Source organism: Halorussus halobius, from assembly GCF_004765805.1.
Lineage (GTDB): Archaea > Halobacteriota > Halobacteria > Halobacteriales > Haladaptataceae > Halorussus > Halorussus halobius.
On sequence record NZ_SBIU01000008.1, the window covers coordinates 1 to 54,684 of the forward strand.

At 68.2% G+C, this 54,684-nt stretch carries 63 protein-coding genes and 2 pseudogenes; 14 read left to right on the plus strand and 51 right to left on the minus strand.

The features are described from left to right. The 4 genes from EPL03_RS18175 to EPL03_RS18190 all read right to left on the minus strand — a co-directional run. Window positions 1-274, minus strand: a 274-nt coding sequence (locus EPL03_RS18175; protein WP_135830624.1) for a hypothetical protein, incomplete at its 3' end; no start/stop codon positions are given. Then, window positions 267-797 carry a hypothetical protein gene (locus tag EPL03_RS18180; RefSeq protein ID WP_135830625.1) on the minus strand — a complete coding sequence of 177 codons (531 nt, stop codon included), beginning with the start codon at window positions 795-797 and terminating at the stop codon, window positions 267-269. The genes EPL03_RS18175 and EPL03_RS18180, both read right to left, overlap by 8 nt. Then, window positions 797-1,090: a hypothetical protein gene (locus EPL03_RS18185; RefSeq protein WP_135830626.1), complete on the minus strand. Its 294-nt coding sequence runs from the start codon at window positions 1,088-1,090 to the stop codon at window positions 797-799. The genes EPL03_RS18180 and EPL03_RS18185 overlap by 1 nt, the downstream gene beginning before the upstream one ends. After that, entirely contained in the window at window positions 1,090-1,272 is a 183-nt protein-coding gene (locus EPL03_RS18190; RefSeq protein ID WP_135830627.1) for a hypothetical protein, read from the minus strand. The genes EPL03_RS18185 and EPL03_RS18190 overlap by 1 nt, the downstream gene beginning before the upstream one ends. A 212-nt stretch (window positions 1,273-1,484) precedes the next feature. Between EPL03_RS18190 and EPL03_RS18195 the strand changes: the two genes are divergently transcribed. From EPL03_RS18195 to EPL03_RS18205, 3 genes are all read left to right on the plus strand, one after another. Beyond that, a complete protein-coding gene (locus tag EPL03_RS18195) occupies window positions 1,485-1,745 on the plus strand; it encodes a hypothetical protein (protein ID WP_210425036.1) in 261 nt (86 codons plus the stop codon). Next, entirely contained in the window at window positions 1,738-2,268 is a 531-nt protein-coding gene (locus EPL03_RS18200; RefSeq protein WP_135830628.1) for a hypothetical protein, read from the plus strand. Before EPL03_RS18195 ends, EPL03_RS18200 begins: the two co-directional genes overlap by 8 nt. A 67-nt stretch (window positions 2,269-2,335) precedes the next feature. Then, complete coding sequence (locus tag EPL03_RS18205) at window positions 2,336-2,533, plus strand: hypothetical protein (protein WP_135830629.1); 198 nt, start codon at window positions 2,336-2,338, stop codon at window positions 2,531-2,533. A gap of 32 nt (window positions 2,534-2,565) precedes the next feature. On the opposite strand, the gene EPL03_RS18210 is transcribed toward EPL03_RS18205, so the two are convergent. Genes EPL03_RS18210 through EPL03_RS18225 form a run of 4 tightly spaced genes read right to left on the minus strand, consistent with a single transcriptional unit; the run spans window position 2,566 to window position 9,080 of the window. Further along, window positions 2,566-5,334, minus strand: a complete 2,769-nt coding sequence (locus EPL03_RS18210) for a carbohydrate-binding protein (RefSeq protein ID WP_135830630.1) — start codon at window positions 5,332-5,334, stop codon at window positions 2,566-2,568. Then, a complete protein-coding gene (locus EPL03_RS18215) occupies window positions 5,335-7,242 on the minus strand; it encodes a fibronectin type III domain-containing protein (RefSeq protein WP_135830631.1) in 1,908 nt (635 codons plus the stop codon). It lies immediately after the preceding gene. Continuing rightward, window positions 7,242-8,393: a hypothetical protein gene (locus EPL03_RS18220; protein WP_135830632.1), complete on the minus strand. Its 1,152-nt coding sequence runs from the start codon at window positions 8,391-8,393 to the stop codon at window positions 7,242-7,244. The genes EPL03_RS18215 and EPL03_RS18220 overlap by 1 nt, the downstream gene beginning before the upstream one ends. 24 nt (window positions 8,394-8,417) lie before the next feature. Beyond that, window positions 8,418-9,080: a hypothetical protein gene (locus EPL03_RS18225; protein WP_135830633.1), complete on the minus strand. Its 663-nt coding sequence runs from the start codon at window positions 9,078-9,080 to the stop codon at window positions 8,418-8,420. An 81-nt stretch (window positions 9,081-9,161) separates the two neighbouring features. On the opposite strand from EPL03_RS18225, the gene EPL03_RS18230 reads away from it, so the two are divergent. Next, window positions 9,162-9,590: an FxLYD domain-containing protein gene (locus EPL03_RS18230; RefSeq protein ID WP_135830634.1), complete on the plus strand. Its 429-nt coding sequence runs from the start codon at window positions 9,162-9,164 to the stop codon at window positions 9,588-9,590. Here EPL03_RS18230 and EPL03_RS18235 read toward each other — a convergent pair. The 26 genes from EPL03_RS18235 to EPL03_RS18355 form a co-directional block, all read right to left on the minus strand. Continuing rightward, window positions 9,587-10,804 (minus strand): hypothetical protein, encoded by a 1,218-nt coding sequence (locus EPL03_RS18235; protein WP_135830635.1) that lies wholly within the window; start codon window positions 10,802-10,804, stop codon window positions 9,587-9,589. The two genes, EPL03_RS18230 and EPL03_RS18235, sit on opposite strands and share 4 nt — an antisense overlap. Window positions 10,805-10,877: 73 nt before the next feature. Continuing rightward, window positions 10,878-11,501 (minus strand): hypothetical protein, encoded by a 624-nt coding sequence (locus EPL03_RS18240; protein WP_135830636.1) that lies wholly within the window; start codon window positions 11,499-11,501, stop codon window positions 10,878-10,880. 2 nt (window positions 11,502-11,503) lie between these two features. Beyond that, on the minus strand, window positions 11,504-12,391 hold the full coding sequence (locus EPL03_RS18245) for a phage tail tube protein (protein WP_135830637.1): 888 nt from the start codon (window positions 12,389-12,391) through the stop codon (window positions 11,504-11,506). Beyond that, window positions 12,388-12,651, minus strand: a complete 264-nt coding sequence (locus tag EPL03_RS18250; RefSeq protein WP_135830638.1) for a hypothetical protein — start codon at window positions 12,649-12,651, stop codon at window positions 12,388-12,390. Before EPL03_RS18250 ends, EPL03_RS18245 begins: the two co-directional genes overlap by 4 nt. Then, window positions 12,648-13,211, minus strand: a complete 564-nt coding sequence (locus EPL03_RS18255; protein WP_135830639.1) for a hypothetical protein — start codon at window positions 13,209-13,211, stop codon at window positions 12,648-12,650. Before EPL03_RS18255 ends, EPL03_RS18250 begins: the two co-directional genes overlap by 4 nt. Beyond that, window positions 13,208-13,678 (minus strand): hypothetical protein, encoded by a 471-nt coding sequence (locus EPL03_RS18260; RefSeq protein WP_135830640.1) that lies wholly within the window; start codon window positions 13,676-13,678, stop codon window positions 13,208-13,210. Before EPL03_RS18260 ends, EPL03_RS18255 begins: the two co-directional genes overlap by 4 nt. A gap of 1 nt (window position 13,679) precedes the next feature. Continuing rightward, window positions 13,680-14,534 (minus strand): hypothetical protein, encoded by an 855-nt coding sequence (locus EPL03_RS18265; protein WP_135830641.1) that lies wholly within the window; start codon window positions 14,532-14,534, stop codon window positions 13,680-13,682. Between the two features lie 6 nt (window positions 14,535-14,540). Further along, complete coding sequence (locus EPL03_RS18270) at window positions 14,541-14,900, minus strand: hypothetical protein (protein ID WP_135830642.1); 360 nt, start codon at window positions 14,898-14,900, stop codon at window positions 14,541-14,543. Window positions 14,901-14,902: 2 nt separating this feature from the next. Continuing rightward, window positions 14,903-15,082 (minus strand): hypothetical protein, encoded by a 180-nt coding sequence (locus EPL03_RS18275; RefSeq protein ID WP_135830643.1) that lies wholly within the window; start codon window positions 15,080-15,082, stop codon window positions 14,903-14,905. A gap of 10 nt (window positions 15,083-15,092) precedes the next feature. Then, window positions 15,093-16,178 carry a P2 family phage major capsid protein gene (locus EPL03_RS18280; protein ID WP_135830644.1) on the minus strand — a complete coding sequence of 362 codons (1,086 nt, stop codon included), beginning with the start codon at window positions 16,176-16,178 and terminating at the stop codon, window positions 15,093-15,095. A gap of 11 nt (window positions 16,179-16,189) precedes the next feature. Next, the gene (locus EPL03_RS18285) at window positions 16,190-17,644 is read right to left on the minus strand and encodes an XkdF-like putative serine protease domain-containing protein (protein ID WP_135830645.1); all 1,455 of its coding nucleotides are present in this window, start codon (window positions 17,642-17,644) and stop codon (window positions 16,190-16,192) included. Window positions 17,645-17,647: 3 nt separating this feature from the next. Next, window positions 17,648-17,782, minus strand: coding sequence for a hypothetical protein (locus EPL03_RS20675; RefSeq protein ID WP_280178876.1), 135 nt, complete (start codon window positions 17,780-17,782; stop codon window positions 17,648-17,650). Between the two features lie 74 nt (window positions 17,783-17,856). Next, the gene (locus EPL03_RS18290; protein ID WP_135830646.1) at window positions 17,857-19,842 is read right to left on the minus strand and encodes a phage portal protein; all 1,986 of its coding nucleotides are present in this window, start codon (window positions 19,840-19,842) and stop codon (window positions 17,857-17,859) included. Between the two features lies 1 nt (window position 19,843). After that, the gene (locus tag EPL03_RS18295) at window positions 19,844-21,223 is read right to left on the minus strand and encodes a phage terminase large subunit (RefSeq protein WP_135830647.1); all 1,380 of its coding nucleotides are present in this window, start codon (window positions 21,221-21,223) and stop codon (window positions 19,844-19,846) included. Beyond that, window positions 21,216-21,674: a hypothetical protein gene (locus EPL03_RS18300; RefSeq protein WP_135830648.1), complete on the minus strand. Its 459-nt coding sequence runs from the start codon at window positions 21,672-21,674 to the stop codon at window positions 21,216-21,218. The genes EPL03_RS18295 and EPL03_RS18300 overlap by 8 nt, the downstream gene beginning before the upstream one ends. A gap of 288 nt (window positions 21,675-21,962) precedes the next feature. Beyond that, window positions 21,963-22,307: a hypothetical protein gene (locus EPL03_RS18305; protein WP_135830649.1), complete on the minus strand. Its 345-nt coding sequence runs from the start codon at window positions 22,305-22,307 to the stop codon at window positions 21,963-21,965. Then, entirely contained in the window at window positions 22,304-22,600 is a 297-nt protein-coding gene (locus EPL03_RS18310) for a hypothetical protein (protein ID WP_135830650.1), read from the minus strand. The genes EPL03_RS18305 and EPL03_RS18310 overlap by 4 nt, the downstream gene beginning before the upstream one ends. A 299-nt stretch (window positions 22,601-22,899) precedes the next feature. Next, on the minus strand, window positions 22,900-23,259 hold the full coding sequence (locus tag EPL03_RS18315; RefSeq protein ID WP_135830651.1) for a hypothetical protein: 360 nt from the start codon (window positions 23,257-23,259) through the stop codon (window positions 22,900-22,902). 7 nt (window positions 23,260-23,266) lie between these two features. Next, window positions 23,267-23,827, minus strand: coding sequence for a hypothetical protein (locus EPL03_RS18320; RefSeq protein WP_135830652.1), 561 nt, complete (start codon window positions 23,825-23,827; stop codon window positions 23,267-23,269). Between the two features lie 145 nt (window positions 23,828-23,972). Then, window positions 23,973-24,257, minus strand: coding sequence for a hypothetical protein (locus tag EPL03_RS18325; RefSeq protein WP_135830653.1), 285 nt, complete (start codon window positions 24,255-24,257; stop codon window positions 23,973-23,975). 23 nt (window positions 24,258-24,280) lie between these two features. Next, entirely contained in the window at window positions 24,281-25,132 is an 852-nt protein-coding gene (locus tag EPL03_RS18330; protein WP_210425037.1) for a DNA adenine methylase, read from the minus strand. After that, a complete protein-coding gene (locus EPL03_RS18335; protein WP_135830655.1) occupies window positions 25,129-25,650 on the minus strand; it encodes a hypothetical protein in 522 nt (173 codons plus the stop codon). Before EPL03_RS18335 ends, EPL03_RS18330 begins: the two co-directional genes overlap by 4 nt. Next, window positions 25,647-26,480 (minus strand): deazapurine DNA modification protein DpdA family protein, encoded by an 834-nt coding sequence (locus tag EPL03_RS18340; RefSeq protein WP_135830656.1) that lies wholly within the window; start codon window positions 26,478-26,480, stop codon window positions 25,647-25,649. The genes EPL03_RS18335 and EPL03_RS18340 overlap by 4 nt, the downstream gene beginning before the upstream one ends. Next, the gene (locus EPL03_RS18345; protein WP_135830657.1) at window positions 26,473-26,691 is read right to left on the minus strand and encodes a hypothetical protein; all 219 of its coding nucleotides are present in this window, start codon (window positions 26,689-26,691) and stop codon (window positions 26,473-26,475) included. The genes EPL03_RS18340 and EPL03_RS18345 overlap by 8 nt, the downstream gene beginning before the upstream one ends. After that, window positions 26,684-26,917: a hypothetical protein gene (locus tag EPL03_RS18350; RefSeq protein ID WP_135830658.1), complete on the minus strand. Its 234-nt coding sequence runs from the start codon at window positions 26,915-26,917 to the stop codon at window positions 26,684-26,686. Before EPL03_RS18350 ends, EPL03_RS18345 begins: the two co-directional genes overlap by 8 nt. Continuing rightward, window positions 26,914-30,084 carry a DUF5817 domain-containing protein gene (locus EPL03_RS18355; protein WP_135830659.1) on the minus strand — a complete coding sequence of 1,057 codons (3,171 nt, stop codon included), beginning with the start codon at window positions 30,082-30,084 and terminating at the stop codon, window positions 26,914-26,916. The genes EPL03_RS18350 and EPL03_RS18355 overlap by 4 nt, the downstream gene beginning before the upstream one ends. A gap of 96 nt (window positions 30,085-30,180) precedes the next feature. On the opposite strand from EPL03_RS18355, the pseudogene EPL03_RS18360 reads away from it, so the two are divergent. Next, window positions 30,181-31,695, plus strand: a pseudogene (locus tag EPL03_RS18360) (type II/IV secretion system ATPase subunit); the annotation flags it as partial. A 62-nt stretch (window positions 31,696-31,757) separates the two neighbouring features. On the opposite strand, the pseudogene EPL03_RS18365 reads toward EPL03_RS18360, so the two are convergent. Continuing rightward, window positions 31,758-32,394 (minus strand): annotated as a pseudogene (locus EPL03_RS18365) (IS6 family transposase). Between the two features lie 33 nt (window positions 32,395-32,427). Between EPL03_RS18365 and EPL03_RS20785 the strand changes: the two are divergent. Together EPL03_RS20785 and EPL03_RS18375 are read left to right on the plus strand one after the other, a co-directional pair. Further along, the gene (locus EPL03_RS20785) at window positions 32,428-32,520 is read left to right on the plus strand and encodes an integrase core domain-containing protein (protein ID WP_210425039.1); all 93 of its coding nucleotides are present in this window, start codon (window positions 32,428-32,430) and stop codon (window positions 32,518-32,520) included. A gap of 106 nt (window positions 32,521-32,626) precedes the next feature. Next, window positions 32,627-33,289, plus strand: coding sequence for an alpha/beta hydrolase (locus tag EPL03_RS18375; protein WP_135830661.1), 663 nt, complete (start codon window positions 32,627-32,629; stop codon window positions 33,287-33,289). 213 nt (window positions 33,290-33,502) lie between these two features. Here EPL03_RS18375 and EPL03_RS18380 read toward each other — a convergent pair whose 3' ends face one another. Further along, complete coding sequence (locus EPL03_RS18380; protein WP_168216305.1) at window positions 33,503-34,147, minus strand: GNAT family N-acetyltransferase; 645 nt, start codon at window positions 34,145-34,147, stop codon at window positions 33,503-33,505. A gap of 769 nt (window positions 34,148-34,916) precedes the next feature. Between EPL03_RS18380 and EPL03_RS18385 the strand changes: the two genes are divergently transcribed. The 7 genes from EPL03_RS18385 to EPL03_RS18415 all read left to right on the plus strand — a co-directional run bounded on the left by EPL03_RS18385 (window position 34,917) and on the right by EPL03_RS18415 (window position 40,623). Continuing rightward, window positions 34,917-36,809 (plus strand): type II secretion system F family protein, encoded by a 1,893-nt coding sequence (locus tag EPL03_RS18385; RefSeq protein ID WP_135830663.1) that lies wholly within the window; start codon window positions 34,917-34,919, stop codon window positions 36,807-36,809. Beyond that, a complete protein-coding gene (locus EPL03_RS18390; protein ID WP_135830664.1) occupies window positions 36,806-37,546 on the plus strand; it encodes a DUF7289 family protein in 741 nt (246 codons plus the stop codon). Before EPL03_RS18385 ends, EPL03_RS18390 begins: the two co-directional genes overlap by 4 nt. Continuing rightward, window positions 37,539-38,054: a DUF7266 family protein gene (locus tag EPL03_RS18395; protein WP_135830665.1), complete on the plus strand. Its 516-nt coding sequence runs from the start codon at window positions 37,539-37,541 to the stop codon at window positions 38,052-38,054. Before EPL03_RS18390 ends, EPL03_RS18395 begins: the two co-directional genes overlap by 8 nt. Then, window positions 38,051-38,728, plus strand: coding sequence for a DUF7263 family protein (locus tag EPL03_RS18400; protein WP_135830666.1), 678 nt, complete (start codon window positions 38,051-38,053; stop codon window positions 38,726-38,728). The genes EPL03_RS18395 and EPL03_RS18400 overlap by 4 nt, the downstream gene beginning before the upstream one ends. Next, the gene (locus tag EPL03_RS18405) at window positions 38,721-39,164 is read left to right on the plus strand and encodes a DUF7262 family protein (protein ID WP_135830667.1); all 444 of its coding nucleotides are present in this window, start codon (window positions 38,721-38,723) and stop codon (window positions 39,162-39,164) included. The genes EPL03_RS18400 and EPL03_RS18405 overlap by 8 nt, the downstream gene beginning before the upstream one ends. Continuing rightward, window positions 39,161-39,691 (plus strand): DUF7261 family protein, encoded by a 531-nt coding sequence (locus EPL03_RS18410; protein WP_135830668.1) that lies wholly within the window; start codon window positions 39,161-39,163, stop codon window positions 39,689-39,691. Before EPL03_RS18405 ends, EPL03_RS18410 begins: the two co-directional genes overlap by 4 nt. An 83-nt stretch (window positions 39,692-39,774) precedes the next feature. Beyond that, window positions 39,775-40,623 carry an FxLYD domain-containing protein gene (locus EPL03_RS18415; protein ID WP_135830669.1) on the plus strand — a complete coding sequence of 283 codons (849 nt, stop codon included), beginning with the start codon at window positions 39,775-39,777 and terminating at the stop codon, window positions 40,621-40,623. Window positions 40,624-40,722: 99 nt separating this feature from the next. On the opposite strand, the gene EPL03_RS18420 is transcribed toward EPL03_RS18415, so the two are convergent. The 15 genes from EPL03_RS18420 to EPL03_RS18490 form a co-directional block, all read right to left on the minus strand. Then, window positions 40,723-41,307 (minus strand): hypothetical protein, encoded by a 585-nt coding sequence (locus EPL03_RS18420; RefSeq protein WP_135830670.1) that lies wholly within the window; start codon window positions 41,305-41,307, stop codon window positions 40,723-40,725. Next, window positions 41,304-42,089, minus strand: a complete 786-nt coding sequence (locus EPL03_RS18425) for a nucleotide-binding protein (protein WP_135830671.1) — start codon at window positions 42,087-42,089, stop codon at window positions 41,304-41,306. The genes EPL03_RS18420 and EPL03_RS18425 overlap by 4 nt, the downstream gene beginning before the upstream one ends. A gap of 83 nt (window positions 42,090-42,172) precedes the next feature. Then, the gene (locus EPL03_RS18430) at window positions 42,173-43,414 is read right to left on the minus strand and encodes an ABC transporter permease (protein ID WP_135830672.1); all 1,242 of its coding nucleotides are present in this window, start codon (window positions 43,412-43,414) and stop codon (window positions 42,173-42,175) included. Next, window positions 43,411-44,121, minus strand: coding sequence for an ABC transporter ATP-binding protein (locus EPL03_RS18435; protein ID WP_135830673.1), 711 nt, complete (start codon window positions 44,119-44,121; stop codon window positions 43,411-43,413). Before EPL03_RS18435 ends, EPL03_RS18430 begins: the two co-directional genes overlap by 4 nt. Window positions 44,122-44,305: 184 nt before the next feature. Further along, complete coding sequence (locus EPL03_RS18440; protein WP_135830674.1) at window positions 44,306-44,932, minus strand: cob(I)yrinic acid a,c-diamide adenosyltransferase; 627 nt, start codon at window positions 44,930-44,932, stop codon at window positions 44,306-44,308. After that, a complete protein-coding gene (locus EPL03_RS18445) occupies window positions 44,929-45,669 on the minus strand; it encodes an adenosylcobinamide amidohydrolase (protein WP_135830675.1) in 741 nt (246 codons plus the stop codon). Before EPL03_RS18445 ends, EPL03_RS18440 begins: the two co-directional genes overlap by 4 nt. Further along, complete coding sequence (locus EPL03_RS18450) at window positions 45,662-46,696, minus strand: aminotransferase class I/II-fold pyridoxal phosphate-dependent enzyme (protein ID WP_135830676.1); 1,035 nt, start codon at window positions 46,694-46,696, stop codon at window positions 45,662-45,664. The genes EPL03_RS18445 and EPL03_RS18450 overlap by 8 nt, the downstream gene beginning before the upstream one ends. Next, window positions 46,683-47,705: a nicotinate-nucleotide--dimethylbenzimidazole phosphoribosyltransferase gene (locus EPL03_RS18455; protein ID WP_244605302.1), complete on the minus strand. Its 1,023-nt coding sequence runs from the start codon at window positions 47,703-47,705 to the stop codon at window positions 46,683-46,685. Before EPL03_RS18455 ends, EPL03_RS18450 begins: the two co-directional genes overlap by 14 nt. After that, a complete protein-coding gene (locus EPL03_RS20535) occupies window positions 47,702-48,274 on the minus strand; it encodes an NTP transferase domain-containing protein (RefSeq protein ID WP_244605307.1) in 573 nt (190 codons plus the stop codon). Before EPL03_RS20535 ends, EPL03_RS18455 begins: the two co-directional genes overlap by 4 nt. Beyond that, on the minus strand, window positions 48,274-49,095 hold the full coding sequence (gene cobS / locus EPL03_RS18465) for an adenosylcobinamide-GDP ribazoletransferase (protein WP_244605303.1): 822 nt from the start codon (window positions 49,093-49,095) through the stop codon (window positions 48,274-48,276). The genes EPL03_RS20535 and cobS overlap by 1 nt, the downstream gene beginning before the upstream one ends. Beyond that, window positions 49,092-50,093, minus strand: coding sequence for an adenosylcobinamide-phosphate synthase CbiB (gene cbiB / locus EPL03_RS18470; protein ID WP_244605304.1), 1,002 nt, complete (start codon window positions 50,091-50,093; stop codon window positions 49,092-49,094). The genes cobS and cbiB overlap by 4 nt, the downstream gene beginning before the upstream one ends. Then, entirely contained in the window at window positions 50,090-50,713 is a 624-nt protein-coding gene (locus EPL03_RS18475) for an HAD family hydrolase (RefSeq protein ID WP_135830679.1), read from the minus strand. Before EPL03_RS18475 ends, cbiB begins: the two co-directional genes overlap by 4 nt. 69 nt (window positions 50,714-50,782) lie before the next feature. Further along, the gene (locus EPL03_RS18480; RefSeq protein ID WP_135830680.1) at window positions 50,783-51,343 is read right to left on the minus strand and encodes a plastocyanin/azurin family copper-binding protein; all 561 of its coding nucleotides are present in this window, start codon (window positions 51,341-51,343) and stop codon (window positions 50,783-50,785) included. Window positions 51,344-51,440: 97 nt separating this feature from the next. Next, window positions 51,441-53,801, minus strand: coding sequence for a xanthine dehydrogenase family protein molybdopterin-binding subunit (locus EPL03_RS18485; protein ID WP_135830693.1), 2,361 nt, complete (start codon window positions 53,799-53,801; stop codon window positions 51,441-51,443). Window positions 53,802-54,064: 263 nt separating this feature from the next. Then, window positions 54,065-54,634 carry a DUF7097 family protein gene (locus EPL03_RS18490; protein ID WP_135830681.1) on the minus strand — a complete coding sequence of 190 codons (570 nt, stop codon included), beginning with the start codon at window positions 54,632-54,634 and terminating at the stop codon, window positions 54,065-54,067. Window positions 54,635-54,684: the final 50 nt, after the last annotated feature.

The following is a 54,684-nucleotide window of genomic DNA, read 5'->3' on the forward strand; positions in this document are numbered from 1 at the left end:
CGCCATCAGGGGTCTCTTCGAGGAGTTGAAGGGCGTTCCGGACCGCGATGCCGTGGGACTGATGGCGGACGCGGCCGACGACGTCCTCGACGATGTCGATGCTGTCTGCAGGGGAGTCAAACACGGTCACCTCGTGAGGACCGAGCCCGTGTGGGCCGTGTTCGGTGACGATCTGGAGCGTGTGCTCACCGTCCGAGGCCCAACCGCCGCGCGCGTCCGAGTCGACCGGCTCGAAACCGGCGTCTTGGAGCGCGTCGACAAGGTCGCTACTCATCGCTGCCCTCCTCAAACGCGTCCTCGTCGAACTCGACGCGCACGACCTGGTCGCCGTCGTGGTAGAGCGTGCCGACCTGGACCGGCGAGTCGCCCACGCGCTCGCGCTCGCTTTCGGACGGGAGCGACTCGACGAACTCGCGCCACGCGTCGTGGTTGAGTCGGCCCTTCTCGTCGTCGAACTGTCGGGTGAGTTCGATTTCCGCGAACGTCTGCGGGCCGCCCGAGTGCGCGGCCGGGTCGTCGAGCCCGTCGACGTCGCCCTCGAAGCTGCAGTGGACGTGGTCGAACTGACCGTCGTCGACTGTGGCGTCGCGGTGCGCGTAGACGGCGGTTGTCTCCAACAGTCGCGGGTCGTGCTCGGGCTGGCGGACGGGGATGACGCCTCCGTGCTGTTCGAAGAGGTCGGGGGCCTCGTCGTGGAGGTGTGCGAACACGCCGTTGGCGAGCTCGCCGAAGAGGTCGGGGTCGGCGTCGTCGAGGTCCTCGGGGTCGAGGCCTTCGATGCGGAGGTAGGCCGCCATCACTCGCTCACCTCTTCGGTGTCGGCGTGGATGCCGTCGTAGTCTGGATGTGGGTCGTCGGCGAGCCGCTTGTCGGCCGGCATGATGGGGCGGCCGTTGATACTCGACACGTCGCCAACATCGAACTCAAGGACGTGTCGGAGGACCATGAGTGCGCGCTGTTCGATGACGTCACGGGGTGCGTTGCCGGGGACGGTGACGGTCTGGCTCTTGTCGGGGAGCCCTCTAAGTTTGACCTCGGCGATGTCCGTCTCAATCCACTCGGCCTGCTCGCGCTCGTCGGGAGTAGTCATTAGGTGTCACCTCGCCGGCAGTCTGCGCAGGTGACGCCTTGTCCGCTCGTGATTCCGCCACAGTCCGGACAGTCGTAGTACGTGTGGTCGCCGAGGCCGCCCTCCTCTTGGCGGCGCTGAAAGCGTTTACAGTGCTGGCAGCGCTGGCCGGTGCAGTCTGCGCCACAGTCCGTGCACGTCATCGGTCGATACCCTCCGAAACGGTCTTCCCAGAGTGGGTCGAATTCATTGTTGCTTCACCTTCAGTGGAGCGCGGGCGGCGGTGCAACGCCGTCCGGTTTCTGCGACCGGCATCCCTCGCTCACACTACCTACTTGTGTCCCCTGCCACTTAACCCTTAGGGTCTAAGGATAATGGGGTAAGGCATAAGTTCTACGACCTTGTGGCTTAAGGTGTGAGCGCAACAACCCCCAACTCACGACCGATGCTCGACGAAGACGATATCGGACCCGCCGACGAAGCACTGCTCGACATGCTCCGCGACGGCCGCGTCACCGCACCGTACGCCGCCGACGAAACCGGCTACAGCCTCCAGTACGTCCGCGACCGACTCGGCCGCCTCGTCGAACATGGCAACGCCACGAAGGTCTACGAGGGACTCTACGAACTCGTCAGCGATCCCCGCGACGACGAGGACGGTGAGAACGATGCCTGAGGTTTCCGAACACATCGGCGTGCGCGGCCTCGGCTCACTCACCGTCGACGTCGAGGCGTTCTCCGACGAGGTGGGCGACAGTGACCGAGTCCCTGAGGACGTCCAGGAGGAACTCGTCCGGAAGACCAAGCGGGTGGAGAAACTCGAAGCCCGGCTTGCGGACGCCGGCGAGCCCACGGTGCCGACGGACTACGAAGCGTTCCTCGAAGACGACGTCGTCCGCGAGCAGGTTCGGGACGCGAAGGAGAACAGTACGGCGTCGGAGAAGTACGTGCGCGCGGTGATCGCGGCGGTCCTCGATCAGGGTGGAGCTGTGACGTACGACGAGGTGACGGAGATGCCGGACGCGACGGACAAGACGCACGTCGGGCGGGCGGCGAACGCGTTGGCCGAGCGCCGGGTCGCGACGGTCGACGAGGAGGACGGTGCGAAGCGCGTGGATCTCAACCCGTCGGGCATCGAGGAGGTCAAGCAGGAGCGGGAGCGCCGCGAGCGACGCCGAGAGATCATGGACGAGCTGTAGCGGCGGCGCTCTTGGGAGTTCAAAGCAAACCGTGCCTTTATATCTCTGCTGGAGATATCTGGTTAGCATGGAACAATGCAGTACTCACAACGAACCGGTAACTGTACAGATCACGCAAATACTCCCACTCTCCCGCGACAACGAGACCGTTCACGTTTGCAGGACGTGCCTCGACAACGCCGATGAAGACGTCGACGAGTTCTTCGCAGACGACGTCGTCGAAGCTGCGCACCGACACACGGTAGAGATTCTCGCGTCCGAGTAGACGGACCACAACGCCAGTTCCCGTCCCTCAACTCACGACCGGCGGCCGATCTGCCCCACCCGTTCTTGAATCCGCCGCACCACCTCGCCCGGCGTCTCCCGATTCCCACCCGCAACCGTAATCTTCTCCGGACTATTCTCCACGGATTTTGCCTCGACGGGCTTGTCGACCGGCAACCCCGCGACTGAGAGCGCGTCCGTGACCGCGAACCCGACCTCGGCCGGCGGAATCGAGAACTCGACCTCCCATAGCGGCTCCGATATTTCCGCGACGATCGTGGCGGCCGCCTGCTCGCACGCCTCCTCACTCGTCAACCCCGGGATCGACTGCTTCGGAGCCCACCGCGGCGAGTCCACACTGTCTAACTGATAGCTCCCCCGGGTCTCGTAGCGATAATCAATCGCGTACTCGGCGTTGTCGAGCAGGTCTCCACTCCCGAGCACCGTCACCGTCCCGTCGAGCGACGACATCGTATAGTCAACATTATACGTGTAGTTCGCGCCAGTCTCCGGGTCGTAGACCGTCTCACTCCCGTCCACGAGGTTCTCGTGCGGCAACGAGACGGCTGCTCCGACGTCCGCCTCGAACCGATGGCCGCTCACCGCCTGTGCTGCGCCGACCACCGTGACGGCCTCGTAGACCTCGCCGCTTCGTTTCGTCGTCCGATAGTCCACGAGGTCCGGGTCGACGTCCGTCTCGCGCTGGCCGGGTTGGGTCCAGATGACTGTCGGCGTCCCGTCGACGACTGTGTACTCCCAGATAAAGCCGCCTTGGTCTGCCCACTCCCGCAGCACGCGGTCGAGATGCTCGCCCTTCACGCTCTGGTTGATGAGCGCTGGCGTCTCATCGAGGTCCGCGTAGAGCGAGTAGGCGTCCACGCTCTGGGGCTTGAAACCCTCGGATGGCGTCTCGGTCTCGCGGCTGCCGTAGGCGTCGAGCGTGACGCGGGCCCGCAGCTGGCTGCTCGGCTCGTCGAACTCGGCGTCGACGACGGCAGAGTTCGACGACTCGACCCACGTCTGGCCTTGGTCGTTGCTGACTGCGACCGCCTGCTCCCCCGACGTGTCGTTGATGTCGAGGTCGGCGCGGCCGCCGACAACCTGCTGGCCCGTACTCGAATCCGCGAACTCTTGGGAGACCACCGGATAATCCCGTGGCCCCGGCAGCGGCCCACCCTGCCCGTCGTTCGAGTTCGGCAGCTCCGAGTAAAAGCGGGCGTCGTGGAAATTCACGAGGTCGAGATACATCCCGCCCGTCTCCTCGGACGTCGACCCGGCCTCGATCTCGATCTGGTAGTCGCCCGGATTCGCGATATCGCCAATGTCGACGGTCAGCCAGCCAAACTCGTTCGGGAAGAGGAAATTCGCGGGAATCGAATCGACGACCGAGTCGTTCAACACGACGTCGAACGGCGGATTCGACTCGATATCAGTCCCCTCCTGCGACCCGATGATGTAGTACCGGATCGCAACCCGTCCCGTCCCGCCGTCCGGGACGGTGTAGTCAAGCGAGAACTCGTACGGCCCCCTCGTCGCGCCCTCCGGGAGCCCAGTTGCGACCCCGCCACTATACCCATCGCGCTCGTCCGTGACCTGCGTGCTCGCCGATTCGCCCTCGCGCGTGAAACTCGTCTGGAGGTGCTCGAAGCGCCCGTCGGCGGTGACCGTCACGGGACGGGTGTCTGGATAGGCGTCTGCGGGGTCCGATTGCCACTCCGTCTCCGAGTCAACCGTCTTCATGAGCGCATCCACGCGCACGCTCTCGGCGGGCGGATCTATGTCCGTCGCGTACGGCGTCGTGCTCGCGATGAGGTCGCCAGCGGCCTCGTGGACGTCGACGAGGTCGTACTCCTCGGCCACCGTCTGTTTCAGCTGGCGGCCGCCCTCGCCGTGGAGGACGGTGCGCTTCGACCCCTGCTGGGTTTCGTGCGTGACGTTGACGAGCGTCTCGATCGGCTGCCGGACGCCGTCCTGCCACACCCGCAGGGTGGCGTCCTCATACCCCTCCGACTGCCATTTTTCGTTGTAGGGGACCGGGATGCGTATCTGAGGGAGGTCGTTCACGCGGGGTTGCTGTTGGGGGTCGTCGAGGAGCTGTGGGGTGAGCGTCCGCCCGCTCGGTTCGTGGTCGACCTCTATGTGCCAGCCCTCGGGCGGGACGCGGCGCTGGTCGCGGCCCGACCCAGTGGTCGCAACCGCCTCGGTCACGTTGCTCGTCGCGCTCGTGTGCTCAGTGTAGGGCTCGAACCGGTAGCGATAGCGGCGGCCGGGTTGGGCGGTGTCGTCGGTCACCGCGAACGCGCCGGTCCCCGAGACGGGGTCGCGCTCGCGGACCGTCCTCCACGGCGAGGGCGGCCGCCAGCCGGACTCGTACTCGCGCTGACGCTGCAGCCGAATCCCTGATTCGTTGTCGGCGTTGTCCGTTCCTTCGACATCGACCTCGGTCTGGCCAGCGGCGGTGATGCTCGCGCTCGTGACGCCCGGGAACTTGGTGACGATGCTGACCGGGTCCGTCCACGAACCTGTCCGGTGTTCGGTCTCCGTGCGCGCGCGGACCTCGTACTCTTCGCCATCCTTTCTCCCCACGAACTCCATCGTGAGCGTCGAGTGGTCGCCGATGAATTCGCCGAACCCGGTCGCCGACGAGTCCCACGACGACTCGCCAGTCTCCCGGATTTGGATGCGCACGCTCCCGTAGTTCGACGGGGCGGTTTCGCGGTCGACGGCGACCTCGTCTTCGACGCCGTTCCCCAACGTGGGCTGGTCTTCATCGGGGAGGCTGGTAGTGAACGTTGCGGGCATCTATTCGTCCTCCGTTGCAGTGTGGTCCGTAACAGCGACGACGCGGCCCTCGTACTGTTCGCCGTTGCGGAGGCCGTCGACGGTCACGGTCTCCGTGTCTCGTGAGACGGTTTCGTGCTCCTGCCAGTCCTCGTCGGGCTCACCGTTGGGCGTGGTTGGGCGATATTCGACACGGGTCTCGCCGTGGTCGTGGGTCGCAGTCCACGCGTAGTCGGCGGTCGTGTCGGTGACGTTCGAGACGGTGAACTCGGTCGGCGCGGGCAGGACAGTGATCGCGTTGGCTTGCGGTCCGTCCGTCGACGCGTGGCCGGTTACTCGGCGAACCGTGTAGTAGTAGCGCTCGCCGTCAAGCAGGCCGGTATCGGTGAAACTGGTCGTGTCAGGGGAGAGCCCGCCAGTGATCTCGGTGCCGAGCGAGCCGTCCGTCGAGCGGTAAATCTCCCACGACCCGTCGCTGGAGTTATCGTTCCGGGTCCACGAGAGCGCGATCTCGTCTTCGATGGCGGTGTCCAGCGAGAGTCCGGAAGCGGCCGGTAGCTCGGTCGTGGTTGCGACTTCGCTGGAGAGCGTATCCGTCTCGCCGCCGTAGACGGCCGCAACCCGGTAGTAGTAGCGTTCGCCGTTCTCCAGTCCAGTGTCGGTATACGTCGTCCCAGTCGGGCTGGCGACCTGCGTGTAGTCCGCCTCGCCCGACCCGCTGGTTTCGCTCCTGAAGACTGCGTAGTTGTCCTCCTGGTCAGTCCCGTCCCACGAGAGGTCTACTTCCGTTTCCCGGGTGCCGTCAACGCTTAGTCCCGTGACGGTGGTCGAGGCCGTTTCGGAGTACGTCCAGTCCGACGTCGTGTGGCCGGTTTCCGCTCGAACGCGGACTTGCAGTTCATCGGCAGACTCGCTGAACGATACGGGCTGTGATTCGCTCCCTGCGCTGGGGTCGTAGCCTGCGGCCCAGTCACCGTCTTCGAAGACGACGGCTCGGAACTCGCTCTCGTTGTCGCTCTCGTCGGTCCATGAGACGGTGCCGTCCGTCGGAGTGGTAATCGAGAGTGAGACGTTGCTGGGGGCGGGAAGGCTGGTGGTTGCGGCCGCCTCTCCACTGAGGTCGGATTCTCCATCGGGATTTGATGCAGTAACCCGGTAGTAGTACTGCTCGCCGTTCAACAAGCCCGTGTCAGTGTACGTGGTCTGGCTGGCAGCAACGCTATCGATCTGCGTGTAGTCACTGAGCGTGCTCCCCGACGCCTGGGCGCGATAGATGTGGTAGTCGTCCGTGCCATCAGCTGCGTCCCACGAGAGGTCGATTGCAGAGTCGGACGCGGATGCAGCAGAGAGACTGGTTGGGAAGGCTGGGGGAGCGGCATACTTGATGTCATCAATCCATCCGTTCGCCCCCTTGTCGTCGCCCGCTGTATCGACCGCGAATTCTAAGGTGTCAATAGTGCTGGTTGAATCTGCAGACTGGAATGACTTGTCTTGAACCTCCAGGACGCCATTAATCTCGACATCATACGTCGCTGACTCGAAGTCCGGGATGATGTGGAAGTCGTAGACGGTTCCTTCGTTGAATTCGTAGAGGTCGTCGTCGTCCACTTGGATGTATCCAGTATTTGTGTTGAGGTAGATAGTTGTGAGTCGTGCGAAGTCACTGGATTGTACGAGTGTGACTGCGAGACCGGGGTTTGTAGCGGTGGAGCGGAAGTTCGGGGGCGTGATTTTCACCGAAAACCAGACATCCGAACTGAACGGTGTCGGGGGCTGGATACGAGCTTCTTTGTTTACGTCTCCATTATTTTCTATATATCCCGAGTACGCCCCGTAAATCGGGTCGCTCGAGTCGACGGTCATGTCCCCATCGTTATCCGTCCAGTCATCGACGGTTCCATCCTCGAAATCCTCCAGCACCGTCACCATCAGGCACGCACCTCCCCACGACTCACCAGGCCACGCGACGGCTGGACGTCCATCAGCCAGTCGGCCGCTATCGGGTCGAGCCAGTCCACGAGCGCCTGGGGGACGGGGCTGTCTGCGCTCTCGGGGCGCTCGACCAAGAGCCGCGAGCGACCATACTGCAGGCTGACGTCGAGGTCGTAGAGGCCCATGCTCGGATGCTGGAATTCGAGTTGCGCGCGCAGGTCGTGCATCCCGACCATGGTGAGGTCGATATCGTACAGCGTCCAGTCCGACGTGTTGTCGAGTCCGAGGCTGGTCCACCCGCCCGCAGTGTCGTCCCACGTTTCGGCGTGTAGGTGGGGCGTCGACGCTTCGTCGAGCCGCACCCGCAGCAGGCCGTTCGAGACGACGACCGGGTCGGCGACGTCGTGCTCCGTCGAGTGGATTGTCTGCCAGCGACGTGGTCCACCCCCATCCTCCCCTCGAAACTTCGAGTCGTGGCCGCGTGTATCGTAGACGCGGACGCCAGCCTGGACGTCGTCCTGATAGCTGACGTCGTACACGAGACTCGGCGCGTCCACCTCGAGCGCGTCCTCGCCGTCCGCGATGTCGTAGAGGCTGGCGTCGACCGTCCGCCCCGCCCGCATCTCGACCGGCGTCGCGCTTGCGGACGCCCCGGCTTCTGAGTCGATCCAGCGGACTTTCCCCGCCGACGCGGGCACCGCAGCCAACTCCGTCAGGTCGTTCCCGAAGGGATGGTCGGCCTGACGGGGGTGCAGTGCGAGCGTGCGGAACCCCGAGCCCCGCCGGCGTTTAAAGGTGAGGTTGATCGTGTACTCCCACGCCGACCGCTGGTTGCCATGCAGGGGGTCGACGGTCGCCGACGACACGCTATACCAGCCCTGATTCGGATACGAGCCAGTGTCGCCCCGGCGAAACAGGGGGAGTGCGGGGAGGTTTGCGTCCGCAAGTTCGTCGAGCTCCGACGCGATCATCCTCGAGATGTCTTCGCCCCAGCGAATCTGGCCGTTGAGTTCGAGGTCGGCGGCCTGACTGCTGATCGCTTCGACTTCCGCGCTGTCGTCGTTCAGGAGGCCGAGTTCTGAGAGTTGTTGGCCGAGCGTGTCGGATTCGGTCGGCTGACTCGCTTCGGGCAAGGGAGCGTTATGCAAGTATTTCATGACTCTACGTATTGATTAAAAGTCGGGGATGAGGTCGGCGACCTCATCCATCGCGTCCTCAGTCGCACCGACGACGTCCACGTCGGGGAACAGCGCCGTCCACGTCAACTCGATGCTCCCGTTGAGCGCACTTGGGTCATCGGGGTCTTTCGTGAGCGTCGCTTCCTTGATTGCGACCGGCATCGGCCCCTCAAACACGCCCTCGTCGGTCTCGTGCGAGCCGTCGGTCCACTCGCCAACGTGGAGGCGCGCGGGGTTCCCGCTCCCGGTTTGGGCTTGACTCGTTGCCCAGTCCCAGACCTGCTTTTTCACGATGAGGTCGACATCGCCGCTGGCGTCGAACTTGTTGAACGCGCCGGCCTCGCTGCTGCCGTCGCCCCACGGTGAATCGCCCGGCCCAACTTGGAACGAGAGGTCTTCGGTGTAGGTTCCAGCGCCGCCGTCGACGTGGTAGCCCTTCCGGTTTTCGAGGTCGGCGTCCGCGACGTCGTCGGGCAGCAGGTCGGTGCCGATGTCGTACGCCGACCGAAGCAGCTGGCCTCGGTTGCTGAGGAGGTATTGGTGTGTGATTGCGCCCGTGTCGGCGAGCTCCTCCTGAAGGTGGAAGACGCACGTTCGGGTGGTGTCGCCGTCCGGGACGTCTACTTCGAGGTAGGCTTCGCCGCGTAGTCCTGTCATGGTATCAATCCTCGTGTCGTGTTGAATCCGCTCGCGTGGGTGGCGGTATCTTTAGCATCCCCGAGCGACTACCCTCCGGGTATGAATCGGCGACAACTCCTCGCGGCGGCGAGCGCGGCGGCCACCGCCAGCCTCGCCGGCTGCACCGGCACGCTCGCTCCCGAACCCAGCGTCGAATGGGACGGCGACTACTACGCCGGCGACGGCGCACTCGACACCGACGCCGCCCTCTACTATCTCGGCGAGCTATCGAACACTGGCGGGAACCACATCAAGACCATCGAACTCACCATCACGCTCCTCGATGAGAACGACCAAGAGATTACGAGCCGGACGAAGGAACTCACGGGGATTCGCGCTGGAACCACCCAAGAGTTCCACTTCCGGGTCGGCCTCAGCGACGGCGAGGTCGGTGACCTCGACGACGTCGAGATATCGGCCGATGTCCTCGCGACGAACTACGCACCGCTCGCCAACCCCAGCGAGGACGACAGCGAGTCGACCGATTAACGCTGCCCACGGATTTCATCCGCGAGGTCTTGCAGGTCGTCCTCCACGTCGTTAATCTGTGATTCCAGGTCGTCCTTCGTCTCCTGCTGGGCGTCCTCGACCGCGTCGATGATGTCATCCCGGAGTTCTTTGAAGCCGCTGACGTCGACGTCGACGCTCGACTCCGAGTCAACCGACACGTTCGTGTTCAACGTCGCCGACCCCGACCCGCCGCTGCCCCCGTTCCCGCCCGAGCCACTGGGGTCGCCTAACCGAATTCCGTTCTCGCCGCCGAATCGAACACCCTCTCCGCCACCGATGTTGATCCCGTTCTCACCGCCAATCGAAATCACGCCCCGCCCGAGCCCGCCACCGTCGCCACTACTGCCACCGCCGCCGCCGTCACTTGACCCGTCTTGGATGCTGACCGGGATCGTGGTGTCCTCCACGGGCAGCGTCGTGTCCTCGACCGCGAGTTCGACCGAGTCGAGCTCTTCGGTCTCGACGCCGACCTGCACGTCGTCCATCTCCTCGGTCTCGACACCGACTTGAACGTCGTCGAGCTCTTCGGTCTCCACGCCGACCGAGAGATCACCCATCTCCTCGGTCTCGACGCCGACTTGGATGTCCTCCAGCTGCTCAGTCTCGACACCGACTTGGATATCGTCCAGTTCGTCGGTCTCGACGTTGACGCCGACGTCCTCCAGCTCGTCGGTCTCGATTCCGACCTCGACCGAGTCGAGCTCCTCGGACTCCACGCCGATGTCGATTGACTCACCGCTCACCGAGAGCCCAGAGTCACTAATCGCGTCCGAGATCGCGGGCCCGACCGCGCTCCCGACCGCCGAGCCGATGGCTTGCGTCGCCGCGCCCCCGAGTCCGCCGGCCGCGCTCCCGGCCGCGCTGCCCGCGCCGCCGATGATGCCCGACAACGTGCCACCGCCGAGCAGTTCCGTGAGCCCGCCGTCGTCGCCGACCTTGTCCTCGATGTCTTCGAGGAGTTCGACCGCTGTTTCAAGGTAGGCGTTGCGCTCAATCTCCATCCGGAAGCTGCGACGCGCACGCCGGCGCTGGCGGCCGCCCCCGCTACGGGCGGCTTGACCGGTCATCGTCCCGCCGTCGGTAACGCCAACCTCGGTCGCGCCGACCGCGTCCTCGACCTGCTGGCGGATCTGGCGCAGCTGCCCGCGCGGCACGGTCAGTTCGACGGTGGCTTCGGTGGAGAACTCGCTCATAGGGTGTGGGCCTCCGCGTAGGCGTCAAGCAATCGCAGGTAGTCGAGTGGCACGTGCTGGATGTCGTCGAGGGTTAGGCCGTGGGCGAGTCCGACGACGACGAGGTAGTCGAGTCGCGCTCGCTCTGAGACGTCCCCGAGCTGCCGGTCGCCGGCGAGGACGTCCCGGATCTGTTTCCCGACTCACTCGGGACGCCGAGACTGTTCACTTGGGCTTCGAGCCACTGCCGGAACCCCGGATGAATTCCCGTGCCGGCGAGCCCCTGGAAGTTCGCCTCGACGACGCTCTCGGTGAGTCGGTCGTCTCGCGCTCGGTTGTCAGCGTAAGGGGCTTTGATGGTGGCGGCGGCGAGCAGCCAGAGCACGCGCTCGTCGCGGCCCGCGCGCTCGGGCACGGCTCGGTTCTTGATTGCTTCCTCGCCGGCCGTGAGCGCGCCGAGCACGAGCTCCGTATCGCCGCCCCAGTCTTCTTCGTCGCGCTGCCACTGGAGGCCGTGCTGCTGGAAGGTGAGGCGGTCCCGTCGCGCTTCGAGCTGCTCGACGAGGTCGCGGACTTCATCCCCTGACTCGCCGCCGCCCTCGGAGTCTTCGTCGTCGATGCTGGATTGGAGGTCGGCGAGTCGGGTGTCGAGCGCATCGATAGCGGCCGTGATGTCGTCGAGCGCGTCGTCGAGCCGATACGACTCGGTAGTCAGCATCGTTAGGCCACCTCCACGTCCGCGACGTGGTAGTCGATGGGCTCGTGTAGGTCAGTGTCTGGATTCACGAGGTCCGCCCAGCCGTAGCTGTTCGGCTGGAGACCCGAGAGCGTGTACTCGATGGTGGTGCCTTGACCGTTCGTGAACGACAGCGAGCCCGAGACCTTCCCGACCGTGTCGCCGGCGTCGTCGACGGCGAGCGCGAGCTGGTCGCGTTCCGTGAACGTCGCGTCCGTCGACAGGCTGGGTTCGATTGCGCCCGTGACGGCGTCGAACGGATGGCGGTCTTGACCACGCCGGAATCGATGCAGGCCGGCGAGCGACAGCGACGCCGACTGCATCAACGACTGACTCATGCCGTTGACGTCGAACGATGCGCCGTGCCACTCGAACGCGTCCGTCCGCGACGGCTGCGCGATCGTCTCCGGCTCGGCGACATCGTCCGGCTCGAACCCGTACAGTAGCGTCAGGTCGACCGTGACAGGCGACCCTTGCTCGTAGTTGATAGTCGCCTCCGTGACGATTGCGCCCGTCGGCGTGCGCGGCTCGGTGCTGCCGTCGGGGAGGTCGACGCCGAGGTACCACGTCGAGCTCGGGGCTTGCATCACCGAGTTGGGGAGTGCCGTGCCGCCGTCGGCGAACACGAGATCGTGCCAGTTGGTGTCGGTGAGCGTGAACGACACGCTCGCGGCTCCCTCCCAGTTGCCCTCGCGACTTCCCTGCGGCGTTGGGTCGTCGGGCTGGCGGCTTCGTTCGAGCGCCTCCTCGACGGACAGGTCGCCCACCGAGACGTCGATGCCGGGCTGGCGCCACGTCGGCTCGGCTGGCGGGCCGTCACCGAAGCTGTTCTCGACGCAGTAGGCGACGGTCGCGGCTCCGGCGCTGGTCATTCGAGATCACCGTCGAGCCCGACTGAAAGCTTCACGCGGTCGTGGACGATGTCGGCGCCGAGCCGTTCCGCGATCTCTTCTTTCAGCCCCGGCAGTTCGACATCAACATCCAGTGCGACGGAGTTGTCGACGACCACGAGACTCGATTTTTGAAGTTCGACGTCGGTGCCGAGGGTGTCCGATAGGTGTGCTTCGAGGTCCTCCGTGAGGTCCTCGACTGATGCTCCTGTTGTGTTGAGGGTCTCCGTGAAGTCTGTCATGGTCCTAACTGCTCGTAGCCGTGGAACGTCACATCCAGCGACGCCCGGTAGAAATCCTGCCAGTCGACGGACTGCGGGTCCTCGTCGACCTCCAAGTACCGGTAACTGACTCGGGAATCGTCAACGCCGGGATACTGGAGTTTGCTCCAGAGCGCGTCGGTGACCCGGTCGACGAGCCCGGTGTCGCCGTTCGAGAACGGCACGCCATCCGCGCCGCTCGGGTCGACGTGCCCGTACTTGCGCTCGGTCATCCCTTCGACCCGTACGTTCACGACCACGTCGGTCTCGCGGAGCGGCTCAGTGCCGGCGAGGCTGCCGCCCGAGTCGACGTAGGACGCGCCCAGGAAACAACCGGTCTTCAGTTGGGCTTTGCGCTTGTGCAGCGGCTGGGTCATGTCCACGCTCTCGCTGCCCTCGTAGACGACGCTGTTGTCCCGATCGACGCGCTTCACGCGGACCGAGTCGCCGGAGTCGAGCGTGTACGTGCTTTCGACGTCGTCGACGACGCTGGCGAGTTGGTCGAGCGTCCAGTCGACCGCTGGATGCAACGACTCGGTCACGATGCTCGCCTCCGGATCTCTGCGAGCGTGTCGCGGATGAACCGGCCCTCCGGAAGCCCCTCGACCTCTACGCTTGGGAGGAAGACGCGCCAGCCGTCGCTCTCGCGCTCGTACTCTTCGCGCACCCACTCCGGCGGGTCCGCGCCTCGGCCGCCTTCGCTCCAGATGAACGAGAGCACGTCGGCGTTCTTCGCTTCGACTTCGTGGCGGGCGGTGCCGCGCTCGAATAACAGTGCGGGGTCGGGGAGGCGGGCTCGAAGCCGCACCGCGTCGCCCGTACGGTCGACCTCGACGGACAGTCCTGCGAGCAGCGTACTGACGTCGTAGTCGTGCTGGCTGCCGTACGCCTCGATCTTCTCGCGGAGCAACGCTTCGTACTCGTCTGCGAGCGAGTCGGCGGCGTGCTCCTCGCCCGCGTCGAGGATGGCGTCGCGGAGGTCGTCTTCGAAGTTACTGTCGAGCTCCATCCTACATGTCCTCCCGGCGGTACTCGTCGAGCAACTCGCTGGCCTTCTCCCGCATCCGGTCGGCCTTCGTCTCGACGTTGTACACCGTCGCGTTATCCGGAATCTGGATCGTTGCTTCCTCCGCGAACTCCGCCCCGGCGCGGAGCGCGACCGCGCGCCTCACAGCACGTGGAATCCCTTCATGCCCAAAGGAGAACTCCACGTAGCAGGCGTTCGACAGGCTGGCGATGTCGTCGTCGAGCGCGTGGACGTCCAGGTAGAGCTCGCTGACGCCGCCGTTGTTGCGCCGCACCCAGTAGTCCGCACCGCGATGCGTGAGCCCGACCCCGCCCTCCTTGCCGTCCGTCCAGTCGTCGTACCCGCCATCGCTGTTGATGACCAGCAGCCGGTTGACGGCCTCGACGTTCCGCCGGTCGAGCGTGATCCGCGTGTAGGCCGGCCGGTCGTCACGGTAGCCGTCCTGGTACTCGCCGATACTGATACGGATCTCGCGCTTGGGCTCCCGGCGCTGCTCGCGCCGCTGCCGGCCGGTCCGGGGGTCAGACTCCAAGAGCGCGTCACTGTTCTTCCGGTACTGGTAGCGGTCGCGCTCGCTCGCGCCATGCACCATCCCGCCGTGCGTGGGGAGGTCGTGTTCGTCCTCCCGCGTCTTCGGCCCCGTCGGGATGTCGATCGCGTCGGCGTCGTCGAGCCCGTCGGGCTCATAGTAGTGCTGCTTGAGGTCCTTCTCCAAGGGTTCGGTCTCGGCGGCGATCGCGTCGACGGCGAGCTGCTCGTCCTGACTCAGGTCGCCGGGGAGGCTGGCTTGCCGGAGCGCGCGGCGGACGTCCTCCAGCGTACAGTACCCGGTTGCCATGCGACGTCACTCCTCCTCGGTCGTCGGGATGTGCGCCTTGATCGCCTCGAGCGCAGTCTCGCGATTCTTGCCGTCCTCTTCAGCTGCCGCGAGCGCGTGGAGTTCGCTGCCGCCGTAGTCTTCGCTGTCGAGTTCCGACTCCAGGTCGTCGACAGTGTACTCGGACGGGTCGAACGGGGGCAGGTCGTCGGGCGGCCCGTCCTCCTCGCGGACGTCGTCGCCGTCGTCGACCACCTCGAAGTCGCCGCGCTCCTCACACAGGTACGCCGCGAAGTCGCCGTCCACCTTGACCGTGTCGCCGATGGCCAGCGTCCCCGTCTCCCGGTGGTGGTACTGGCCGCCAGCGATCTTCTTGACTCGAGGCATGATCAGGCGTCGGCCGTGAAGCCGAGTTCACCGAAGCTCGAGCCGTCGTAGCCTCGGTAGGTGTTGGTCGACGTGTCGAACCAGAGTTCGCCGCCGTCGAGGTCGGCCTCGGGCGGATCGCCGTCGACGCGGCCGAGGTAGGTCTCGCGCAGCATCGCGTTCGTGGTCAGAGCATCACTCATCTCGACCACCTCACGCCAGCGGGTCCGCGAGGCCGGTCACGAGCACGCCAGCCTGCATCTCCTTGATCTGGAAGTCCATCTGGCCCTCCATCCAGTTCCGGGAGTGGAGCTTCTGCTCGTGGACCTTGTCGGTGTCCTGCGTCTGGTCGAGTTCCATCTCGCCGAACAGCCCGTACGCCAGATTGCCCGGGTCGGTGAACATGGCGTACTCGGTCGGCCAGCCGTTGACGCCGACGATGTCGTAGTCGAACGGCGTCAGATCGGAGTCGCCGAAGATGACCGCGCTGCCGAGCGGGTCTTCCCGCTGGGTCAGGTCCATCGCGTACTGCTGGACCTGGTCGGGGTTCATCAGGAACACCGTCTCGTCGGTGTTGCGGTATCGGCTGTCGAGCGTCTGGATCGCCTCGTTGAACACGCCCGTGTCGAGTGCCTGGGCGTTGCCGTTCCCGTCCGTGTGGTCGAGTTCGGGCATCGTCGCGAGTTCGCCGTCTGCCGTGTCCTCGAGCCCGAGCCGGGTGGAGTTGCTGCTGTCGTCGACGGACTGCGTGTCGCCCTCTGCACGGGCGATCCAGCCGGTGAACGTACTGTCGAGGTGGCTGACGTCCGCTGAGACGTAGTCGTTGAGGGCGCCGCTGGACGCGCCAGCGCGCATCCCGATGAGCGCGACGTCGTTCCCCCAGCGCTGGACGAACTGGTCGACGATGTAGTCGCCGAACTGGTCTTCGTCGTAGTGCGTGTTCTTGATCGCGTCGCGGCGCGGCTCGACGAGGATGTAGTACTGCTTGTCGGTCGCGTTGAATTTGACCTCGCCGGACTCGGCGGTCGACGAGGACGTCCGGCTGCCCTCCTCGTCGCGCGTGTCGCCCGACAGGACGGGGACGCCGAACTGCGGGACCTCCTGCTGGAGGCGTTCGAGCGTCATCGTGTCGACCATGCCGAGGAGTTGGACCTCCTTCTGTGCGCGTTCGAGGAACTCCTCGGTGACGCGGGGCGGAAGCTGGAAGCCGTCCAGGTCCGCGATGTCGACCGTCTTGTCGTGACTGAGGCTCTGCATGTTCTGCTGGCGGGTCGCTGCGATAGTGTTGTCAGTACTCATGAATAGTCACCTCAGGCGAGGGCCTCTCCCAGGTCCTTCAGCTTGTCTTCGCTGTCCGTGTCGGTGTCGGTGTCGCTGGCGGCGTCGAGTTGCGTGCTGACGCCGCCCTGCTCGGCGATCGTGTCGATTCGAGCCTCGAGTTCCTTCGCCCACTCGGGCTTTTCGTCCTCGGCGCCGTCGTCGAGGGCTTTCTCCTCGATTTCGTCGACGCGGTCGGCGAGTCCCTTCGCCCACTCGGGGGCGTCGTCGAGCGGATCGTCCGGGCTGGCGTCGCCGTCGGCGTCCTTGTCGGTCTCGAGGGAGTCGATGCGGTCGTTGAGGGCCTTCGCCCATTCGGGGGCGTCGGCCATCGGGTCATCGGGAGTGTCGTCGTTCATGTCTGTCGTGTCGTCCGAGGTATCGCCCTCGGGGGCGTCCTGCCCGTTGTCGACGGTGAACGGGTTGCTGTCCGCGTCGTCATCATCGTGGCCGCCGCCCCAGCTGCGGGCGTCGTGTTCGGAGAGGTCGAAGTCGACGTCGTCCTGGTCGGTGAACCGCGTCATGCCGTGGTCGACGCCGGCGTCCTGGAGGATGTCGAGGTTCGCGTCGACGGCGGCCATCGCTGATTCGCGGTTCGACTGCGAGAGGGTGCGGCCCTCCTTCGCTGCATCCGGGGCCTCGGACTGGGTGTTCGTATCGTCGTCATCGGACCCGGTGAGCGTGGAGAGGAAGGACTTCGCGGCCTGCTGGAGGCGGGACTGCTTGCCCGGCTCTGCCGAGCCGTCGGCCTCCATCGCCTCGGTGAGCACATCCCAGAGGCGCTCGGCCTCCGCCTCGCTGTGGCCGCGTTCGAGCGCCTCCTCGATGAACGCGTCCTGGTTGCCGACGTGGTCGGCCAGTCGCTTGTCAACGCCCTTCGCGTCGAGAATCTGGGCGTCAGGTACCGCTGGGATATCGACCGCACTGACCTCTCGGATGATGCCGTCGATGAGCTCCCAGATCATCTCGCCGTCCGGGAGCTCCGACGTGTCGACGTCGTCGACCTCGCTGGGGTCGTAGGGGCCATCCCAGTCGACCTGGATCGCGCCGATGCTGTAGCCCGAGAGGATGTCCTCGTCGATGAGCGCAGCGAGGTCGGCGTTGGTGATGCCCCAGCGCTGGACCCACGCACCCGCGTCGACCTCCCGCCCGCTGATCTCCTCCGGTTCGTCGAGGACCTCGTTGCGGGCGAGTTCCATCCAGCCGTCCGGCCAGACAGCGTGCATAATCCCGCCCTGGGCTTGGTCGGCCTGCTCGAAGGTCTCGAACTGGCTGGCGAACGATCGGATCGTGGGTTCGCGAGCGAAGTCGTTCTGGAGGTCGGCTTTGTCCGGCACCATCACGATGCCCGACGCTTCGAGTTCGTACTCGTCGCTGTCCTTCGAGACGTCGGTGAATTCGACGTCCTTGCGGAACTGCTGGCTGCCTGCTTTCGTTACTGGGGGCATGTGTCAGCCCTCATTCTGTTCATCGTCTGCGTCGTCGGCGGCATCCGCGTCAGCGTCCTTGGTCTTGTCGAGCTTCTGGGCACGACCGGTGCCGAGGACGCCACGACTGCTGCCGCGCTGCTGCTCGTGGTCACTCATGGTCTCGTAGTCGTTGCCCGGTCGTGCCTCGCACGGGGGAGTCGGGCGCTCCCCGGGTCATCGGCAGGCCGGCGTCAGATATCGGACGGGACGCCGTCGGGGACGTCTTCGGGATCCGGCGACGGCCCCTCAGGAAGCCGGTCGTGGAAGTTCGTCACCTCCACGTACGGGTACTCGAGCCGAATCGAGTCGTAGTGGTAGCTGCCGTGACTTGACGCGTTCACGAGCCCCGCCCACTCGCTCGGCGGGACGTCCACGTACGCGTACAGCGACGACTGGCCCTCCTCGCGTTTGAACGAGAGATAGAGCTCCTGCTCGCCGAAGTCGAACAACCCCTCGTCGAGGTTCGAGCTGTTGAACTGCGTCTGCTCGATCGGATCCTTCGTCGCGAGCGCGGGCTCGACGTCGGCCCAGTCACGCTCACCGATCTTGTTGTCCTCGGGCGGGAGGTAGTCCGGCCGCGCCTGCCCGGCCTGGCCGTCAGGCCGGCCGTTTCCCGGCGGCGGCTGGCTGCCCGGACGGGACCGCCCGACCTCGGCGACAAGCGTCTGTCCGTCGACGGGATGGTCGTCGGGGAGCGGGTCCTCGCCGATCATCTCCAGCGCACGGTTCACCGGGATAGCGCCGTTCACCGCCTGGATCTTCCGGCGCGCCACCTCGGCGTCCTGTTTAGGCTGGTCGGCGCCCCGGAGCTCGTATTCGAGCGTCCAGTCGGTGACGCCCAATGCCGTCTGATGGATGGTCGTGTAGAGGCGTTGGGCGAACTTGTGCTGCTCGGGCTGGATAACCTCCAAAGCGAAGTCGCGGTCCTGCTGTTCGGAGTTCGACCGATTTGAGGTGTCGGTGTTCCCGATCTTGATCGGTGGGACCTCCAGTGTCTTCGCAATCTCCGCCTCGTTCTTCTGGCGGAACGCCTCGAAACTCATCTCCTCGCTGATGCCTTGGCCCAGCGGCTTGAGTTCGATCTCGACGTCCTCGTCGATCTGGGTCTGGAACTTGTCGACCTCGAGGATGACCGTGCGGTGGCTTTCGTCGCGTAGACCGTTGAGCATCTGCCGGAGGTCGCGCTTGGACTCCTCGGTCAGCTCGCCACCCGTGACCTTGATGGCGAACCGTGGGATGGTGTCGTTGTCGAAGAAGTCGGCGTTGTAGTCTTTCGCCGCCTCGTCGGCGCTGATCGTCCGGGTCGCGCTGATCCAGTCGGGGACGCCGTAGTCGTCCGTGAGCGGGTTCGGGTTCGTGATGAAGATGAGTTCGTTCGCCGGGCCGTTGTCGAGGGCTTGGGCGCTGCCCTCGACGACGTCGCCCGTCTCCCGGTCGACGAAGATAGGCTCCTTGTCGCTGTCGTCGTCCGTGTAGCGGACCGTCGGCGGCTCGTCGTCGCCGCTCGCTGAGAGGTCGACGTTTTTGCCGCGATAGCGGTCGCCGGCCTCGCCGAAGTACCGCCGCCGGCCGTTCCGGATCTGGACGTACCCACGCGAGGCGAGGTCGGCGTCGTCGGTCGGGATGAATCGGCCGTCTTCGGGATGCCGGGGTTGGTCGAACCGGTCCTGTGGCTTCCGAACCCGGACAGTTCGCGCGGGGACGTGTGCGAGGCCGACGGGACGTCCTTCGAGGTTGGTGAGGAGTTCGAGACAGCACCAGCCGATGAGGTGGTAGTCTTGGCGGGCGAGTTCCTTGACTTCCTCGGGTGTCGCCGGCTCGGCGGATTGGCGGGCTTTGGTCTGCCACGTTGAGTCGGGGCCGCGCCAGAACCACTGGACGACCTCGCGCTCGGTATCGTCGGCGTCGTCGATGTCCAGATCGGCCCGTGGGGCGAGGTCGAACCCGTATCCGACTTCGTAGCGGGCTTTCTTGCGGATGCCCGTCGCCAGGGTTTCGTTGAGTTCGAGAAAGCTCGCTAGCCGGTAGGGGTTGTATGGTGGCTTGATGCCTGTGGTGAGTGATTGGACGCGCCGGTCGGCCAGCTGCGTCGACGTCTCGGCTTTCGAGAGCGATTGCTTGCCGCCGATGCCTTCGACGTCGACCGCGAGCTTGTTATCCTCTATTGCATCAGTCATGTTAGACGTAGTTCACTCCGTTATCGTCGTCTCCTCGCTGCTCGGCCCGGCTGGCCGCAGCGGACAGCTGGTCGAGCTTCGAGACCGCCAGCGCGAAGCTGTCGACGCTGTCGTCGTACCCGTCGTCGGGCGCGTGATAGCGTGTGTACCCGCTGTCGGAGACGTCCTCCTGAAGCTGGCGAAGCTCAAGGTGGAGCTGGTCGAGCGCGGGGACATCGGGAACAGTGAGCGACTCGGTCTCGACGAGCGTCGCCAGCGTCTCGATGAGCTGCTTCTTCGTCTTCGGACTGAAGCTGACGGGCTCCAGCGGGACGCCGGCGCCGGCCAGGTCCGCGACGATCTTGTTGTCCCGGGAGGCGTCCGGGACCACGATGCCGCCGTACTCGCCGTAGACGCCGCGGATGTGGTCCTCGATGCCGTCCCACGACTCGTTCTGCGCCCGGTGGTAGTAGGCCAGCTCGCCGGCGGCGTCGACGGCGAGCGTGACGCGATAGTCCCGACTCCGGGCGAAGTCGGCGCCGATCGCGACCGGCCGAGTGACGGCGTCAGGGGCGCGCCGAACCGCCCCGACGAACTCGCCCGCCGGGTCGTGCTCCTGCTCAACGGTGACGTCGTAGTCGCCGGTGTAGAGCTTGGTGTCGAGGTCGCGGAACACCTGCCCACCGTCGTCGGGGAGCCGGGCGAGGTACTCGCGCTCGAACAAGTGGGGTGGGACCGTCCCGCGCTTGTCTTCGGGATTCTCGGCGAGGAACGGGTTGTCCGCACTGGTGGCGTGCCACGACGCGTACTCGGAGTAATCGCTCGACTGGCCGTAGTCGTAGAACCGATGGAACCACGAGCGCGGCCGATAGGGCTTGCTGATGAACAACGCACAGCCCTGCGAGTCCAAGAGCATCGGCTCGAGGTCGCCGTACCAGATGCCTTCGCGCATCTGGTCGGCCTCGTCGAGGATGATTCGGTCGACGCCCTCCCCCTGGAGTGATTTGGGGCGGTCGAACGTCCGGAACTCGACTCGGACGCCGTTGATGAACTCGATGAACCGGGGTTTGGACTCGCCGTAGTCGGCGATCCACGCGTTCGGGACGGCGCTTTTGACCTTATCGTAGCCGTGCTTGTTCGCCTGGTCATAGGTCGGGCCCACCCACCAGATGAGCACCCGGCGCGGATCATCCGGCCCCCACGCTGAGGTCCACGGCTGGCGAGCGTACTCGACGACGTCGATCGCGCCGGTGACGTTCTTCCCGGCGCGCCGACCCCATCGGCAGACGCGGTACCGGGCGTCCGACTGGAGGACCGCCCGCTGCTTCTCGTGCACCGAGTACTGCGGAGCCGGCGTGAGCGGCGCTCGGCCGCCAGTGTCGGTGTCTGTGGTGCTACTCATCGGTGTCCTCCTCGGGGGTGTAGGTGACGAACTCGGCCGTCACGTCGTGGGCGGCGTCGACGTCGGCGTCGAGGTCGACCTCGCGTTTCTCCGTCTTCACGTAATCATACGACCGTTCGAGGACGAACTCGGGGTCGACGTCCTGGATGAGTTCGCGTTCAGCTTCGCTTCGCGCGCGTTCGAGCGCTTCCGAGAAATCGTCGTGCTCGTTGCGCCAGTCGTGGAGGGTGGAGACGCCGACGCCGGCGACGCGGGCGATTCCTTCGTAGGTGAGCCCTTCGCGAGCGGCGTCGAGGATGTCGTCCTCGTGCTCGTCGAGTTTCGATGGGCGGCCGTGGCCGGAGACGTCGCCGCCGTGGGACTCGATCCAGCAGTGGTCGCCCTCGGTGGCGGGGTTCTGGCAGGGCTTCCCCTCGCCCGTCTCGACGCCACAGATGTCGTCGGTGGTCATGGTGGTCGATTTGCGGGAGTATGATCGTGTTCGTCTGGCAGGTGTTCGCGGGTCGTACCGTCAGTAAATATATGACTCAGGAGGCTGTGTCAAGTGGTAATGAGCCCTGGAAAACAGGCAGGCTATCTCTGCATCGGTGCCCTCACTGTGGCCGTCCTATACGGTCAGCCATTTGTTAGTGCTGGGCCAGTATTCGATATAGGAACGCTGCCGCCAAAATTGACGCTCGCCGCCGCCATGATTGGTGCTACCGTTTTAGCCAACGCCCTAACCGGGTTTTAAGCGGGATTAGAGTTGGCCGGCGAGGCGAGTGACCCAGCCCGCGAGGATGCCGAACGCGCTGCCGGCGACCGCGCCACCGAGGGCGTAGTGGGGTTCGGTGCGGATGTCCGTCCAGAGGCGGCGGCGCTGCCCACTGTTGGCCTCAACGGAGCGGCCGTAGACGGCGGCGGCGTAGACGAGCGCGAGCAACCGAGTCTCACCGTGCGCAGTTGCGAAGAACCCGGCGGCAAGGCCGAGCCCGAGGGCGTGAGATTCTGATTTGTACGAGAGGAAGCCGTCGCGCTGGGAGTCCGCTTCCGTGGGTTGGCCGGCGGATTTGATGACCGCGACGAGGGAGTCGACGAGCGTCACGAGTCCTCCTCCCCGGAGGTGTCGTCGCGGGCGGCGCTCATAACCGCGAGGAGTTCGCCGACCTCGATGCCGTTGACGAGGAGGAGGCCGGCGAGCCCGAGCCAGCTGATCGTCGTCGGGTCACCCCCGCTGTGGATGCCGTAGGCGGCGACGCCGAGGATTGCGAGGCTGACGACGAGAGCTTTGATGGCCTTGAGTTTCCGGATGTCCATGTGTGCGATACGCGCAAGGTCGCGGTTGTGGTCGATTACTTCCCGTGGGCAAAACCAGACGGGCTTCTTGTTGGTGCTCATGAGTATTCGGGGTCGGTACTGAAATCGCGGGTAGGGGTGGAGCGTAGCGTGTCGGGCGCGACTCGGTTACGCGCGCTCACTCGAGAGCGGCCACACACCGCCGGTTATCCCCACGGGGCGCGGCCGAGTGAGCGATATCCCGACACAGGGCTGGACGACCAACTCGGATAGAGCGCTCGGCGAAGCCAGCGAAACCTGACGAAGTCCCCTCTGGAGTGTGGTCGTGGCCGCCAGGGTCGCCCAGACACGATACAGATCCCTCGACCCGGCAGCCATGGGCGTCATCGGGACAGCTGGAGTTAGTCGCGGTATTTCGCCCGCAGGAACTCGTCGATATCGTGAAGTTGCTCGCGAGTCCAGCGGTCTGACCCACTGGCGGTCTGCCAGTCGAGCGCGACCGGATGCCCAGTCACGCACGTCCCCGACTCGGGGTTGACAACGATGACGTACGCGACGCCACTGAACTCACGCCGGAAGCCGACGGTCGACGCGTCCCGGCGCGCGACCTCGCCGCGAGTGATGCACTCGCGCACGATCTCCCCGTCCAAGTGCCGGGGCGGACTGTCGGTGGCGTCCCGGAACCGGTCGCGGAAGTGATTGGTCGGCCGGTACGCCGACGGCTCACGCGGAACGTCGCTGGTCGGGGACTCGGTCGACATAACTGGGTTACGCGATCTGGAGGTGGCCTCTGTCGAGTGCGCCCGCGTCGGTGCCGGCGAACGCCTCGTTATACGTGTCCCGGATGGCGTCGGCGATGTCGCCCTCGACGAACCGGTTATCGTCACGACAGTTCACCGCGCACTGCGGGAGGACCTCGCCCTTCGGCGCGAGGTCGGCGGTGAGCTCCGACCCACAGTGCGGGCAGACTGGGTTGACGTGCTTGCGCATCCAGCCGACGTCGAACCCCTCACGGTGCAGGCGTTCGCAAAGAGCGTACCACACCCACTCGTCGCGCGCCTCCGTCGAGCGCTTGAGCGTCTCGATGTGGCGGGCCGCCACTCGAAGCAGGTCGCGGTCCATAGTGTCGTCGCTGCGTTCACTGCGATGGGTGCGCCGGAAGAATCGCTTGAGCGCGGTCGTCGAACTCTTGTCCGCGCCCGTCGTGAGTTCGGCTGACTCGCTGCTGGCGTCGGGGACGCGCCACGGGCGCGCGAGTTCGTCGAAATGCCGGTCGAGGCTGAGACGGCTGCCACTGCTCGGGCAGAACGCATCCTCGCCTCTCACCATGGTATCACGCGCCCGGAGAACAAACGGCAGGCTGTCTCCCACCAGATCACGCCCCGCCTCGGGCGGAGTCCCCAGTGGGTGGCTATCCTGTGGACGGGTGGTGTCCGAGCCTTACAAGTCTGTCTTCGATGCTGGACTGTCATAATCATTCGGAAAGTGCAGTGAAATCCGCGTCCTCGGGATGGAGATAGCTCCACCGCGCTCGATACGACTCGGGGTCTGCGCCTCGGACGCGGACGAGTCGATCCTCGTCGACGAGGTCGCGTAGCCGCCCTTTGAGCGCGTGCTGGTCGACGCCGACGAGGTCGGCGACGACAACCGGGGGCACGCCGCCCTCCAGGAGGTCGGTCTGGCCCGTGCTGGTCGCGTGCCGGACCGCCGCGATGATCGCGTCGTCGGTCGGCCCACCCCACTCGTTCGTCTCCCCCATCCGTCGCGTTCTCGACTCGTCGCTCACCGACCGTCACCCCCACTACCGTCGGTCGCGACATCAAGCGTCGTCTGTGGCCCTCGGAACTCCTCCCGTTCGGCCGGGTCGAAGTTCATTACGAGCCGCTCGGTCGCCTCGTCTCGCTGCTCGCCCTCCGTGACGTCGAGCGAGTACGTCGTGTCGAGCGAAGCGTACGTGTACGCGTCGACAGCCGTGAAGGCCTCGGGGGGATCCGAGTAGGATACGACCCAGTCGGCCTCGAGCTCGCGGAGGACTGCCTCGAACTCCGCATGGTCGAAGTTGTCGACGTTGTAATACTGCTCGCAGTCGACGTACGGCGGGTCGAGGTAGACCAGCGTATCGGACCCGTCGTTCCTGCGGACGACGTCCTTCCAGTCGCGACACTCCAGCTGGACGCCCCGGAACCGCGCGGCGATCTCTTCCAGCGCTTGAGCGTTGTTGTGGAACGTCCGGGCGACGTTCCGCTTCGTGCTGTTCTTATATCCCGAGTAGCCGTTGAGCTTCGCGCCGAACTGCGTGTACCGGAGGTAGAACCACCGGCCAGCGCGCTCGATGTCGTCCTCGGGACGCTCTCCGTCGTAGAACGCTCGCGCCCACTCCTCGTGAACATCGCGAGCGTGGGGGACGTAGGACAGCCACTCCTCGAGTTCGTCGCGACGCTCGCGAGCGACCTGGAAGAAGTGGACGACGTCCCTGTTGAGGTCGTTGTAGATCTCGACTGGCGACGGCTGTTTGTTGAGCAGAACGGCCGCCGCGCCGCCGAACGGCTCGACGTAGCAACGATGGGCCGGGAAGTGGCCGATAATCCAGTCCGCGTACCGGGTCTTTCCGCCGACGTAGGGGAACGCGCTCACCGGCACGACGAACCACTCCCGTCGGTCGCTACCGACTCCTCCGGCCCGGTAGAGTCGAACGTCCGGCCTGACGCCACACTCGTCGGCCGCTCCGACCATGGCCGCCGCTCACCCGACTCGGGGTCGACCCAGTACCACTCCTTGTCCGGAAGCTGGCGAGCACTCGGTCGGGAGAGGTATCGGTCGGGGAGCTCGTGCGGCCACTGGATCCCCCACTCCCGGGGGCGCTCACCATGCTCTTGGAGGAACGCCTCGCGGTCGTCGAGCAGGTTGAGGACGGCCTGCCGGGGCTCGCGATCCTGCTCGCTGGCAAGCCGGCGCTCGGCCGCCCGCCACGCGCCGATGACCTCGAGCCGGTCGATTCCACTGATGCGGTCGCGCACCATCCGCGCCAGCGAGTGGTCCGTATCCTCCGGCCCGGTCTCGACGAGGTCGTGGTCGAGGAACCGCGCCGGGTTCTCCCCGATATCCTCCGTGAGCTTGCGTTGCCAGTCGGGAGTCTCGCCGCTCGGATTCACGCCGACCCCTCCTCATTCCGGTCAGTATCCGTGCTGTACTTACCGCCGTCTGTGGCGAGTGTCGTCTGTTCCTCGATTGCTCGACCGTACTGGTTGACTTTCTCCCGATAGGCTCGGAACAGCCGTTTCTTGTGCGCCTTCGACTCTGCTCGGTAGTTCCACGCGGAGGTGTCGCTCGACGCGAACCGGCCCCAGAGCCGGCTGTTCTTCCAGCCGTTCAGCGTGAGGCCAAAGAGGTGCCAGCGCCGGTACCCAAGAACGTCCTCACAGGCGTCGAGAACCTCGCCTATCTTTGATGGGTCGTCACGTTTGCAGACCGTTCCGATTGCCATTCGGTCGCGCACGAGGTCGTGGCGCTCAAACAGGCGAGCGCACCGCCGGTAGTCGTCCGGCTCCCACCCTTGGAGAACCGGCAGGACCTCGAACGGCCACGGTTCCGCTTGGAACACGTCGAGTGCTTGGCAATGCTTCTCGACGGTTCGAGTGACGCGCTCCTCGGGCGTCGTGTCGTGGAGTTCCGGCTCACACGCGAAGTCCGGGAGCGCCACCTCGTCCGCCCCGATTTCGGCGGCCCACTCGAACAGGTCCCGGACCGAGTAGGGGTAACTGAGGTCCCACGCTGTCGTCGCCTGAAAGCCGCCCGAATCGACAAGGACACGGTTCGGGAGGTCCGGGACGTGGAGGTTGAACGTCGGGCCGCTATTGTTCCACGCCAAGCCCGCCGAGAGCAAGATATCCTCGCCGTCAAACAGCCCGTCGTAGGTCCCCGTGGTGTCGATGCAGTAGTGCATCCGAGGAGCGTCGAATCGGTTAGTGCCGCCCTCAGGCATCGTGATCACACTCCGGGCAGTAGGCGACCCACTGACCGCTCCCGTCGTCGAGATAGGTCAGCTTCCAGTCGTCGAGACGCTTCATCGTCGAGAACCGTTCCTCAATCCCGCACCCATGGCACGGGATGGACGGGTCGTCTCGCGGGCCGCCGCCCGCGCCGATCGTCGCGACGCCAGGATGATCAGTGCCGTCCGTGGACTGCTCAGTCATCGGCGACCACTCCCTCGCCCTCGCCATCCAGCAACGCTCGAACCCGATCGGGGTCGGGCCCGCCCTCCCGAAGCACACGCGGCTCCGCGTACACCTCTCGCACGGGACACGCCGGCAGGTGGTCCTGCATCCCTTGGCCTTCCCGCAGCGACTGTCCGCACAACCCGCACGCTGTCGTGACGACCGACTCGCCGTCGCCTCGCGTCTGCCGGTACTCCAACGTCACGCCCCACCACCTCCTGCGACCGCACTCCGAAGCGACTGTTGCCCGGCAGACTGCCCGAACACCACCGGCGTCGGCACCGCAGCCTCCGCACCGCCCAGCGCTCGGAACACGTCCAGCCATCGCTCGACCCGCGGCCACCGCTCGACCACCACCGCCACGTCGACACCAGTCCCGCTGCGGAACGCCGCGAAATACTCGCTCCGCTCCTCGCTGTCCAAGAGTCTGGTCGCGAGGGTGTGGCCGAGACTCCGAACCAGCACCGGGAACGGTAGGTCGCCGTCCTCGTTGTCCTTGACGAACCACGGCCGCCGCTCATCGGCGTACCGCTCGTCGTCCGTGTTGAACGCCACGGTCAGCCGGTAGCCCTGCTCGGTCTCCGAGACCAGGCCGAGGCCGAGTAGCCAGTCCTTGTGGGTCTGCCACGTCCGCCGAGCGACGTCGGCGCGCTCCGCGACCGCCATCCCCGAGAGCGGCTGGTCGGCCGCGAGCAGCGCCGCGACCACCGCCCGAACGCCCCGCGTCTCCCACGGCATGATCCGGCCAGCCGCGAGCTGGGCGAGCGCCTCGCGGACTTCCGAGACGCGGAGATCCCGCTCGTCGGCCTCGCTGCGGAGGCCCGCGATAGCTCGCGCCGCGTCGAACGGCGTCGCAACGAACACCCGCAGCAGCGACACTGCTGCCCGTGTCGCCCGCAGATTCTTCCGAGCCGCCATGCGTTCGACGACGCGACCGAACCGCTGCCGGGAGAGATCGTCGGTCGCCTCGACCGGCACCCGAACCGGAATGTCCGGCGCGTCCTCGTGAACCTCGTCGTCGAGACGGCCGAGCCGGCCCTTGAGTTCCCGGACGAGGTCGGCCTCGGCGTCGCCGAGGTCGCCCACGACACAGATCGCGCCGACGAGGTCGCCGACCTCGAACGCGTCCAGCGACGGGTCGATCGCGGCCTCCCGGCGGTCGCCGTCCTGCTCGAACAGCTGCCGGTAGACCGACGCGAGGTTAGCGCGAGCCTGAAGCTTCACCGCCGTCGCGAGCAGTTTGACGAGCATCCCACGGTTGTCGTCGCGGAGCGATTCGTGCCGCCCACCGTTCTGGCGCGGGAGCCGCACCTGCTGGACGACGTCGACGCCACACAGGTCGAGGAGGTCGAGCATCGTCTTCGCGAGCCCCATCGCCTCCCGCGTGATCGTCGACCGAAACTCCTCAACAGGGCCCTCGTAGTCCCCCGCGACCAGCGATTTCGTCAGCTCGCACAGATGCTCCTCGGCTGCCTCGAGTTCGTCGACGTACTCGCTGCCGTCCTCGACGTCGTCGGGGAGGTAGCCCATGCAGACGAGGTCGCGCAAGATCGGCTTATGGCCGGAAAGGAATTCGCCGAGGTCGTCGGTGCCGTCGATTCGGTCGCCGTCCTCGAGAATCTGCGAGAACGTCCGCCGACTGGCTAACGCTCTGGCGATACACACCCAGTACTGCATCGGGTTCGTCGCTTCAGCGCCGACGACCAGGGTGTCGGTCGCCTCGCGGTACGCCCAGCGGGGTGCGCCCTGGTCGCCCTGTTCGGCGAGCGGGTAGTCCACGACAGCGATGCCGTTCGCGGGCGGTGTGGCAGCTGTTGCGGTGGCGTCCCAGCGGGGGAGGCGCTGTGTGGTGTGGAGCGGCGGCAGCCGGTGGCGGTCCTCCCCTCCCACGTGGGCGCGCGTTGAGACACGGCTATCGTCGGAGCCATTGCACACATCGCTAACGGCGTCGTCAAGCGTCCGCTGTCGGGCGGTTTCGTCGTCGAGCCAGTCGAGATACTGCTCGCCGGCGGGCAGCAGCTCGACGTGCTTGTTCGCGTTCGGCCCGAACGTGTCGACAAGGCCGAGCGCGTCGACGCTGGAGTCCTCGCGGTCGGGAGCGAGCCGGCGGATGGCCTGCCGGACGCGGGACTTGCCGACGCCACTCCGTGCGTACAGCTCCGAGTACGCGAGCGTCTGGCTGTCCTCGGCGGCGAGCCAGCGGAGGATCCGGACCTCGCGACCGTCCCGATCGAGAGCCTCCTTGGCGTTCGCGACGCGGTCGGACTGACTCTCAGCGAGGGGTGTGATGTCCTCTCGGCTAACGGGGAGGGACTCGCGATGGTCGCGGTAGAGCGCGAGCTGCTGGACGCCACTGCCGACGAGCCGCACGTCGCACCCTTGGGCGAGCGCGGCGAGGAACTCGCAGACGTCTTCGCGCTGACTCCGGCGCTGGTCGTGGAACGCGTCGTCGAGCCGCACCGTGACCGTGGGCGTCGCGTCGACGAGCGCGAACACCGCCGGGACGAGGTGGCGGTCGCTGATGGCTGCGCGGCCGCTCGGCTGCGTGAGTGCGCGGACGAACTCCCAGGCGGCCTGCTGGCTGCCGCGCGCGATCTTGTCGGCGAGCCCGAGCAGGTCTGCGTCCTCGCTGCTGGCTGTGAGTCCGGCGTCCTCGAGGAGCGCTTGGAGTTCGAGCGGGCTGCGGCCCTGTGCGAGCGTCCGGATGGCGTTGACGAGCTGGTCGCGCAGCCCCTCCGCGACCCCACTTGCTAAACCAGATATTGGTTTATCAAGCGTCGTGCTTGCGTCGGGGTCGACCGGCTGCTGGCGCGTAAGCGACAGCTCGCCCGTGGTGCCGAGCGAGTCGGGGTCGTCGTGGTCGACCCCGCTGTAGTCTCCCTGGAGGTCGACGTGGTCGGCGAGCCGCGTATCCTGCTCGCGGAACACGTCGTCGGCCTCGGCCTCGAACCGGCCGTAGATCTCGCTGAACGCGTCCATCGCAGCTGATTCGAGGAACTCGAACCGAGCGCTCCACCGCTCCAGGGCGGCCTCCGCTTCGTCGTCGAGGAGCTGGTCGTAGTCCTCGAAGGCACTGTTGGCGGCGTCGGCGAGATACTCCTCGCGGAACTGGAGTCGGTCGTCGATGCGGTCGGCGAGCTGGCCGTAGTCGTCCTCGGCCTCGTAGGCTTCGCGTTCGCCGGCGTGTTCGGCGAGGATGCGCGACCGGATCTCGGCGGCGACCGCGTGGTCGTCGTGCTCGAACCGGACGTTGAGCCGGTCGGTCGCGTGCTGTGCGAAACAGAGCGGGCACTCCGTTGAGTCCTGCTCGCGGACGTCCTCGGCGAGCCAGAACCCGTGGCAGGTACTGCAACCGACGACCTGCCACGTCACGCCGGACACCTCCGTTGGGGCGTTGCCGGATCCGTTGGACGCGACGGGATTCGGGCAGCCGAGCAGGCGGTTGGGTTAGGAGTTGAAACAGCGGTGGAGAACCGCATCTGGGAGACCAACGTCGACGGCGTGGTCGAGGACCGGGCCGGGTTCGTGCGCGAACGCGCCCGGACCTTCCTGTCGCGCCGCCTGACCGCGCGAAACACGCGAGCGTGGCTCGACGCCGCCGAGTACCGCGTTCGGACCGCGCTGGCCGAGTACGATTTGGCGGTCCCGCCGGTCGACCGTCGGTTCTCGACCGACCGGCTCTCGGACCTGGTCTACTACGTGATGCGTGACTTCGTGGGCCACGGCAAGCTCACGGTCCCCATCCGGGACGACCTGCTGGAGGACGTCGAGGCGAATCGGGTCGGCGAGCGCATCAAAGTCGTCCCACGGGGCCGCGAGATAGGTCACGGCGAGCGCGTGCCGACGAACCTCGCGTTCGAGGACGAGACCGAGTTCGCCAACGTCGTCACCCAGATGGCCGCCAGCGACGGCACCGAGTTGAACGCCTCGAACCCGAGTGCGAAGGTGAACCTCCGACCGGAGGGCGTCCCCGAGGGGACGACCATCCGGGCGGCGGTCGCGCTCGGGGTCATCAGCGAGGACGGACCGCACATCTCCATCCGCAAGCAGGCTCCCGAAGCGATGACGCCAGTCGACCTGTTGGACTCGAACAGCCTCTCGACCGAGATCGTGACCTTGCTCTGGCAGGTCTACGAGCACCACGGCGTCGTGCTGTTCTCGGGGCCGACCGGCGCGGGCAAGACGACCCTGATGAACGCCCACATGCCGTTCGTCCCGTATCGGGACCGGCCGATATCCATCGACGAGGGCTCGCGCGAAGTTCGACTTCCTCACGAGACGGGCGTCTCGCTCACCACGCGCGACCACGAGAGCGACTACAAGCGCGTCACGATGGCCGACCTGATGACCGAGTGCAACTACCTCAACCCGGACGTGGAGGTCATCGCGGAGATAAACACGCCCGCCAGCTTCCAGACGTTCGCCGAGAGCCTCAACACCGGCCACGGCATCATCGGCACCACCCACGCCGAGGACGTCGAGAAGCTCGTGAACCGCGTGGTCGAGCAGGGCCTGCCGCCCCACCTGCTTCGGGAACTCGACCTCGTGGTGTTCCCCCGCGAGGTCGACGGCGACCGGTACGTGAGCCAGGTGGTCGAACTTCTCTCGAAGGCCGAGTACGAGGACCTGTGCGGGGGAGAGTCGTCGCGAGCGCGGCGCGGCACTGTCGAGAAAGACGACGCCACGGTGTACTGGAACACGGTCGCCCACCGGGACACCGACGGCGAGTTCCATCTGGCGTACGACCATCCGCGACTCGGCGACGAGCGCGAGCAGCGCCGGCATCGCTTTTTCGACAGGCTCGCCGAACGGACCGACCGGCCGGTCGCGGCGGTCGAGGACGAGTTCCACCGCAAGCACGGCTACGTGCAGTATCTCGAACAGGAGGGGATGAGCGACTTCGAGGACCTGTTCGGCTTCCTGTCCGATTTGCAGACGAACGAGGCCGCGACCGTCGAGCGGGCGAAACGGGAGGGGGTGTAACCGTACAGACCTATTCAAGCGAGGAAGTGAAGACCACCGAGGGGTATCTCACGTCGGTCGTGTTAAGTTTGGCATGAGTTGTGCCAGACGGCGAAGGCTTGGAGCCATGATTCTGCGGTTTCAAGCTTGGCGCTGCGGAACGCATTCGCAAACGAAGACGTTCGGCGTTTTACCTCGCGGAAAACACGTTCGACGCTATTCCGATTCCCGTGGCGAACATACTGAAATCGGAGTCCAAGCCGGGTCAACGCGGTCTGGAGGTGGTCGGCTCCATCGACCAGAAACGTGGCGTGCTCGACCTGCTGTTTCTCACGGAGTTCTCTCACGAACAGCAGCGTGAGTTGGGTCGTGAGTGTCTGAAACAGCCGAACATGAAGGAATTCGTTCGTCGTCGGATTCACCGCAGCATACAGCTAGCACCGCTCACTATTGACCCGAATCACCCTCTCGTCCACCGCGATCTGATTCGGAACGGTGTCGCTGGTCGGCTGTAAATCGGCTTTCTCCACTCAATTATGAATCGCGGCGCGGCTCCGTTCGACACCCAACTTCTCAAGTTCTCGTTTGGTATTCGACAGACAGCCCCGCCAAATGGAGCCGAATACCCACTTCAATCGCGGGCTTGGGTGTCCGCTCGCGCTCCACAAATCCCAAGTCAATCCACGAACTAGAACCGCTGAGGCGGTCGGTTTTGGTCATGGAACAACCGAACCACGACTGTCTCATCCTTAACTGAACACGAGGGCGTCGTTCGTCCATTACTATAACTTCCAGCGACCGCACCAAGCGCTCAATGAATGCACGCCGATTGAGGAGGAAAACTAGACGGTGCCAAGTGTGCTGAGAAATTACAATTCGAACAGGTTGAAAACATTCCCGAACGCGTCGGAGGACAGTACTTATATCCTCTCGCTGAGATATGTATGAGAAAATGAACGTCGAAGACGTCGAACTCTCCGTCGATGGTGACTGCGTTCCCGGACGGTTGAACGTGCCCGACGATCCGACTGGCGCGGGCGTCATCTGCCTTCCAGGTGCCGAACACGGCCCGTATGGTGACGTTTTCGACAGGGTGGCTCGGGCGGCGTCCGAACGAGGACTGTACTTCCTGCGATACGAAAGTTGGGCCGACATGGGCGACATCCAGCAGAAGACGCTTGGGCGACTGCACCGCGAAATCGACGCGGCGTTCGACCTGCTGGCATCCCGCGACTGTACAGAGACAAGTCTCGTCGGGAAGAGTGCCGGTGGCGGCATTGTACTCACGTACGCGCCGGGGAGAGCGAATCGACTGGTGGTGTGGGCCCCCGCTATCCGGCTCGCTGCCGAATCAAACGTTGACGCCATCCTCGAACAGCGGTTAGCGGACACCGACGGTGCTCAAGTCGGTCCCGACCGACTCGAGACCATCGACGTTCCAGTGTGTATCCTTCAGGGCGAGGATGACGAAGGGTTCCTCGAAAATTCGCGGGAACTCGTCGATGACCTACCGAACGCAGAACTGGTCGAAATCGAAGGGCTCGACCACTCGTTCACGGGATCGCCCTTCGATCGAATCGTCGTTGACGAAACGATAGCCCGTCTGACGGCGTAGACCGCCTCGGGCCGACTGCGAACGGACTCCGACATCCAACCTCATTTCGCCTCTTATGGGTCCGTTACCGAACGCCAGAGCGACAGCGACCGCCGCCCAGCAAGACGGTGCACCGCTAATTGACTAATTTCTTTATTAACCTTATATTATTCAATAGAATTTATACCAATTCTTTTTGTACTATTGAGTGAACCTAGTGATTGGTCCATATCTTCATCGCGTTCTTCGCCTAGTCTTCTTTCGATCGAGTCGGACCGAGCCGCCGAAGCGGTAGTGGTCGGGACGAACCGCCTCGACCCGCCAGCCGTGCCTCCCGAGAAAGTCGATGGCCGCCTGACTCGTGCCGGGGAGACTCTGATACACCTTGTGATAGCCATTGGCCGCCGCCCTGGCGACCGCGATTCTCACGAGTCGGCTTCCGATATCCCGGCGACGGAAGTCCGGACGGAGGCCGGTAGTCAGTTCGGCCATGTGGTCGAGATACTCGATTCTGGGCAGGGCCAAGTGCGTCCAGCCGACGAGTCGAGCGTCACCTGACGAGCCGCGGTCCACCGTGGCGATGAAGAACAGCCGCGAGCGAATGTCGGTGTCGCGGATGACGGTCCCTTCGGAAGCGAGTTGTGCGGCCACGCTTTCGGCGACCACGTACGTCTGGTCGTCGGTGACGGCGCGGATACGTTCTACGAGGTCCGTGAGGTCTTCTTGTCTGGCCGGGCGAAACGTCACGTCGATATCGCCCAGTCGGTACGTCTTCTCGACCTCGGTGGTGCGTGCGACTTGGAGTGTCCCCGCATCCGATTCGAGATAGCCGTGCTGAACGAGCCACTGAATTGCGAGAGCGAGGCTCTCGATCGGCAAGTCGATTCGCTCGTGAATCTCGTTATCGGAGACGACCCCGTACCGTTCGAAGTAGCGGTAGACGCGCTTTTCGGCCTCGGTCTCGAAGTCGAGCGCCGCGAACGCTTCGAGCAGGTCGTCGTCTACCGGCGAACCCGAGTTCGCCGGTCGTTCGGACTAGCGTGGCTCGGGACAGTCAGTCCCGGTCAGGTTCCCGCTCCGGGGTGGCGGGCTACGTTGCGACCCGCTAACTCTCCGTCGCTCGCGGCGGTCCGCTGGCGGGTCGCCACCTCGGACGGTCTGGTCCGCGTAGTCGTCCCCGCGTGACCGAGAGTAAGCACTGCCGTATCGACGGTCCTCCGGCACAGCGCTCGAAGTCGACCGGATATCGCCTCCGACCTCGGAGCTGTCGGCGGGTCGGTCTCGACGCCGGGTTCGCGGTCCGCCGTACTTGGGGAGCTGATTTGTGTCTTCGGGGTCGTCGGTCATAGAGCGGGATTCGATACCGCTCCTTAGAAGCCTTGCTTATCGGTAGCATTGCACACAATATTGAGATGTTACCCGCGACGTCACTACCGGAGTTCGATGGACCGAAGGAGCCAGTAGACATCGTGTACGATTCACTCGACGTGACCGCACGCCAAGAGTCAGGAGAGACAACCTGGTTTCTGGCGGCTACTCCAGTAGATACTATATCTAGGTAGAATCAAACTTTTATATACTTGTTGCAAAATTTTAAGTACTAAAGCGGGACGAACTACGGTCATGAACGCGATTCGAGGAGGACAGAGTGAACAGGTCGCCTGACCCGGCCCAATCGCTGTCGGTCCTCGACCGCGCGCTCTACGCGCTGTTCTCCAGACACGCCGACAGCGACCGCCACGACGCCGACCGCAAGCGCTACCGCGCGACCAACGTCGCGACCAGTTTCGACGTCTACCTCTCGCGGACGTACGGCCTGTCGTGGCTGGCGTTCGGCCTCGTCGCGGGCTGGACGTTCGCGGTCGCGGTCGCGCTCCCGGACGCCACGCTGGCGGCGGTCGTCGGGTTCGTCCGCCGAGGCGTCCCCGGGCTCGGTGCGCTCGCGCTTCCGAACGTCTCGCGGACCGCGCTCGCGGTCGGGGCGGGACTGGCTGTCGGGGTCGTCGCCAAGCGCGCCACGGTCGCGCTCGGCGGGCGATACCTCCAGTGGGCCGCGAGCGCCCGGCGGTCGAACATCGAGGCCACGCTGCCCGGCGCGGTCCGGTACCTCCACGCGCTGTCGTCGGGGAGCGACGACGGCGGGGCCATGCTCCGGAAGGTCTCGGACCGCCCGCAGGCCTACGGCGAGACCGCCGTCGCCTTCCGGACCGCGCTCAACAAGGCCACCCTCACCGGGAGCCTCGCCGAGGGCCTGCGAATCGTCGCCCGCGACACGCCCTCGCGGGACGTGCTCGCGCCGTTCCTCGTGAAGTTCCGCGAACACGCCGAGCAGGGGCCGGACGCGTTGGCCCAGTACCTCCGGATGGAGAGTCGGATGCTGTCGAACCGGCAGTCCCGGAGCCGCGAACAGGCCAGCGACTTCCTCGAACTCCTCGCGGAGATGTTCGTCGTTCTGCTCGTCCTTCCGGCGCTGCTCGTCATCATCGTCACGGTGATGAGCGTGCTCGCGCCGGGGCTGGGCGCGACCACCGACACGCCGTTCGGCCCGACGACCGTCCGCGAGCTGTTGGTGTACGGGAGCGCGGCGTTCATCCTCGTCGTCGGCGCGGGCGCGGCCGCCGTCGTCGAGACGCTCCGGCCGCCCGACCAGTCCGGGCGTCACCACCGCCGACCCGACGGCGCGCTCGCCGTCCTCGCCACCGCGCTTCGGAATCCCGCGAGCGCGGTGGTCGTCTTCGCTCCGCTCGGGGCTCTGCTGGGACTGGGACTCTACACGAGCGGCCACCGCCCGGTCAGCGCGCTGTTGCTCGCCTACGTGGCGGCGGCAGTTCCCACCGGAGCGGTAGCGCTCCGGCGGGCCACTCTCGACGACGCGAAAGACCGGGAGATAACGGACTTCGTCCACGCGGTGTCGGGCCACGTCAGCCTCGGTCGGCCGTTCCCCGCGGCGGTCGAGCGGGTCGCCCGCGACGTGGACCTGGGCGCGCTGAACGACGACGTGGCCGACCTCGCGTTCAACGCGAACCTCACCACCCGCGACGGGGACCGCCAGACCGCCGCGCTCTCTCGGTTCGTCGACCGCGTGGGCACGCCGCTGGCCGACCAGACCATCGGGCTGGTCACGGGCGCGCTCGACGCGGGCGGGGACGCCGAGGCCGTCTTCGAGACGCTACAGGCCGAGATCGGTCGGCTCTACCACGAGAAGAAGGCCCTGCGGTCGAACATGCTGGTGTACGTTGCAGTCGGCTGGACCACGGCGCTGCTCGTGGTCGGCATCATGGTCGCGGTCGAGGGGTACGTCCTCGACAGCTTCGTGCAGCTCTCGGCGGTCTCGACCGCCGACGCCGGCGTCGCGCTCGACCCGAACGCGGTCCAGCCCGCCCGCGACCGGTGGCGGTTCTACGTCGTGACCCAGGCGACGATGCTGGCCTGCGGCTGGTTCGCGGGTTACGCCAGCAGGGGCCGCTACGAGGCGTTGCTCCACTCGGGCGCGCTGGTCGGCATCGCGCACTTCGTGTTCGCCGGGGCGGGGATAGTATGACCGGCGACCGAACGACCGTCCGCGCCCAGTCGAACGTCGTCGGCGTCGCGATCCTGCTCGGCGTGGTCGTGGTGTCGCTGGGGACGCTGACTGCCGGCATCGGCTCGGTAGTCGAGGAGAACGCCGCGACCGCCGACGCCGCCCGGGTGGCCGCCGACCTCGACGCGGCGCTCGACCCCGTGGAAGCCACCGGCGTCCACCGCGGCCGGGCGTCGTTCACCGACGGACGGCTCCAGACCGTCGAGCGCGAGCTTCGAGTTCTGAACGAGTCGGGCCCCGTTGGACCGCCGATTCGAGTCGACGCCTTGGTGTTCACCGCCGGCGACCGCCGGGTGACGTTCCTCGCGGGCGCTATCGTTCGCGGCCCGCCGGACAACGCCCGGATGCGAACGCCGCCGCCGATAACCGCCTCGCGCGGCGGCGAGGGCGGCGTGCTCGTGGTCGGCGCGCCCGAACTGAACGGGACGGTCGGCGTCTCGGCCACCGGCGGCGGCTCGGCGCTCGTCCGGACGAACGTCACCCATCGGCGGAACGAACTCGGGAACGGGTCCTACCGCGTCGCGGTCGAGACCGAGACGCCCGACGCGTGGCGACGGTACTTCGAGCGCCGCGACGCCGCAGTGTCGACCCGGGAGTTCGACGGCGACGGCGTGCCCAGCGTGGTCGCGTCGTACCCCGGCGAGCGAGTGGGCTATCTCGTGGTCCACGACATGCGACTGGAGGTGCAGAATGGGTAAGTCCCGCCGTGGGGCGGACGAGCGCGCCGTCGCGCCGGTCGTCGGCAAGGCGCTGGAGGCCAGCATCGTCGTCCTCTACATCGCGCTGCTGTCGTCGGCGCTCTACGGCAGTATCGTCCCCGAGTACCGGACTGCGGCCGGCGCGGAGGTCGGCGAGCGCGCGCTGGCCGAGTCGGCCCAGCGCGTCCAGCAGGCGGTCCCCGAGGATGCTCGCGCGGTCGCGGTCCGCCAGCAGGTGTCGCTCCCCGACACGCTTCGTGGACGGGGGTACGACGTCCGCGCGGAGAATCGGTCGCTCGTCCTCGACCACCCCGAGGAGGGCGTGGGCGGGCGAGTTCGGCTCGCGCTCCCCGAGACCGTCGAGACGGTGTCGGGCAACTGGTCGAGCTACGGGCCCGGGTTCGTCGTCGTCCGGTCGACTCCGGACGACGGCCTGGCGGTCCGACTCGAATCCGAACGACCCGACGATTGGGTCACGAACGCCTCGACGACGGGAGGCGACCGATGACCCGCGCCCAGATGAACCTGTCCGCGCTCGCGGTCGCGCTCCTCGTGGTGACCACCGTCGCGACGGTCAGCCTCGGGATGGCCGACCGAGCCTATCTGAGCGCCGAGCGCGACGCCGACCAGCGCCGGGTCGCGGTGGCGCTCTCGGAGCGACTGGTCGCGGCCGATGCACCGACCACGGCTCGCGCGAACGTACTCGACCAGGGGACGATGGACGGGCTGAACGCCACCCGACTTCGCGCGCTGTTCCCCGTGGTCGGCGAGCGCGACGTGGCGGTCCGACTGGACGACCGACCCGTCGCGACCGCCGGCGACGCGACCGGTGGCACGACGATTCGCCGGGTCGTGCTGGTCGAGCGCCGGCAGCCGGTGACGCTGACGCCGTCGGTGTCTCCGGTCGAGCCCACCGTGACCCTGCCCCGGCGGTCGCCCGGCGTCACGGTCGACCTGTCGCCGCCCGACGGGACGACGGTCGCGACCGTCCGGGCGAACGACCGGGTGGTCCTCCACGACGAGTCGGGACTGACCGGCCGGTTCGACGTCTCGCTCTCGCGGTTCGAGACCGCTACGCTGGCCTTCGAGACCGACGGCCCGCTACCCACCGGAAGCGTCGAACTGACCTACCGCCCGGCAGAGACCCGGAAGGCGGTGCTGGCGGTGACCGTCGATGCGTAGCGTACGAGCCGACACTGGCGACCGCGAAGACGACCTCCGGGCACAGCTCTCGCTGTCGGTGATCGAGGCCGGAATCGGGGCCGTCCTGGTGCTCGCGGTGGCGATGGGGTTCGCTCTCGGCGTGGGGCCGCCCGACGACCGGGCGACCCAGCTCGACCTCTACGCCGAGGACGCGGCCACGGTCCTGGCGGGCGAACCGCCCCGTCACGGCGGCTCGACTCGGCTCGCGGAGGTCGTGCGCTCGCCCGACGCCTTCGACCGCGAGCGCGCCGCGCTCGAACGCCGCGTCGCGCGCATCCTGCCCGACAACCTCATGTTCCGGGTGACGACGCCCCACGGCGCGGTCGGCTACCGCAAGCCCGGCGGCGTCGCGGTCGGCGCGACCACGGTCACGACGGCTCACGGCGACGTGACTGTCAGGGTGTGGTACGCGTGAGCGAGACGACCGGAGAGCGCGCGCAACTCGTCCTCGCGGCCGCCGCCGTGGTCGCGGTGGCGCTCGCGCCGGTCGTGGTCGCGTACCTCCAACTGGGCTATCACGGCGACGTGACCGCCAGCGAGGAGTTCGACGCGCCCGGCCGGAACGCCGACCGACTGCTCTCGCGGGCGGTCCACGACGCCGGCCGCGAGGTGCCGGGCGACTACGCGTGGGACGACCGCGAGGCCGCGGTCGAGTCGGTCCGGGACGACGTGGAGCCGAGGCTGGACGCACTCCGGTCCTCGCGGGTCGAGTCGGGGACCGTCTATCGGGTCGCGTACAACCAGTCGGCCGCCGAATCGTGGCGGGTGGCGAACTGTCCCGGCGGTCCGGACCGGCAGTTCGGCGACTGCGAGGCCCGGCGGGGCGTGGTCGTACAGGAGCGCGCGGGCGAGACTCACGTCCTCGCGGTGGCGTTCGACGTGCAGGTGACGACCGAGCGCGGCGAGATGGAACTGGTGAGCGTCGTTCAGACCGTCGAGTAGCGTTGCGCGCCAACTCCCATCGCACCGACGAGGAGATGGGTCGTATGAACAGGTTTTAGTCGTTCGGTTCGGTCGAACGACCCGTGTACCGCCGACAGTATCTCCTGCTTACGGCCGGAGTCACGGGGCTCGCTGGCTGTTCGGGCGTCCTCGACGACGGGGAGTCGGACACGACCGACCCGACCGACGTGCGCGACCGCCGCGACACCACGACCGCGTGGGAGACCGAACCGACGCCAACGACGGCCACTACCGCCCGGACCGAGACCACCCAGACGACGCCGGAGGTCGAGACCGAGGCGGAGACCCAGACGACCGCCGAAACCGAGACGACGAAGACACGGACGACGACCGAATCGACGCCCCCGTCGGAAGCGCTCGCCATCACCGAGATCGAGTATCCGTTGCAGACGCCAAACGAAGACGACAATTTCGCCCGCATCGACGTCGTGAACACGACCGACCGAGACCTCCAGTTTCCGGAAGTGGAGATTCGGTTCCTCGACGAGGACGACGACGTAATCCTCTCCTCTGACGCTGACATACGCACCGTCCTGGGCGGTGATACGTGGCGAATCTATGCGAAGTACCACGAAGACCCGTCCGTCGAGGACGTGACGGCCACATTCGAAGACCGGAGCGATCCGCTCGAACACGTCCCGCCGGACGGTGCGACCGTGACGGACTCGGAGTTGGTCGAGGACAGGTACGGTAATCCGGACGTCGTGGGCAAAGTGGAGACGACCACGGAGTTCGACTACCTCGAAGCGATATGTACCTTCTACGACGAGGACGGCTACCTCCGATCCGCAGGACGGACGAACGAGACCGACGTGCCAGCAGACTCGACGTGGGAGTTCAGAGCCGAAGGCCAACTGAGCGATTTCGGCGGGAACGTCACCGACTACGAGGTCCTCCTGACCGTCGACTGACCGGTTCGTCGGCCGCGTTTGGCGAGCGAATTCCCTATCGTCCGTGAACTCGTCGACCGGGTCCACCGGTGTCATCCGGCACCCGGTCGGACGAACCAATCACTCCAACTCGCCGTCCAGCCCCCACTCTGCGGCCCGCTCTTTGGCCTCCTCGCGGGCGCGGTCCCGAATTGCTTCGACCTTCCCCTCGTCGTCGAGGAACGCCTCGACCGCGTCGAGCGACCCGCTCTCCCCGTCGGCGTCGGCGTCGTCGGTCCACGCGTCGGGTGCCGCCGCACGCGTGCGCTCGGCGAGGTCCGGGTCGCCGGCGAGGCGGTCGGCGGCCAGTCCCGGCGACACGCGTCGGTCGGGGCGGTCGAGCGCCGCGAGCGCGTCGCCCCGGAGTTCGCGGAGTTCCACGTCGTAGGGGCCGGGCGCGGCGAGGTCCGCGAGCGCGTCCGGGCCGCCGGCTCCGGTGCCGGTGTGGGTCGCCGACCGGGGGACCCCGTCCTCGAAGGTCACCACGCCCGCGCCCTCGTCGTCGAGCAGGAGCGCGTCCTGGGGCTCGAACACGGCGTAGCCCGTCAGGCTCCGGTCGAGCGCGGCGGCCAGCGGGACGGCCGGGTCCGCTTCCACGCGCGAGCGGACGAGCTCGCCCTCGGGGAGGTCGAGGGCGTCGGAGCCGGGGACGATTTCCGAGGTCATGGCGCGTCCGGGACCACGGCGCTCCGGAATCGCCCGGCCACGTCCTCGGACTCGCCCGCGCGCACGTCGAGGGTCGCGGCCGCCTCCCGGTAGGCGCTGGCGGCGGCGCTGTCGGGCGCGTGGGCCAGCAGTGGGACGCCCTCCCGGCGGGCGGCCCGCGCGGCGTCGGCGTCGGGAATCGTCGCGAGCGTCGGCCCGTCGAAGTAGCGCTCGGTCTTCTCGGCGACGCCGGCGGCCTCGTCGGGGTCGTGAACCTTGTTGAACAGGACGCCCGCGGTCCCGGTACCGTACGAGTGGGCGTACTCCTGGACCTTCAGGCCGTCGCTGAGCGCCGGAATCGTGGGCTGGAGGACGACGACCACGCGGTCCGCGAGGACGACCGGGAGGACCGCGCTCTTGGAGCCGAGCGCGGCCGGCGAGTCGAGCAGGAGGACGTCGGTGCCCGCCGCGAGTTCGGCGACTACCTCGCGGAGTCGCTCGGGGTCGGCGGCCTCGAACGCCGCGAGGCCGGTGCCACACGGAACGACCGACATCCCGTGGCGCTCGTACACCGCGTCCTCGACCGCGACGTCGTCGCGTCCGCGCTCGTCGGCCACGAGCAGGTCGTGGAGCGTGGTGTCGGCGTCGGCGAGACCGGTGTGAAAGAGCAGGTTCGCCATGCCCGTGTCGGCGTCCACTATCGTCACGTCGTACTCGTCGGCCAGCGCCATCCCGAGCGCCACCGTGGTCGTCGTCTTCCCGGTGCCGCCCTTGCCGCTGGCGACTGCGAACGCCTCGACCATCACTTCCGAGTTGCGCTCCCTGTGTTAAAAAGGTGCGGTCGCGAAACGAACCCGGCGAACGCCTGTCGGGGCCGCCCCGACGCTCACCGCTGGAGTCGCTCGACGACCGCGCCCAAGCGGCCGGTGTCGCCGGTCACGAGTCGGTCGGAGTCGAACAGCCGCACCGCGAGCCATATCATCGCGACAGCGAACGCGGTCTGGTAGACGAGTCCGGCCACGACGACGCCCGTGTCGCCGAACAGGAGTCGCTGGGGCGCGAGCACCGGGTAGGTCGACGGGATGGCGAACAGCGCGGCCTTGAGCGGGAGCGACAGCGACGAGACGCCGAAGAACTGGACCACGAACGCGGGTGCCATCGTCCCGAAGACGATGGGCACCATCAGCGTCTGTGCGCCACGGCTGTCGTCGGCGAACACGCCGAGCCACAGCGCCAGCGCGAGCACGTCCACGATGGCCAGCGCGAGCAGGACCCCGACGAGCAGGTAGTCCGTCCCGGCCAACTGCGGGATGGCCTCCGCCCCGCCCAGGTTCGACGGGCGCGCGAGGTAGATGGCGGCGGTGTACAGCGCCCCGAGACCCAGCCCGAGTATCGCGCTGCTGGTGAGTTTCGCCGCCGCGATGGTGCGGCGCTTGACCGGCATCGTCAACAGGGTTTCGAGCGTCTTGTTCTCCTTCTCGGAACTCATCCCCTGTATCATCAACTGGCCCGCGCCGAAGATGGCGAACACCATCGCCATCGCCAGCAGGAAAAAGCGCGAGGAGACCGCGTTCGAGAGCGCGGCCGGCGAGGCGTCGACCCGCGTCCCGCGAACGTACGTCGCGTGGCCGGCCTCCACCGGTTCGAGCGACTGGGGCGTCGCGCCCGTTATCTCGCCCGCGAGCCGTTCGTTGACCGTCTCGACCAGCGCGTCCGTCCGGGCGGTCCGAGTCGCGCCCGCGTAGCTCACTTCGTCTATCGCCGAGTAGGCCGCGAGTTGGGCGCGCTCGCCGGCTTCGATGCGCTCGGTGAAGCCGTCGGGGACGACCAGCAGGACCTCCGCCGGCCCGTCTCGGACCGCGTCGAGCGCCCCCTCGGGGTCGGTCCCCGAGGACTCGGCCGTGACGTTCGCGCTCTCGCCGAGCGTCTCGACCGCCAGCCGAGCGTACTCCCCGCCGTCGTTGTCGACCACGGCGACCGCCATCGGCTCGTCGGCCCCGTCCTGCACGCTTCCCATGCCTTGCATGGCGACGACCAGAAACAGCGGGGCCATCACCAGCGGCACGAGATATCGGGGCCGAGCCAGCTCGCGCAGTTCCTTGACGACCAGCCTGCGGAAGGCGCTCATGCGGTCGCCTCCAGGAACGCGTCTTCGAGGTTCTCGCCGCCGAATCGCTCGCACAGTTCCGCGGGCGTGCCCACGCCGACGACGGAGCCCCCGTCTAACAGGGCGACCCGGTCACAGAGGTACGACACTTCGAGCATGTCGTGAGAGGACAGCAGCACGCTCCGCCCGTCGTCGGGGTAGTCGTCGATGATGTCCCTGACCCGGCGGGCGTTTCGCACGTCGAGGCCCGTGGTCACCTCGTCGAGAATCGCGAGTTCGGGGTCGGTCATGAGCGCGCTCGCCACCAGCAGTTTCCGCGTCATCCCGGTGCTGTACTCGCTGGTCTTGTCGTCGATGCGCTCGCCGAGGTCGGCGATTTCGATTCCGCGCTCGACCTGCGGGCCTGCCGCGTCCGGATAGAACCCCGCGATGAACTCGAGGTACTGGCGGCCGGTCATGTTGTCGTACGCGCCGGCCTCCGCCGGGAGGTAGCGGATGGCCGCCCGGACCGCGTTCGGGTCGGCCTCGACGTCGTGGTCGAACACCTCGACGCTGCCGGCGGTCGGCCCGAGCAGCGTGGCCAGTATCCGGAGAGTCGTCGTCTTGCCCGCGCCGTTGGGACCGACGAGGCCGAATATCTCGCCCTCCCGAACCGTGAGCGAGACGTCGTCGAGCGCGCGTACCGACCCGTACGACTTCGAGAGGTCCTCGACCGAGACGGCGGTCATGGCCACCGTCCCGTGACCTGCCCGGCGAACCTCGCCGCCTCGTGGCCCGCCCGGTCCATCGATTCGAGCCGGGGTCGACCGCTCGAACGAACGACGTCGTGGTGTGTCATCGGTGTTCGGCCAGACATCCGTAATTCCGACACTTCGCTCTTTCTGACCGGTTCCGAGGCCGGGTCGGGGCCAGTCAGTATTCGGTCCCCTTCCGCGCGCCCTGCCCGTCCTCGATGGGGTGGCGCTCGCTCTCGACGCGGGTCACGAGGTCCGCGAGGTCGGTCGCGTACGTCGGGCGGTCGTGACCGCCGGTCAGCACGAGTTCGAGGTCGTCGGGCTTGGACTCGACGAGCGCCGTCACCTCGTCGGGTTCGACCAGCCCTCTGTTGGCGGCGTACAGCACCTCGTCCAGAATCAGCATGTCCGGGCGCTCGCCCGACTCCGAGGCGACCTCGCGGGCGCGTGCCAGCGCGGCCTTCGCTCGCGCGGCGTGTTCGTCGTCGTCGCTCCCGTCGGCGAACCCGTGCCAGCCGTACTCGCCGGTGGTCTCGTAGGTGAACGTCGGCAACTGGTCGATTGCGGCGTACTCGCCGCGGGCGTCCTCGACGCTGTCCGCGCCGCCCTTCATGAACTGGAGCAAGTGGACCCGATAGCCGTGGCCGGCCGCGCGGAACCCCATGCCCAGGGCCGCCGTGGTCTTGCCCTTGCCGTCGCCCCACCAGACCTGCACGAGTCCGAACTCGTCGGGGTCCGAGGGTTCGATTTCCCGCTCGCCGGCGTCGGTCGGGCCGGGGTCGCTCGGCGGCGTTTCGTCGGTCACGGCTCGAACACCGCCGCGCGCCGGTCGGTCACCACGCCGTGGTCGGCGTCCGCGACCGACTCGGGTATCGCGGCGTCGGTGCCGTCGCCGTACCGGGAATCGAGGCTGGCGCGGACGGACTCCCTGACGCAGGCCCGAGCGCAGGCCCCGACCTCGGTCGCGCTCCCCGAGAAGGGGACGCGTTCGCCGCCGGGGTCACAGCCGGCGACCACCGCGTCGGTCGTCGTGCCCGGAAAGCCGCTCTCGGCGAGCAGCGTCGCGGTCTTGGCCTCGACCGCGACCGCGAGCAGGTTCGCCAGCGCGCCGTCGGCCAGCGCGCGCTCGGTCCCCACGACGACGTTGACGGTGCCGACGTCCGGCGAGGCGTCGTCGCCGGGCGAGTCGCTCGCGGCCGAGCGCGCCGACGCGTCGGCGCGCTCGGCCGACGGGGACATCGGGAGCGCGGCCGGGTTCGAGACGCCCGCAGTCGCCACCGCCGCGACCGGCCCGAGTCGCGCCCCGCGGGCGTGTCCGAGGTCGACGCCAGTCAGGAGCGCGGGGCCGGCCTCGTCGAACCCCGCGTCGGCCCGGCGCTCGGCGAGGTAGTCGCCGAGGTCGTCGCGCTCGAACCCCTCGGGCACCGAGACGTTGTACGCCGCGTTCGCCGTCCACTCGCCGCCCGCCCACCCGGTCGAGAGCCAGCGCGCCCCCTCGCGGGCGGCCCGGAACACCCCCGCCCGAACGCTGGTTTCAAACATCGGCCAGCACCGCCAGCAGACGGTCGTTCTCCTCGGGCGTCCGGACGGCCACCCGGACGTGCGAGTCGAGGCCCCGGAACGTGGTGGCGTCCCGAACCGCAACGCCCCGCCCGCGGGTCGACCCGACGACCTGCTCGGGGTCGCGCTCGCCCACGTCCAGCAGGAGGAAGGGAGCCGACGACGACGAGAGCGGCGGCCCCTCGGGCGCGTAGACCCCGAATCGGTCGTCGAGCGCGTCGGCCAGCCGTGCGCGCTCGCGGCGGACGCGCTCGCGGGTGTCGGCCACGAACGTCTCCTGCCGGAGGCAGTGCGCGCCGACCGTCGCGGCCGGGGTGCCGAGACTCCACGCCCGCCGGGCCGTGGCGAGGTCGTCGCGGAGTCGCCCGGTCGCCACCGCGAACCCCGCGCGCAGTCCGGGCAGACCGAACAGTTTGGTCAGCGACCGCGCGACGACGACGCCGTCGGTCCCCGAAAGCGAGGGTCGGTCCGTGAACCCGAGGAACGCCTCGTCGGCTACGAGCAAGGTGTCGGCTTCCCGACACCGGGCGGCGAACTCGCGGAGCGCGTCGTGGTCGTACGCGTCGCCGGTCGGGTTGTTGGGCGTGCAGACCACGGCGGCGGCGTGGCTCGCGGGGTCGGCGTCGAGGAGGTCGTCGTGGGCGACGAACTCCGGGGTTCCGCCCTGAAGCCGGACCTCGCGGGCGTACTCGCCGAAGCTCGGGGTCGGTACCAGCACGGAGTCGCCCGGCGTCACGCGGGCGGCGAACGCCAGCCTGAGGGCCGCGAGGCCGCCCGGCGTCGGCACGACCGACGCGGGGGCACAGTCCGCGAACTCGGCGGCCGCCGCCCGGAACTCGGGGTAGTCGTCGTCCGGGTACGACCGGGCGGCGTCGAGCGCGTCGGCGTAGACCGACTCGACGCCCTCGGGCGTCTCCGGGTTGGTGTTCGCGCTGAAGTCGAGCAGGTCCGGGTCGTCGCTCCCGCCGTGGTGGACCCGGCCGGCCGCGCGGACGCTATCGGGGTCCATCGGTCACCTCGGCGTCCGGCGGCGCGTCGACCAGTTCGTCGTACACCGCACGGACGCGCTCGCGGACCCGGCGCATCGGAATCCCCGCTCGGTCGGCGAGCGCGAGCGCCCCGCCCATGCCGACGCCCTCCTTCGCCTCGCCGGCGGCGTAGCCGGCCATCGCGGGGTGGTCGCGCCCGTCGAACTCGGGGTCGGTCACGGTGCGGTCGAGGTCGAAGTCGACGGCCGCGCCACGCAGGTCGACGGCCGGGTCGTCGGCCACGAAGGAGGTGGTCGCCAGCGAGAGCGGGGCGTCGCAGTCGGCGTGTCTGACGAGGGCGGCGACCGCGACCATCTGGGTTCCGCCCGCCAGCGTGACCGCGACGCCCGACTCGGCCGCCCCGACGACGAACCCGGCGGCGCTCGCCAGCACGGGGTCGCCGGCGCGTCGGACCGCCCGCCGGGGGTCGCCGGCGGCGTCGCCGGGGTCGAGACCGCTGGCGTCGAGCGCGTCGGCGACCACCTCGCGCTTGCGCTCGATGGGGTTGTCCGGGAGCGACGACGAGACGCCCCGGGCCTCCCCGAGCGCGGTCAGCGCGCCCAGCGCGGTGGTCGTCCCGCCGGGAATCGTCTCGGCGACCAGCACCTCGTCGTCGGGGAGTCGCCGGCCGAACTCCCGGGCCGCCGCGAACGCGCCGGGCGCGGTCGCCACCGGGTCGGCCTCGCGGACGTCCTCGCCCGGCCGCGCGCCGACGGTGACGGTCGGCGCGGCGGTGGGTTCCGCGAGGCCGGCGTCGACCACCGTCGTCTCGACGCCCGCGAGGTCCCGGACCGCGCGGGTCACGACCGCCGGGGTCGGACAGCCCGAGGGGCTGACCGGCACGACCGGCGCGCGGACCGGTTCGCCGTATTCGAGTATCTCGGCGTCCGCGCTCGGCGTGTGGGCCATCACGTCCGGGTCGGCCCCGGCGGCGCTCAGCCCGTCTATCTCGCCGGTCCGGGTCGTCCCGGCGAACAGCACCAGTCTCACAGCAACGCCTCCGCGAGGTCGGCGTCGCTCGGTCGGTTCACGTTCACGGCGAATCTGGCGTCGTAGGTCTCGTACATGGTTTCGGTGTCGGTGTCCGCGACGACGTTGACGCCCGCCGGGGCGAGTTCGCGGCCGTCGCGCTCGAAGGTGGCGTCCGTACTCGCGCCCAGCGCCCGCTTGAGCGCGGCCGGGACGCATACGGTCAGCGACGGCGGTTCGCGGGCGTCGGCGGTCCGGGCGTCGTGGGCGGCCAGCACCGCGTCCACGGCGTCGGCGGCCAGCAGGGGCAGGTCGGCGGCGACCGTCAGCGCGGGCGTCTCGACCGCGTCGAGCGCGACCCCGAGGTCCGCGACGTAGCCCTCGCCGGGCGTCTCGACGGTCGCGAGGTCGTCGCGCGCCTCGGCGAACCGGCGGGTCTCGGGCGCGTGGGGCGAGACGGCCGCGTGGACCGTCCCGACCCCGCTGGCCGCGAGCGCGTCGACGACCCGCGCGACCATCGGCTCGCCGCCGACCGGAAACAGGGGCTTCTCGCAGTCGGCGTCGAGGCGGGTGCCCCGGCCGCCACACATCACCAGAGCGTCCACGCGACCACCCCCGCGTGAAGCCCGACGACTCGCCCGAGTTCGTTGGCAGCGCCGAACGCGTCGCCGTTCACGCCGCCGAGGTTCCGACGTGACCACGACAGGACCGCGAGCGCGGCCGCGACGGCCCCGACCAGCGCCGCGACGGCCGGGACCCCGAGCAGGGCGACCGGGGCCGCGACGACGCCCGAGCCGACCAGCGCGGCCGGGTCGTTGTCGGTGAACGTCGACCCCAGCCCCTCGAACGCGGGGTCGCCGAGGCAGGCCAGCGCCGCCATCCCGGCCTTCGCGCCCACCTCCGCGCCGACCGCGACCCCGACCGCGACGGGCACGCCGACCGTGCCGGCGGTCGAGGCGGCCGGCGGACGCCCGGCGAGCGCGAGGCCGGCGAGCGCGAGGCCGGCCACGACGACCCCCAGCGAAAGCACCGCGCCGACCCCGACCTCGGTGTCTTTCAGCACGGCCCGGCGGTCGTCCGGGTCGCCGTGGACCACGGCGGCGTCCCCGAGGTCGGCCACGCCGTCGGCGTGGTTGATACCGGTGACGGCGTACACCGCGAGCAGGTAGCCGAGCGCGACCGTGGGCGCGGGGAGGCCAGCGGCCCCGCCCGCCGCCAGCACGAGCGCGGCCAGCGCCCCGACCACCCACCCGACCAGCGGGAACGCCGCCGGGGTCTCGCTGAACGCGGTCCACGCCGCCTCGCTCCGGCCGGCCGGCAGCCGGGTGAGAAAGCCCAGCGCGCCCCCGAACGCGGTCAGACTGCGACCCGCGAAGGCCCGGACGCGCCGGGCCAGCGCGGTCGGACTCACGCGACCACCTCCGGCAGCGAACCCACCGGAACCGGCCCCGCAAGCGACCCGGCGACCGCGAGGACCCCGGCGAGGACGAACGCCAGCACGCTTGCGAGTTCCACCACGCGGACGCCGGTTCGGGCCGTCTCGACCGACGGGAGCGACGCGTCCGGGTCGAGGACGTAGACGCCCGGCTTTTCGAGGCGGGCGTCGAGAACCGCCGCCATCGTGGCCATCGGCCACCCGGAGTTTGGCGAGGACGGGGCGCGGGCCCACCGGCGGGCCGCCGACAGCGCGCCGAGACCCCGCCGACTGCTCGGGCCGGGCGCGAACGCGGCGACCGCGAGGAGGACCGCGCTCGCGCGGGCCGGAACCCACATCACGAGGTCGTCGAGGCGGGCGCTCGCGGTGCCGTGGGGCTTGTTCGGGTAGCCGAGCATCGAGTCGAGCGTGTTGACCGCCTTCACCCACGCGGCGACGCCCGCCCCGAGCGGCAGGGCGACGGGGGCGAACAGCGCGAACGCGAGCAGGCCCGCCACCGCGCCGTCGGCGAGATTCTCGGCCGCGCTCTCGACCGCCGCGCTCCGGACCTCGCCCGCCGAGAGGTCCCCGGCGTCCCGGCCGGCCAGCCACCGCAGGCGCTCGCGGGCGGCCGGGAGGTCGGTCGCGGTCTCGGCCACCACCTCCCGAGCCGTCTCGACCAGCATCCGGAGGCTGGTCGTACCGAACACGACGAGTCCGGCGGCGACGACGCCCGCGACGGGGTGGAGACGCGCCGCGCCGCCGACCGCGAGGCCGGCCGCGAGTCCGGCGAACAGCGGAAGGGCGACGGCCACGGCGACCCCCGCGAGCCGTGGCCGGGTCCACTCGCGGTCGACGGCCGCGACCAGCGAGCCGAACCACGCGACGGGGTGGAGCCGCCGGGGCGGTTCCCCCACGGTGGCGTCGAGCGCGAGCGCGAGGCCGACCGCGACGCCGGGTGCGGCCACCTCCGGAATCGCCGGGACGGGGCTCACCGCCGACCCTCCAGCCAGCCTGGGAACTCGGCCACCGGCACGTCGGCGGTCAGCACCGCCGTCCCGCCGCAGTCGGCGATTCCGGCGTCGGTCTCCGGGTCGTCGCCCACGTGGACGAGGTCGCCGACCGGAACGCCGAGCCGGTCGGCGCAGGTCCCGAACGCTCGCGGGTCGGGTTTGCGCCACCCGCAGGCGACGCTGGTGACGACCGCGTCGAGAGCCTCGCGGTCGATGGCCGACCGGACGAGACACCGGCGGGCGAGTTCCGGCACCGCGCAGTTCGAGAGCACGCCGACCGGCCCGCGCTCGGTCGCCGCGTCGACCGCCGCGACCGCGCCCTCGCGGGTGCGAACCTCGGGGTCGAACGCCGCTACGACCGCCCGCCGGGCCGCGTTGGCGGGCGCGTCAACGTCGCGGCTGGCGAGCGCGGCGCTGACGTGGGCCGGGAGCGGGACCTCCGCGCCGTCGGGCGCGTCGACGTGGACCTCGCGGTAGGCCCGGCCCCAGTCGTCGGGGACAGCAACGTCGCGCGCCCGGAGTTGGGCCGCGACCGCCTCGGCCGGGTCGTCGGGACGGTCGACCGCGACGAGGGTTCCGAAGAGGTCGAACGACACTGCCACTACGACCGCATTAGTCCAACTCGACTTGAATCGGTCGGACCCGCGTCGCGGGCGGTCCCCGGCCGACGCTCACTCCGACAGCGCCGACTCCACCTTCGCGTTCAGCTCCTCCAGTTTGTTCCGTCCGCCGCGAGCGACGTCGTCGCTCGGCGACTGGAGGCCCGGCTGGTCGGCCGGGTCGGGGTCGCCGACGACGACGGTGCCGACCATCGCCAGACTCTCGTGGGGGATGCAGTAGTAGTCGTAGACGCCCGGCACCTCGAACGTGTGGGCGGACGACTTGCCGTTCTCCCGGATGACGCCGGTGTCCCACGAGTCGCCGTCCTCGGGCACCCGGCGCGGGTCGTCGTTGTCGGGGTGGTAGGCCGTCGCCGAGTGGTTGCGCGAGACGTTGGTCCACGTCACGGTGCCGCCCGGTTCGACGTGCGCGATTTCCGGCTCGAACAGGTTCGTCGCGTCCGGTCCCATCTCCACCTCGACGCTCGCGCTCGCGTCGGGCAGCGAGTAGTCGTCGTAGCTCTCCTCGTCGTCGCTGAGGACGCCGGCACAGCCAGCGAGCGCGCCCGCGCCGGCGGCCAACGTGGTCGCCGCCGCAGTGCGGAGAAAGCGGCGGCGGGTCGAATCGGTCATACCGGCGCGGTACCGAGCACGACCTTACGGTTCTTTCGCCTCGGCGCGAAGCCGGCGGGGCGCGGCCCGCCCGTCCTCGCGGGCGGCGACCGGTTCGTCACTCCCGGGCGTCCTCGATGGCGCGCCAGAGCGTCTCGTCGGTCAGCGGCATGTCGAGGTGACGGACACCGAGTCCCGAGAGGGCGTCGACCGCCGCGTTGACCACGGCCGGCGGGGCGGCGATGGTGCCGGCCTCGCCGACGCCCTTCACGCCGAGCGGGTTGTTCGGGCTCGGGGTCACAGTGGCCCCGGTCTCGAACTCGGGGAGGTGGCCGGCCCGCGGGACCGCGTAGTCTGTGAGGTGCGTGGTGACGAGTCGCCCGTCGTCGCCGTAGACCGCCCGCTCCGAGCGGGCCTGTCCGATGCCCTGCGCGACGCCGCCGTGGACCTGCCCCTCGACGATGGCGGGGTTGACCCGCTCGCCGCAGTCGTCGACCGCGACGTAGCGCTCGATCTCCAGCTCGCCCGTCTCGGGGTCGACCGCGACCGCCGCGACGTGGGTGCCAAAGGAGTAGGCCCCGCCCTCGGCCTCGTAGAAGGTCGTGGCTTCGAGTCCGGGGTCGAGGTCGTCGGGGCGGCGGCCGCCGTAGGCCGCCGCCGCGACCTCGGCGAGCGTGCAGGACCGCCCCGAGTCCGGGTCGCCCGCGACTCTGAACTCGCCGTCCGCGACGGTCACGTCGTCGGGCGCGAGGTCCTTCTCGGCGTCGGAATCCTCGGCGAGCAGGTGGGCCGCGATGCGCTCGGCGTTCTCGCGGACCGCCTCGGCGCTCTCGACGACCGCGTTGCCGCCCGTGATGGTGCTCCGACTCCCGAAGGTGCCGGTCCCCTTCGGCACGCGGTCGGTGTCGCCCTCGACCACCTCGACCGCGTCGTGAGGGACGCCGAGCGCGTCGCCGACGAGTTGGGCGTAGGTCGTCGCGTGGCCCTGTCCGTGGGAGTGGGTGCCCGCGTACGCGGTCACGCCGCCGTCGGGGTGGACCCGGACCACGCCGCTCTCGAAGCCCCCGCCGGTCGACTCGACGTAGCAGGCCGCGCCGACACCCACGTAGCGCCCCTCGTCGTCGCGGTCTGTCTCGCGAAGGGTCCCGTAGTCGAGTTCGTCGAGCGCGGCGTCGAGCGCCGCTTCGTAGTCGCCGCTGTCGTAGGTCGCGCCGACCGGCGTCTCGTAGGGGAACGCGTCGGGGTCGAGCAGGTTCCGGCGGCGCAACTCGGCGGGGTCGAGGTCGAGTTCGCGCGCGGCCGCGTCCACGAGGCGCTCGGTGACGTAGACGGCCTCGGGCCGGCCCGCGCCCCGGTAGGAGTGGACCGGCGCGGTGGTGGTGAACACCGACTTGGTCTCGCAGTGGATGGCCGGAATGCGGTACTGGGAGGACAGCAGGCGGCCGTACCAGCCCGGCATCGCGGGGCCGCCGCCGAGGCCGTAGCCGCCGACGCCGGCGTGGGTTTCCGCGCGCAGGCCCCGGATGGTACCGTCGTCGTCGACCGCGAGTGCCGCGCTGGTGCGGTGGTCGCGGCCGTGAGCGCCCGCGAGGTAGTTCTCCGAGCGCGTGGCGGTCCACTTGACCGGCCGGCCGAGTTCCATCGCGGCCCACCCCGCCATCGCCTCGCCGGGATGGTGGTGGCCCTTGTGACCGAAGCCGCCGCCGACCGACGGCGAGACGACCCGAATCGCGTTCTCGGGCAGGCCGAGCGTGTTCGAGAGGTCCCGGCGATGCCCGTGGGGCGACTGGCTGGTCATCTCGACCGTGAGCCGGTCGTCGGCAGCGTCCCACCGAGCGAGCGCGGCCCGTGGTTCGAGCGCCGAGGGAATCAGCCGGTTGTTCACGAGGTCGAGTTCGACCGTGCGGTCGGCCGCCGCGAACGCTTCGTCGGTCGCCTCGCGGTCGCCCAGCTCCGAGGTGAGCGCCACGTTGTCCGGCGCGCTCTCGAAGATGGTCGGCGCGTCCTCGCGGGTGGCGGTCACGGGGTCGACCACGGCGTCGAGCGGGTCGTAGTCGACCGCGACCGCGTCGGCGGCGTCGCGCGCGCCGGCCCGCGTCTCGGCGACGACGGCGGCGACCGGTTGGCCGTGGTAGCGCACGCGGTCGCGGGCCAGCACGGGGTGGCCCGGCGGGTCACAGTCGAGCCGCGAGGACGCCACCGACAGGACGGCCGGCGCGTCGGAGGCCGCGAGGTCGTCCCACGCGTAGACGCCGAGGACGCCCTCGCGGGACGCGGCCGCGCTGGCGTCGACGGACTCGACCTCGGCGTGGCCGTGCTCGCTCCGGACGAACTGGAGGTACGCCATCCCCGGCGCGGACAGGTCGTCGGTGAACTCGGCCGTGCCGGTGAGCAGCGGGCCGTCCTCCCTGCGGGGCGTCTCGGTACCGACGCCTCCGGTCTCGGGGTCCGTTGGCGGTCCGGGGTCGCTGTCGGTCATCGAACCCTCCGAGCGCGCGGCCGCCCCGACGTTCGCGGTCGCGCGGGCGCTCGTCGGCCGACGCGGGTCGCGGTCGAACTGCACTCGTGGGCAATCGCGGTGGAGTCGTGCGTAGACATGGCTGGGGATGCGAGCGTCGAACGTGGCGTGAGTCACGCAGTCTCGCGGGAAAAGCATTTGGCAACCGGTGGCGGTCGCGTTCGGAACCGCAGGACCACGGACTCGTTGCGCTCGGCGATACAACCCGCGTCTCGGCGTCCGACTCACTCCTCGCGGTCGAACCGCTCGGCCGCCGACGCGAATCCCGCCTCGGACTGCTCGCGCGACCGGCGGGCCTCCTGCTCGGCGATGGCCTCCGGGTCGGGGTTGACGTCGTCGGTGACCCGCGCCCACGAGTCGTGGACCTTGGCGTGACACCACCGGCAGAGGTAGACGGTTATCTCGTGGCTCGGCGTCTCGCCCGTCGAGGCGTACGAGAGGTGATGCTCTTCGAGCAGCGGGCGCTCGTCGGAGTGGGCCATCCGGCGCTCGGCCAGCCCGCACCGGACGCACTCCCGGTCGCGGTTCCGACACCGGAAGTGGGGACACGACTCCCAGTTCCAGTCGCCGCCGGCGGTCTCGTCGCTCGTCGTCGCATCACGCGGCGACTCGCCCTCGGCGACGACGGGACACCGCAGGTCGTCCTCGCGGCGCTCGCGGGCGAACTCGGGGTCGTGCTCGGGGTGCTCGAAGGCGTACCGACACTTGCCCTCGTCGGTGAGGTGGTCGCAGACGCCGACGTGGTCGTACGGGTCGTCCACGCCGACCGGGGTTCCCGAGGGCGTCTCCTCCATGGTCGTACTACTCGGTCGTCGTCGGATAAAAACGGTCGGACTCGCCACGC

Coding starts and splice junctions, on each gene's coding strand:
- EPL03_RS18285 (WP_135830645.1), bottom strand. CDS start 17,644: ATGCCCCCAGTAACGAAAGCAGGCAGCCAGCAGTTCCGCAAGGACGTC.
- EPL03_RS18280 (WP_135830644.1), bottom strand. CDS start 16,178: ATGAGTACTGACAACACTATCGCAGCGACCCGCCAGCAGAACATGCAG.
- EPL03_RS18435 (WP_135830673.1), bottom strand. CDS start 44,121: ATGACCGCCGTCTCGGTCGAGGACCTCTCGAAGTCGTACGGGTCGGTA.
- EPL03_RS18390 (WP_135830664.1), top strand. CDS start 36,806: ATGACCGGCGACCGAACGACCGTCCGCGCCCAGTCGAACGTCGTCGGC.
- EPL03_RS18395 (WP_135830665.1), top strand. CDS start 37,539: ATGGGTAAGTCCCGCCGTGGGGCGGACGAGCGCGCCGTCGCGCCGGTC.
- EPL03_RS18240 (WP_135830636.1), bottom strand. CDS start 11,501: ATGCTGACTACCGAGTCGTATCGGCTCGACGACGCGCTCGACGACATC.
- EPL03_RS18425 (WP_135830671.1), bottom strand. CDS start 42,089: ATGGTCGAGGCGTTCGCAGTCGCCAGCGGCAAGGGCGGCACCGGGAAG.
- EPL03_RS18325 (WP_135830653.1), bottom strand. CDS start 24,257: ATGGGGGAGACGAACGAGTGGGGTGGGCCGACCGACGACGCGATCATC.
- EPL03_RS18230 (WP_135830634.1), top strand. CDS start 9,162: ATGAATCGGCGACAACTCCTCGCGGCGGCGAGCGCGGCGGCCACCGCC.
- EPL03_RS18205 (WP_135830629.1), top strand. CDS start 2,336: ATGGAACAATGCAGTACTCACAACGAACCGGTAACTGTACAGATCACG.
- EPL03_RS18310 (WP_135830650.1), bottom strand. CDS start 22,600: ATGAGCACCAACAAGAAGCCCGTCTGGTTTTGCCCACGGGAAGTAATC.
- EPL03_RS18300 (WP_135830648.1), bottom strand. CDS start 21,674: ATGACCACCGACGACATCTGTGGCGTCGAGACGGGCGAGGGGAAGCCC.
- EPL03_RS18345 (WP_135830657.1), bottom strand. CDS start 26,691: ATGACTGAGCAGTCCACGGACGGCACTGATCATCCTGGCGTCGCGACG.
- EPL03_RS18480 (WP_135830680.1), bottom strand. CDS start 51,343: ATGACCGATTCGACCCGCCGCCGCTTTCTCCGCACTGCGGCGGCGACC.
- EPL03_RS18260 (WP_135830640.1), bottom strand. CDS start 13,678: ATGGAGCTCGACAGTAACTTCGAAGACGACCTCCGCGACGCCATCCTC.
- EPL03_RS18225 (WP_135830633.1), bottom strand. CDS start 9,080: ATGACAGGACTACGCGGCGAAGCCTACCTCGAAGTAGACGTCCCGGAC.
- EPL03_RS18200 (WP_135830628.1), top strand. CDS start 1,738: ATGCCTGAGGTTTCCGAACACATCGGCGTGCGCGGCCTCGGCTCACTC.
- EPL03_RS18270 (WP_135830642.1), bottom strand. CDS start 14,900: ATGCCTCGAGTCAAGAAGATCGCTGGCGGCCAGTACCACCACCGGGAG.
- EPL03_RS18185 (WP_135830626.1), bottom strand. CDS start 1,090: ATGACTACTCCCGACGAGCGCGAGCAGGCCGAGTGGATTGAGACGGAC.
- EPL03_RS18445 (WP_135830675.1), bottom strand. CDS start 45,669: ATGTTTGAAACCAGCGTTCGGGCGGGGGTGTTCCGGGCCGCCCGCGAG.
- EPL03_RS18485 (WP_135830693.1), bottom strand. CDS start 53,801: ATGACCGACAGCGACCCCGGACCGCCAACGGACCCCGAGACCGGAGGC.
- EPL03_RS18295 (WP_135830647.1), bottom strand. CDS start 21,223: ATGAGTAGCACCACAGACACCGACACTGGCGGCCGAGCGCCGCTCACG.
- EPL03_RS20535 (WP_244605307.1), bottom strand. CDS start 48,274: ATGTGTGGCGGCCGGGGCACCCGCCTCGACGCCGACTGCGAGAAGCCC.
- EPL03_RS18420 (WP_135830670.1), bottom strand. CDS start 41,307: ATGACCTCGGAAATCGTCCCCGGCTCCGACGCCCTCGACCTCCCCGAG.
- EPL03_RS18275 (WP_135830643.1), bottom strand. CDS start 15,082: ATGAGTGATGCTCTGACCACGAACGCGATGCTGCGCGAGACCTACCTC.
- EPL03_RS18215 (WP_135830631.1), bottom strand. CDS start 7,242: ATGGTGACGGTGCTGGAGGATTTCGAGGATGGAACCGTCGATGACTGG.
- EPL03_RS18265 (WP_135830641.1), bottom strand. CDS start 14,534: ATGGCAACCGGGTACTGTACGCTGGAGGACGTCCGCCGCGCGCTCCGG.
- EPL03_RS18400 (WP_135830666.1), top strand. CDS start 38,051: ATGACCCGCGCCCAGATGAACCTGTCCGCGCTCGCGGTCGCGCTCCTC.
- EPL03_RS18430 (WP_135830672.1), bottom strand. CDS start 43,414: ATGAGCGCCTTCCGCAGGCTGGTCGTCAAGGAACTGCGCGAGCTGGCT.
- EPL03_RS18250 (WP_135830638.1), bottom strand. CDS start 12,651: ATGACAGACTTCACGGAGACCCTCAACACAACAGGAGCATCAGTCGAG.
- EPL03_RS18490 (WP_135830681.1), bottom strand. CDS start 54,634: ATGGAGGAGACGCCCTCGGGAACCCCGGTCGGCGTGGACGACCCGTAC.
- EPL03_RS18290 (WP_135830646.1), bottom strand. CDS start 19,842: ATGACTGATGCAATAGAGGATAACAAGCTCGCGGTCGACGTCGAAGGC.
- EPL03_RS18235 (WP_135830635.1), bottom strand. CDS start 10,804: ATGAGCGAGTTCTCCACCGAAGCCACCGTCGAACTGACCGTGCCGCGC.
- EPL03_RS18450 (WP_135830676.1), bottom strand. CDS start 46,696: ATGGACCCCGATAGCGTCCGCGCGGCCGGCCGGGTCCACCACGGCGGG.
- EPL03_RS18340 (WP_135830656.1), bottom strand. CDS start 26,480: ATGCCTGAGGGCGGCACTAACCGATTCGACGCTCCTCGGATGCACTAC.
- EPL03_RS18405 (WP_135830667.1), top strand. CDS start 38,721: ATGCGTAGCGTACGAGCCGACACTGGCGACCGCGAAGACGACCTCCGG.
- EPL03_RS18320 (WP_135830652.1), bottom strand. CDS start 23,827: ATGGTGAGAGGCGAGGATGCGTTCTGCCCGAGCAGTGGCAGCCGTCTC.
- EPL03_RS20675 (WP_280178876.1), bottom strand. CDS start 17,782: ATGAGTGACCACGAGCAGCAGCGCGGCAGCAGTCGTGGCGTCCTCGGC.
- EPL03_RS18180 (WP_135830625.1), bottom strand. CDS start 797: ATGGCGGCCTACCTCCGCATCGAAGGCCTCGACCCCGAGGACCTCGAC.
- EPL03_RS18375 (WP_135830661.1), top strand. CDS start 32,627: ATGAACGTCGAAGACGTCGAACTCTCCGTCGATGGTGACTGCGTTCCC.
- EPL03_RS18210 (WP_135830630.1), bottom strand. CDS start 5,334: ATGCCCGCAACGTTCACTACCAGCCTCCCCGATGAAGACCAGCCCACG.
- EPL03_RS18245 (WP_135830637.1), bottom strand. CDS start 12,391: ATGACCAGCGCCGGAGCCGCGACCGTCGCCTACTGCGTCGAGAACAGC.
- EPL03_RS18315 (WP_135830651.1), bottom strand. CDS start 23,259: ATGTCGACCGAGTCCCCGACCAGCGACGTTCCGCGTGAGCCGTCGGCG.
- EPL03_RS18190 (WP_135830627.1), bottom strand. CDS start 1,272: ATGACGTGCACGGACTGTGGCGCAGACTGCACCGGCCAGCGCTGCCAG.